The 56,168-nt window shown below is 72.4% G+C and carries 55 protein-coding genes (1 of these 55 running past the window's edge); 38 read left to right on the top strand and 17 right to left on the bottom strand.

Annotation, left to right across the window (positions count from 1 at the left end):
• Positions 1-272, top strand: the 3' end of a protein-coding gene (locus ACIQMJ_RS37120; protein ID WP_499765700.1) for a hypothetical protein. Its footprint begins 382 nt before the window's first position; only the last 272 of its 654 coding nucleotides appear in the window; its start codon lies off the left edge, out of view; the stop codon is at positions 270-272.
• 42 nt (positions 273-314) lie between these two features.
• On the opposite strand, the gene eat is transcribed toward ACIQMJ_RS37120, so the two are convergent.
• Positions 315-1,730 carry an ethanolamine permease gene (gene eat / locus ACIQMJ_RS37115; RefSeq protein WP_499765699.1) on the bottom strand — a complete coding sequence of 472 codons (1,416 nt, stop codon included), beginning with the start codon at positions 1,728-1,730 and terminating at the stop codon, positions 315-317.
• 52 nt (positions 1,731-1,782) lie between these two features.
• Positions 1,783-3,012, bottom strand: a complete 1,230-nt coding sequence (locus tag ACIQMJ_RS37110; protein ID WP_499765698.1) for a hypothetical protein — start codon at positions 3,010-3,012, stop codon at positions 1,783-1,785.
• 175 nt (positions 3,013-3,187) lie between these two features.
• Here ACIQMJ_RS37110 and ACIQMJ_RS37105 point away from each other — a divergent pair, with 175 nt between their 5' ends.
• From ACIQMJ_RS37105 to ACIQMJ_RS37085, 5 genes are read left to right on the top strand one after another with little or no spacing between them, the layout of a single operon-like run.
• The gene (locus tag ACIQMJ_RS37105) at positions 3,188-4,528 is read left to right on the top strand and encodes a glutamine synthetase family protein (protein ID WP_499765697.1); all 1,341 of its coding nucleotides are present in this window, start codon (positions 3,188-3,190) and stop codon (positions 4,526-4,528) included.
• On the top strand, positions 4,509-5,219 hold the full coding sequence (locus ACIQMJ_RS37100) for a gamma-glutamyl-gamma-aminobutyrate hydrolase family protein (protein ID WP_499765696.1): 711 nt from the start codon (positions 4,509-4,511) through the stop codon (positions 5,217-5,219). Before ACIQMJ_RS37105 ends, ACIQMJ_RS37100 begins: the two co-directional genes overlap by 20 nt.
• Positions 5,216-6,574 (top strand): aldehyde dehydrogenase family protein, encoded by a 1,359-nt coding sequence (locus ACIQMJ_RS37095; RefSeq protein WP_499765695.1) that lies wholly within the window; start codon positions 5,216-5,218, stop codon positions 6,572-6,574. The genes ACIQMJ_RS37100 and ACIQMJ_RS37095 overlap by 4 nt, the downstream gene beginning before the upstream one ends.
• 11 nt (positions 6,575-6,585) lie before the next feature.
• Positions 6,586-7,353: a 3-oxoacyl-ACP reductase gene (locus ACIQMJ_RS37090; protein ID WP_499765694.1), complete on the top strand. Its 768-nt coding sequence runs from the start codon at positions 6,586-6,588 to the stop codon at positions 7,351-7,353.
• A complete protein-coding gene (locus tag ACIQMJ_RS37085; RefSeq protein WP_499765693.1) occupies positions 7,353-8,051 on the top strand; it encodes a FadR/GntR family transcriptional regulator in 699 nt (232 codons plus the stop codon). The genes ACIQMJ_RS37090 and ACIQMJ_RS37085 overlap by 1 nt, the downstream gene beginning before the upstream one ends.
• A gap of 2 nt (positions 8,052-8,053) precedes the next feature.
• On the opposite strand, the gene ACIQMJ_RS37080 is transcribed toward ACIQMJ_RS37085, so the two are convergent.
• Positions 8,054-8,656 carry a hypothetical protein gene (locus tag ACIQMJ_RS37080; RefSeq protein ID WP_499765692.1) on the bottom strand — a complete coding sequence of 201 codons (603 nt, stop codon included), beginning with the start codon at positions 8,654-8,656 and terminating at the stop codon, positions 8,054-8,056.
• Between the two features lie 148 nt (positions 8,657-8,804).
• Between ACIQMJ_RS37080 and ACIQMJ_RS37075 the strand changes: the two genes are divergently transcribed.
• From ACIQMJ_RS37075 to ACIQMJ_RS37005, 15 genes are all read left to right on the top strand, one after another.
• Positions 8,805-9,512 carry a Clp protease N-terminal domain-containing protein gene (locus ACIQMJ_RS37075; RefSeq protein WP_499765691.1) on the top strand — a complete coding sequence of 236 codons (708 nt, stop codon included), beginning with the start codon at positions 8,805-8,807 and terminating at the stop codon, positions 9,510-9,512.
• 122 nt (positions 9,513-9,634) lie between these two features.
• Positions 9,635-11,683, top strand: a complete 2,049-nt coding sequence (thrS, locus tag ACIQMJ_RS37070) for a threonine--tRNA ligase (RefSeq protein ID WP_499765690.1) — start codon at positions 9,635-9,637, stop codon at positions 11,681-11,683.
• Complete coding sequence (locus ACIQMJ_RS37065) at positions 11,680-12,228, top strand: HIT family protein (RefSeq protein ID WP_499765689.1); 549 nt, start codon at positions 11,680-11,682, stop codon at positions 12,226-12,228. The genes thrS and ACIQMJ_RS37065 overlap by 4 nt, the downstream gene beginning before the upstream one ends.
• 258 nt (positions 12,229-12,486) lie before the next feature.
• Positions 12,487-13,989, top strand: a complete 1,503-nt coding sequence (locus tag ACIQMJ_RS37060; RefSeq protein WP_499765688.1) for an amino acid adenylation domain-containing protein — start codon at positions 12,487-12,489, stop codon at positions 13,987-13,989.
• Positions 13,986-15,200, top strand: a complete 1,215-nt coding sequence (locus ACIQMJ_RS37055) for an FNR domain-containing protein (RefSeq protein ID WP_499765687.1) — start codon at positions 13,986-13,988, stop codon at positions 15,198-15,200. The genes ACIQMJ_RS37060 and ACIQMJ_RS37055 overlap by 4 nt, the downstream gene beginning before the upstream one ends.
• Positions 15,201-15,210: 10 nt before the next feature.
• Positions 15,211-16,014, top strand: coding sequence for an enoyl-CoA hydratase-related protein (locus ACIQMJ_RS37050; protein ID WP_499765686.1), 804 nt, complete (start codon positions 15,211-15,213; stop codon positions 16,012-16,014).
• A 30-nt stretch (positions 16,015-16,044) separates the two neighbouring features.
• On the top strand, positions 16,045-16,539 hold the full coding sequence (locus ACIQMJ_RS37045; RefSeq protein WP_499765685.1) for a sigma-70 family RNA polymerase sigma factor: 495 nt from the start codon (positions 16,045-16,047) through the stop codon (positions 16,537-16,539).
• On the top strand, positions 16,536-17,237 hold the full coding sequence (locus ACIQMJ_RS37040) for an anti-sigma factor family protein (protein ID WP_499765684.1): 702 nt from the start codon (positions 16,536-16,538) through the stop codon (positions 17,235-17,237). The genes ACIQMJ_RS37045 and ACIQMJ_RS37040 overlap by 4 nt, the downstream gene beginning before the upstream one ends.
• Positions 17,238-17,446: 209 nt before the next feature.
• Positions 17,447-18,286: a helix-turn-helix domain-containing protein gene (locus tag ACIQMJ_RS37035; RefSeq protein ID WP_499765683.1), complete on the top strand. Its 840-nt coding sequence runs from the start codon at positions 17,447-17,449 to the stop codon at positions 18,284-18,286.
• A 60-nt stretch (positions 18,287-18,346) separates the two neighbouring features.
• Entirely contained in the window at positions 18,347-18,955 is a 609-nt protein-coding gene (gene pgsA, locus ACIQMJ_RS37030; RefSeq protein WP_499765682.1) for a phosphatidylinositol phosphate synthase, read from the top strand.
• Positions 18,952-19,899: a phosphatidylinositol mannoside acyltransferase gene (locus ACIQMJ_RS37025; protein WP_499765681.1), complete on the top strand. Its 948-nt coding sequence runs from the start codon at positions 18,952-18,954 to the stop codon at positions 19,897-19,899. Before pgsA ends, ACIQMJ_RS37025 begins: the two co-directional genes overlap by 4 nt.
• A complete protein-coding gene (locus tag ACIQMJ_RS37020) occupies positions 19,896-21,017 on the top strand; it encodes a glycosyltransferase family 4 protein (RefSeq protein ID WP_499765680.1) in 1,122 nt (373 codons plus the stop codon). Before ACIQMJ_RS37025 ends, ACIQMJ_RS37020 begins: the two co-directional genes overlap by 4 nt.
• A complete protein-coding gene (locus ACIQMJ_RS37015; protein ID WP_499765679.1) occupies positions 21,014-21,991 on the top strand; it encodes an NUDIX hydrolase in 978 nt (325 codons plus the stop codon). The genes ACIQMJ_RS37020 and ACIQMJ_RS37015 overlap by 4 nt, the downstream gene beginning before the upstream one ends.
• Positions 21,988-22,332 (top strand): hypothetical protein, encoded by a 345-nt coding sequence (locus ACIQMJ_RS37010; RefSeq protein WP_499765678.1) that lies wholly within the window; start codon positions 21,988-21,990, stop codon positions 22,330-22,332. Before ACIQMJ_RS37015 ends, ACIQMJ_RS37010 begins: the two co-directional genes overlap by 4 nt.
• Before the next feature lie 101 nt (positions 22,333-22,433).
• Positions 22,434-24,713: an RCC1 domain-containing protein gene (locus tag ACIQMJ_RS37005; protein WP_499765677.1), complete on the top strand. Its 2,280-nt coding sequence runs from the start codon at positions 22,434-22,436 to the stop codon at positions 24,711-24,713.
• A 26-nt stretch (positions 24,714-24,739) separates the two neighbouring features.
• On the opposite strand, the gene ACIQMJ_RS37000 is transcribed toward ACIQMJ_RS37005, so the two are convergent.
• On the bottom strand, positions 24,740-25,114 hold the full coding sequence (locus tag ACIQMJ_RS37000) for a PH domain-containing protein (RefSeq protein ID WP_053714859.1): 375 nt from the start codon (positions 25,112-25,114) through the stop codon (positions 24,740-24,742).
• Positions 25,115-25,131: 17 nt separating this feature from the next.
• On the bottom strand, positions 25,132-25,650 hold the full coding sequence (locus tag ACIQMJ_RS36995) for a DUF4240 domain-containing protein (protein WP_499765676.1): 519 nt from the start codon (positions 25,648-25,650) through the stop codon (positions 25,132-25,134).
• Positions 25,651-25,811: 161 nt separating this feature from the next.
• Here ACIQMJ_RS36995 and ACIQMJ_RS36990 point away from each other — a divergent pair, with 161 nt between their 5' ends.
• Entirely contained in the window at positions 25,812-26,666 is an 855-nt protein-coding gene (locus ACIQMJ_RS36990; RefSeq protein ID WP_499765675.1) for a helix-turn-helix domain-containing protein, read from the top strand.
• 34 nt (positions 26,667-26,700) lie between these two features.
• The gene (locus ACIQMJ_RS36985; RefSeq protein WP_499765674.1) at positions 26,701-26,811 is read left to right on the top strand and encodes a DUF397 domain-containing protein; all 111 of its coding nucleotides are present in this window, start codon (positions 26,701-26,703) and stop codon (positions 26,809-26,811) included.
• A gap of 40 nt (positions 26,812-26,851) precedes the next feature.
• On the opposite strand, the gene ACIQMJ_RS36980 is transcribed toward ACIQMJ_RS36985, so the two are convergent.
• Genes ACIQMJ_RS36980 through ACIQMJ_RS36965 form a run of 4 tightly spaced genes read right to left on the bottom strand, consistent with a single transcriptional unit; the run spans position 26,852 to position 31,577 of the window.
• Positions 26,852-27,844, bottom strand: a complete 993-nt coding sequence (locus ACIQMJ_RS36980) for a TIGR03842 family LLM class F420-dependent oxidoreductase (RefSeq protein ID WP_499765673.1) — start codon at positions 27,842-27,844, stop codon at positions 26,852-26,854.
• Between the two features lie 9 nt (positions 27,845-27,853).
• Entirely contained in the window at positions 27,854-29,239 is a 1,386-nt protein-coding gene (hydA, locus tag ACIQMJ_RS36975) for a dihydropyrimidinase (protein WP_499765672.1), read from the bottom strand.
• Entirely contained in the window at positions 29,236-30,078 is an 843-nt protein-coding gene (locus tag ACIQMJ_RS36970) for a nitrilase-related carbon-nitrogen hydrolase (protein ID WP_499765671.1), read from the bottom strand. Before ACIQMJ_RS36970 ends, hydA begins: the two co-directional genes overlap by 4 nt.
• The gene (locus ACIQMJ_RS36965; protein WP_499765670.1) at positions 30,075-31,577 is read right to left on the bottom strand and encodes an NCS1 family nucleobase:cation symporter-1; all 1,503 of its coding nucleotides are present in this window, start codon (positions 31,575-31,577) and stop codon (positions 30,075-30,077) included. Before ACIQMJ_RS36965 ends, ACIQMJ_RS36970 begins: the two co-directional genes overlap by 4 nt.
• A 232-nt stretch (positions 31,578-31,809) precedes the next feature.
• On the opposite strand from ACIQMJ_RS36965, the gene ACIQMJ_RS36960 reads away from it, so the two are divergent.
• The 3 genes from ACIQMJ_RS36960 to ACIQMJ_RS36950 all read left to right on the top strand — a co-directional run bounded on the left by ACIQMJ_RS36960 (position 31,810) and on the right by ACIQMJ_RS36950 (position 35,126).
• On the top strand, positions 31,810-32,784 hold the full coding sequence (locus tag ACIQMJ_RS36960; protein ID WP_499765669.1) for a LysR family transcriptional regulator: 975 nt from the start codon (positions 31,810-31,812) through the stop codon (positions 32,782-32,784).
• 137 nt (positions 32,785-32,921) lie between these two features.
• Positions 32,922-34,355, top strand: coding sequence for a S1 family peptidase (locus ACIQMJ_RS36955; RefSeq protein WP_499765668.1), 1,434 nt, complete (start codon positions 32,922-32,924; stop codon positions 34,353-34,355).
• Between the two features lie 309 nt (positions 34,356-34,664).
• Complete coding sequence (locus ACIQMJ_RS36950) at positions 34,665-35,126, top strand: hypothetical protein (protein ID WP_499765667.1); 462 nt, start codon at positions 34,665-34,667, stop codon at positions 35,124-35,126.
• On the opposite strand, the gene ACIQMJ_RS36945 is transcribed toward ACIQMJ_RS36950, so the two are convergent.
• Positions 35,123-36,772 carry a PucR family transcriptional regulator gene (locus ACIQMJ_RS36945; RefSeq protein WP_499765666.1) on the bottom strand — a complete coding sequence of 550 codons (1,650 nt, stop codon included), beginning with the start codon at positions 36,770-36,772 and terminating at the stop codon, positions 35,123-35,125. The genes ACIQMJ_RS36950 and ACIQMJ_RS36945 overlap by 4 nt on opposite strands.
• A 107-nt stretch (positions 36,773-36,879) precedes the next feature.
• Between ACIQMJ_RS36945 and ACIQMJ_RS36940 the strand changes: the two genes are divergently transcribed.
• Both ACIQMJ_RS36940 and ACIQMJ_RS36935 read left to right on the top strand, forming a co-directional pair.
• Positions 36,880-38,154: an aspartate aminotransferase family protein gene (locus ACIQMJ_RS36940; RefSeq protein WP_499765665.1), complete on the top strand. Its 1,275-nt coding sequence runs from the start codon at positions 36,880-36,882 to the stop codon at positions 38,152-38,154.
• Positions 38,151-39,650, top strand: coding sequence for a CoA-acylating methylmalonate-semialdehyde dehydrogenase (locus ACIQMJ_RS36935; RefSeq protein WP_499765664.1), 1,500 nt, complete (start codon positions 38,151-38,153; stop codon positions 39,648-39,650). Before ACIQMJ_RS36940 ends, ACIQMJ_RS36935 begins: the two co-directional genes overlap by 4 nt.
• 227 nt (positions 39,651-39,877) lie before the next feature.
• On the opposite strand, the gene ACIQMJ_RS36930 is transcribed toward ACIQMJ_RS36935, so the two are convergent.
• Positions 39,878-41,935, bottom strand: a complete 2,058-nt coding sequence (locus tag ACIQMJ_RS36930) for an elongation factor G-like protein EF-G2 (RefSeq protein ID WP_499765663.1) — start codon at positions 41,933-41,935, stop codon at positions 39,878-39,880.
• Between the two features lie 259 nt (positions 41,936-42,194).
• Between ACIQMJ_RS36930 and pdxS the strand changes: the two genes are divergently transcribed.
• Complete coding sequence (gene pdxS, locus ACIQMJ_RS36925; protein ID WP_499765662.1) at positions 42,195-43,142, top strand: pyridoxal 5'-phosphate synthase lyase subunit PdxS; 948 nt, start codon at positions 42,195-42,197, stop codon at positions 43,140-43,142.
• Between the two features lie 50 nt (positions 43,143-43,192).
• On the opposite strand, the gene ACIQMJ_RS36920 is transcribed toward pdxS, so the two are convergent.
• Entirely contained in the window at positions 43,193-43,750 is a 558-nt protein-coding gene (locus ACIQMJ_RS36920) for a helix-turn-helix domain-containing protein (protein WP_499765661.1), read from the bottom strand.
• 56 nt (positions 43,751-43,806) lie between these two features.
• Here ACIQMJ_RS36920 and ACIQMJ_RS36915 point away from each other — a divergent pair, with 56 nt between their 5' ends.
• Both ACIQMJ_RS36915 and ACIQMJ_RS36910 read left to right on the top strand, forming a co-directional pair.
• Positions 43,807-44,484, top strand: coding sequence for an AzlC family ABC transporter permease (locus ACIQMJ_RS36915; RefSeq protein ID WP_499765660.1), 678 nt, complete (start codon positions 43,807-43,809; stop codon positions 44,482-44,484).
• Positions 44,481-44,789, top strand: coding sequence for an AzlD domain-containing protein (locus ACIQMJ_RS36910; protein ID WP_499765659.1), 309 nt, complete (start codon positions 44,481-44,483; stop codon positions 44,787-44,789). The genes ACIQMJ_RS36915 and ACIQMJ_RS36910 overlap by 4 nt, the downstream gene beginning before the upstream one ends.
• Before the next feature lie 4 nt (positions 44,790-44,793).
• Here the strand turns inward: ACIQMJ_RS36910 and ACIQMJ_RS36905 are convergent, their stop codons facing one another.
• The 3 genes from ACIQMJ_RS36905 to ACIQMJ_RS36895 are packed head-to-tail and all read right to left on the bottom strand — an operon-like array spanning position 44,794 to position 47,414.
• Entirely contained in the window at positions 44,794-45,171 is a 378-nt protein-coding gene (locus tag ACIQMJ_RS36905) for a DUF6292 family protein (RefSeq protein WP_499765658.1), read from the bottom strand.
• Positions 45,172-45,193: 22 nt separating this feature from the next.
• On the bottom strand, positions 45,194-47,053 hold the full coding sequence (locus ACIQMJ_RS36900; protein ID WP_499765657.1) for an acyl-CoA dehydrogenase family protein: 1,860 nt from the start codon (positions 47,051-47,053) through the stop codon (positions 45,194-45,196).
• 13 nt (positions 47,054-47,066) lie between these two features.
• Positions 47,067-47,414, bottom strand: a complete 348-nt coding sequence (locus tag ACIQMJ_RS36895; protein WP_499765656.1) for a winged helix-turn-helix transcriptional regulator — start codon at positions 47,412-47,414, stop codon at positions 47,067-47,069.
• Positions 47,415-47,467: 53 nt separating this feature from the next.
• On the opposite strand from ACIQMJ_RS36895, the gene ACIQMJ_RS36890 reads away from it, so the two are divergent.
• The gene (locus ACIQMJ_RS36890) at positions 47,468-48,202 is read left to right on the top strand and encodes a globin domain-containing protein (protein WP_499765655.1); all 735 of its coding nucleotides are present in this window, start codon (positions 47,468-47,470) and stop codon (positions 48,200-48,202) included.
• A gap of 34 nt (positions 48,203-48,236) precedes the next feature.
• Here ACIQMJ_RS36890 and ACIQMJ_RS36885 read toward each other — a convergent pair whose 3' ends face one another.
• Positions 48,237-48,710, bottom strand: a complete 474-nt coding sequence (locus ACIQMJ_RS36885; RefSeq protein WP_499765654.1) for an Lrp/AsnC family transcriptional regulator — start codon at positions 48,708-48,710, stop codon at positions 48,237-48,239.
• Between the two features lie 74 nt (positions 48,711-48,784).
• On the opposite strand from ACIQMJ_RS36885, the gene ACIQMJ_RS36880 reads away from it, so the two are divergent.
• The 5 genes from ACIQMJ_RS36880 (at position 48,785) to ACIQMJ_RS36860 (ending at position 53,531) form a co-directional block, all read left to right on the top strand.
• Positions 48,785-50,008, top strand: a complete 1,224-nt coding sequence (locus ACIQMJ_RS36880) for a trans-sulfuration enzyme family protein (protein WP_499765653.1) — start codon at positions 48,785-48,787, stop codon at positions 50,006-50,008.
• A gap of 12 nt (positions 50,009-50,020) precedes the next feature.
• Positions 50,021-51,439, top strand: coding sequence for an amino acid permease (locus ACIQMJ_RS36875; protein ID WP_499765652.1), 1,419 nt, complete (start codon positions 50,021-50,023; stop codon positions 51,437-51,439).
• Positions 51,440-51,539: 100 nt separating this feature from the next.
• A complete protein-coding gene (pdxT, locus tag ACIQMJ_RS36870) occupies positions 51,540-52,145 on the top strand; it encodes a pyridoxal 5'-phosphate synthase glutaminase subunit PdxT (RefSeq protein WP_499765651.1) in 606 nt (201 codons plus the stop codon).
• Positions 52,146-52,163: 18 nt separating this feature from the next.
• Positions 52,164-52,919, top strand: a complete 756-nt coding sequence (locus ACIQMJ_RS36865) for a YebC/PmpR family DNA-binding transcriptional regulator (protein ID WP_499765650.1) — start codon at positions 52,164-52,166, stop codon at positions 52,917-52,919.
• A gap of 105 nt (positions 52,920-53,024) precedes the next feature.
• Complete coding sequence (locus ACIQMJ_RS36860) at positions 53,025-53,531, top strand: DUF4262 domain-containing protein (RefSeq protein ID WP_499765649.1); 507 nt, start codon at positions 53,025-53,027, stop codon at positions 53,529-53,531.
• Between the two features lie 306 nt (positions 53,532-53,837).
• Here ACIQMJ_RS36860 and ACIQMJ_RS36855 read toward each other — a convergent pair whose 3' ends face one another.
• Positions 53,838-54,371: a TIGR03086 family metal-binding protein gene (locus tag ACIQMJ_RS36855; RefSeq protein WP_499765648.1), complete on the bottom strand. Its 534-nt coding sequence runs from the start codon at positions 54,369-54,371 to the stop codon at positions 53,838-53,840.
• Positions 54,372-54,550: 179 nt separating this feature from the next.
• On the opposite strand from ACIQMJ_RS36855, the gene ACIQMJ_RS36850 reads away from it, so the two are divergent.
• Positions 54,551-56,026 carry a peptide MFS transporter gene (locus ACIQMJ_RS36850; protein ID WP_499765647.1) on the top strand — a complete coding sequence of 492 codons (1,476 nt, stop codon included), beginning with the start codon at positions 54,551-54,553 and terminating at the stop codon, positions 56,024-56,026.
• Positions 56,027-56,168 lie beyond the last annotated feature (142 nt).

The raw sequence follows: 56,168 nt of genomic DNA, 5'->3' as shown, positions 1-56,168 counted from the left end.
CCGTGGTCCGCGCGATGAACGAGCTGGAACCGAGGAAGGCGCACGAGATGGCGAACGTGGTCTGCCCGCTGCCCGCGCGCCTCCAGTACCAGATCGTCCTCGGCCATCCCGACGGGAGTCGGCAGGTGGTCAGGTTCGACATGAACTGCGGCGCGGTGTCCCGCGACGAGGTCCGCCGGTACGGCGACGTCACGCGGCCGTTGGACGCGTTCGCCGCGATCGTCCGCGCCGACGGCGTCGAGGTGCCGTACCCGCGCGCCGGGGGCTGGTGAGCGGTCGGGTGGCGGTGCGAGGCCGCCACCCGACCCGCCGGGTCAGTCCTCGAGCTCCCGCTCGGCCTGGGCGATGGCGGCGAACTCCTCCTCCGGGGCGGCGGCCACCAGGTGGTGCCTGCTGTAGAACCAGAAGTAGGCCAGCGCCACCACGACGATGCCCGCGGTGATGCCGGCGGCCAGCTCGTCCACGAAGAACGTCGCCACGACCGCCGCCACCGCGAGCACCAGCGCCACCCCGGTGGTGACGACGCCGCCGGGCGTCCGGTACGGCCGCGCCAACCCCGGCTCCCGCACGCGCAGCACGATGTGCGACACCATCATCAGCACGTACGACAGCGCCGCGCCGAACACCGCGACGTTGATCAGCGTCGCGCCGCTCTTGAGGATCGCGGCGAGGACGAACCCGATCGTGCCGGGCACGATCAGCGCCAGGTACGGCGTCTTGCGCTTGCCGGTCCTGGACAGCCAGCGCGGCAGGTAACCCGCGCGCGACAGCGCGAACAGCTGCCGCGAGTACGCGAAGATGATCGAGAAGAACGACGCCACGAGCCCGGCCAGGCCCACGTAGTTCACCACCCGCGCGAGCGCGTTGTCGCCGCCGTAGGCCGCCCGCACCGCCTCGGGCAGCGGGTTGCCCGACGACATCAACGCCGCCGAGCCCGCGCCGCCGGGCGCGAACACCAGGATCGCCGCCGCGAACACCAGCAGCGCCAGCATCGCGCCGATGATCCCGCGCGGCATGTCCTTCTTCGGGTCGCGCGCCTCTTCCGCCGCCAGCGGCACGCCCTCGACCGCGAGGAAGAACCAGATCGCGTACACCAGCGCGCCCAGCGCGCCCGTCACCCCGAACGGCAGGAAGCTGCCGTCCCCGATGTCGAACAGCTTGGCCGAGTCGAACCGCGGCACCATCCCGACCACGAACGCGATCAGCGCCACCACCGCGACCCCGGTGATCACGAACATCAGCCGCAACGCCTCGCCGACGCCGAAGAGGTGCACGCCGACGAAGATCGCGTAGCAGACCAGGTACACCGGCCACGAGCTGGTGAGCCCGAACAGCCCCAACGCCTGCACGTAGTCGCCGATGAACACGACGATCGCGGCGGGCGCGATGGCGTACTCGACCAGGATCGCGATGCCCGTCGCGAAACCGCCCAGCGGGCCCAGCGCCCGGCGCGCGAAGCCGTACCCGGCGCCGGCGACCGGCAGCGCGGCGGCGAGCTCGGCCAAGCCGAACACCATGCACGTGTACATGGCGCCCATGAGGATCGTCGCGACCAGCAGACCGCCCCAGCCGCCCTGGGCGAGGCCGAAGTTCCACCCGGCGAAGTCGCCGGAGATGACGTAGGAGACCCCGAGCCCCGCCAACAGCACCCAGCCCGCCGCGCCCCGCTTGAGCTGCCGGTGCTCCAGGTAGTCGCTGCCCACCTTCTCGTACTCGACGTGCTTGGCCATCTGCGCTCCCTAATGGGTCAGACGCGCTCCTTTGCAGGGAGGGTGGCGTGGATCACCTGACGGTGTCAACAGGCACGAGGCGGAGCGGACCCCGCGGCGGGTAGCCCAGCCGGACGAACGCCGGGTGCGCGGCTCTGGTGACCGCGATGCGCAGGGAGTTGTGGATCGGGGAGTACCGGCGCACCGGCACGAAGTGCCCCTGCCAGCCCGGTGAGAAGTGGATCAGCGCGCGCACGGGCGAAGGGATGTCGCCGTCACCGGCGTGGGCGGGCAGCGCGGGTGGTGTCCACTCCTCCCCGTCGTCCCTCGGGTGCCGCGCCGCGTGGGCGCGCACCGTCCCGGCCGCTTCGACGCGGAACCGCTCGTACTCCTCGCGGCCCATCGTCACCACCAGGACGAGCCGTTCCGGCGGCAGCACGCGCATCGCCTCCGCCAGTTCCCACAGCGTGCCCGCGCCCCAGCCCAGGACCAGCACCACGTGCCGAGCCCCGCGCATGAACCGCCGGACCGGCGCCTGCCAGTCCTCGAGCGGGAGGTACACCCGCCACGCGCCGATGTGCGGCACCACCTCGCCGGGTTTGCCGACCGTCACCATGGTCGCGTCCATCCGGGACAAGGCGTCGATCAGCAACTCCTCCTCCGACATTTCCACGATGAAGAGGCTCCGCAGCGCACGCTTGATCGGCGAGAACCGTTGCACGCCGGAGAGCCGGTGGTCCTCGTCGAACGTCCTCAGGTAGAGGCTGTAGTCCACGTCGGCCAGGTCGCCCGGCCGCCGGACGGTCCTGGTCAGCAGCCGCTTCGACGCCGCGAACAGGGAGTTGCCCTGCCTGAGCAGGTGCAGCCCGCACAGCAGCACGCCGACCAGCACGGCGGTCCGCCAGGTGAACTCGCCTTCCAGCACACCGCCGGAGTGCGGCAGCGCGCGCAGGTCCCGCAGCAGGGCCAGGAAGACCAGGACGAACGCGATCGCGCCGGACGACACGCTGACCCAGCCCAGCCGCGGGCTGACGAGGAACAGGTTGTTGCCGTGGCTGACGACGTTCCACGTCATCCGCAGGCACACGACCTCCAGGATGACCATCCAGGTGCTCTGCCTGGTCAGGGACTCGACGCTGATCGGCGGCTCGGTGAGTCCGAGCAGGAACCACGAGCCGGTGAGCAGGAACACCGCGGCGATGAGGGTCGCCACCATCCCGCCCCACACGTACGAACGCCCCAGGGCCGCTGCCGGGTTCGGCGCCAGGTTCGCCTGCATCGACTGCCACGCCCGCGTGTCCACCCGATCCCCCTCCGGTGAGCCGCTGTGGTTGTGGACCGTAGTGAGTCGGAGCCGCGCGCGAGACCGCTAGTCGGGTTGGGTGCGGGTCACCGGATACGGGTGTGGCGGCCTTCACTCGAAGGTGTCAGGATGAGGCGTCCAATGGCTCGCTGTCATACCTTTGGAGGTACTGCGGATGCTCGCCGTGGAGGAGTTGCGCGTGCTCGTGGACGCCGGGGAGATCGACACGGTGCTGGTCGCCGTGGTCGACATGCAGGGCCGCCTCCAGGGCAAGCGCTGCGCGGCGCGCTACTTCGTGGACGAGGTTTTGCCGCACGCCGCCGAGGGCTGCAACTACCTGCTGGCCGTGGACGTGGAGATGAACACCGTCGGCGGCTACGCCATGTCGTCGTGGGACAGCGGCTACGGCGACTTCGTGATGAAGCCGGACCTGTCCACGCTGCGCCGCGTCCCGTGGCACGAGGGCACCGCGCTGGTCATGTGCGACCTGGTCTGGGAGGACGGCGGGCCGGTGGTGGCCTCGCCGCGCCAGATCCTCAAGCGCCAGCTCGACCGGCTCGCCGAACGGGGCCTGAGCGCGTTCGTCGGCACCGAGCTGGAGTTCATCGTCTTCGACGACACCTACGAGGACGCCTGGAACCGCGGGTACCGCGACCTCACGCCCGCCAACCAGTACAACGTCGACTACTCGCTGCTCGGCACGGCCCGGATCGAGCCGCTGCTGCGGGCCATCCGCAACCACATGGCGGGCGCGGGCATGGTGGTCGAGTCGGCCAAGGGCGAGTGCAACCCCGGCCAGCACGAGATCGCCTTCCGCTACACCGAGGCGCTGGCGACCTGCGACAACCACAGCATCTACAAGACCGGCGCCAAGGAGATCGCGGCGCAGCACGGCAAGTCGATCACGTTCATGGCGAAGTACAACGAGCGCGAGGGCAGCTCCTGCCACATCCACCTGAGCCTGCGCTCGGCGGACGGCGAGCCGGTGTTCGCCGAGGGGCGCGGCCGGTCGCGGCTCATGGACCACTTCATGGCCGGTCAGCTCGCGGCGCTGCGCGAGCTGACCTACTTCCTGGCCCCGAACATCAACTCCTACAAGCGGTTCGCGCAGGGCAGCTTCGCGCCGACCGCGGTGGCGTGGGGCAAGGACAACCGGACGTGCGCGGTGCGCGTGGTCGGGCACGGCCAGTCGCTGCGGTTCGAGAACCGGGTGCCCGGCGCGGACGTGAACCCCTACCTGGCGGTCGCCGCGCTGATCGCGGCCGGCCTGCACGGCGTGGACAACGAGCTGCCGCTGGAGGAGGAGTTCGTCGGCAACGCCTACGCCTCCGACAAGCCGACCGTGCCCACCACGCTGCGCGACGCCGCGTCCCTGCTGGCCCGCAGCGAGGTGGCGCGCGAGGCGTTCGGGCAGGACGTGGTCGAGCACTACCTCAACGCGGCCCGGGTGGAGCTGGCCGCGTTCGACTCGGCGGTGACGGACTGGGAGCGCATCCGTGGTTTCGAACGGCTCTAGGGCGCGGCCGCTGATCGGCGTCAGCACCTACCTGGAACGGGCGCGGTTCGGCGTCTGGGACGTGGAAGCGGCGGTGCTGCACCGCGACTACCTCGACTCGGTGGTGCGCGCGGGCGGCAACCCGGTGCTGCTGCCGCCGGTCGGCGAGTGGGACGCCGACAGCGTCGCGTTCCTCGACGGCCTGGTGCTGGCGGGCGGCGCGGACGTCGACCCCGCGCTGTACGGCCGGCCGCGCGACCCGCGCACGGGACCGGCGCGGCCCGAGCGCGACGCCGCCGAGCTGAGCCTGGCCCGCGCGGCGCTCAAGCTCGACCTGCCGCTGCTGGCCGTGTGCCGGGGCATGCAGGTGCTCAACGTGGCGCTGGGCGGCACGCTGGTCCAGCACGTCGAGGGCCACAACCCGGCCCCCGCCGTGTTCGAGCACACCGGGATCGCGGTCGCGCCCGGCTCGGTGCTCGCCTCGGTCGTCGGCCTCGCGACCACCGTGTTCTGCCACCACCACCAGGCGTTGGACGTCCTCGGCGACGGCCTGCGGGTGGTCGCGGGCGCGCCGGACGGCACGGTGGAGGCCGTGGAGCTGCCGGGCGCGCGATTCGTGCTCGGCGTGCAGTCGCACCCCGAGGCCGACACCGAGGACGACCGCTTGTTCGCGGCGCTTGTGGCCGCCACCCGCGACAGGAGTGTGAAGTGACCACGTTCGACGTCATCAACCCGGCCACCGAGGAGGTGGTCCGCTCGGTGCCGCTGGCGACGGTGGAGGAGACCGACGCGGCGATCGCCCGCGCGTCGGCGGCGCTGCCCGCGTGGCGCGCGGTCGCCCCCGGTGACCGGGCCAGGCTGCTGCGCCGGTTCGCCGAGGCGGTCGACGGCGCGGTGGAGGAGCTGGCCGCGCTGGAGGTGCTCAACGCCGGGCACACCATCGGCAACGCGCGGTGGGAGGCGGGCAACGTCCGCGACGTGCTGCACTACTACTCGGCCGCGCCGGAGCGGTTGTTCGGCAAGCAGATCCCCGTGCCGGGCGGGCTCGACGTGACCTTCCACGAGCCGGTGGGCGTGGTCGGCGTGATCGTGCCCTGGAACTTCCCCATGCCCATCGCGGCGTGGGGCTTCGCGCCCGCGCTGGCGGCGGGGAACGCGGTGGTGCTCAAGCCCGCCGAGCTGACGCCGTTGACGGCGCTGCGGTTGGCCGAGCTGGCGCTCGAGGCCGGCATCCCGCCGGACGTGTTCCAGGTGCTGCCCGGCGCCGGGCCGGTGGTGGGGCAGCGGTTCGTCACGCACCCCGACGTGCGCAAGGTCGTGTTCACCGGGTCCACCCGTGTCGGCAAGCAGATCATGGCCGGCTGCGCGGAGCAGGTGAAGCGGGTGACGCTGGAGCTGGGCGGCAAGTCGGCCAACATCGTCTTCGCCGACGCCGACCTGGAACGCGCGGCGGCCACCGCGCCGTACGGGGTGTTCGACAACGCGGGCCAGGACTGCTGCGCGCGCTCCCGCATCCTGGTGCAGGCGTCGGTCTACGACCGGTTCATGGAGCTGCTGGAACCCGCGGTCAAGGCCGTCGTGGTGGGCGCGCCGGGCGACGAGGCCACCGAGATGGGGCCGCTGATCTCGGCCGCGCACCGGGAGAGGGTCGCGTCCTACGTGCCGGCCGACGCGCCGGTGGCGTTCCGCGGGCCGGCCCCGTCGGGTGCGGGCTTCTGGTTCCCGCCCACGGTGCTCGCGCCCGTCGCGCCCGGCGACCGGGCGGCCGTGGAGGAGATCTTCGGGCCGGTGGTGGCCGTGCTGCCGTTCGCCGAGGAGGAGGACGCCGTGCGGCTGGCCAACGACAGCGCCTACGGCCTGTCCGGGTCGATCTGGACGCGGGACGTGGGGCGGGCGCTGCGCGTGTCGCGCGCCGTCGAGGCGGGGAACCTCTCGGTCAACTCGCACTCGTCGGTGCGGTACTGGACGCCGTTCGGCGGGTTCAAGCAGTCCGGGTTGGGCCGCGAGCTGGGGCCCGACGCCCTCGACTCGTTCACCGAGACCAAGAACGTCTTCATCGCTCACTGATTGGGAGAGACATGGTTGTGCGACTTGAGGGCCGGGTTGCCGTGGTGACCGGCGGCGGCAGCGGCATCGGGCTGGCGTCGGTGCGGCGGCTCGCGTCCGAGGGGGCGAAGGTCGTCGTCGCGGACGTCGACGCGGAGTCCGGCAAGGCCGCGGCCGACGAGGTGGGCGGGCTGTTCGTCCAGGTCGACGTGACCGACGAGGAGCAGGTGTCGGCGCTCTACCAGACCACTGTGGACACCTACGGGTCGGTGGACGTCGCCTTCAACAACGCCGGCATCTCGCCGCCCGACGACGACTCGATCCTGACCACGGGCATCGAGGCGTGGGACCGGGTGCAGAAGGTCAACCTGACCTCGGTGTACCTGTGCTGCAAGTACGCGATCCCGCACATGCTGGAGCGGGGCCGCGGCTCGGTGATCAACACCGCGTCGTTCGTGGCGACGATGGGCGCGGCGACGTCCCAGATCTCGTACACCGCGTCCAAGGGCGGGGTGCTGGCGATGAGCCGCGAGCTCGGCGTGCAGTTCGCCCGGCAGGGCGTCCGGGTCAACGCGCTGTCACCCGGACCGGTGAACACGCCGTTGCTGCGGGAGCTGTTCGCGAAGGACCCGGAGCGGGCCGCGCGGCGGCTGGTGCACGTGCCGCTGGGCCGGTTCGCCGAGCCGGAGGAGATCGCCGCGGCGGTGGCGTTCCTGGCCAGTGACGACTCGTCGTTCATCACCGCGTCGAACTTCCTGGTGGACGGCGGTATCGCCGGTGCCTACGTGACACCGCTGTGATGCCGTTGCAGGACGCGTTGTTCCGCCCCGTGCGGGCGGGCAACGCGTTCGAGGAAACGGTGGAGCGGCTCATGCAGGCGATCCGGCTCGGCGTGGTCGGGCCGGGGGAGCGGTTGCCCGCGGAACGCGACCTCGCGACCCGGTTGGGTGTCAGCCGGGTGACGCTGCGAGAGGCGATCCGGTCACTCCAGGACGCCGGGTACGTCGAGTCCCGGCGTGGCCGCTACGGCGGGACGTTCGTGAACTCGCCGCTGCCCGCGCCCGCCCCGGACCGCCGGGTCGACCCCGCCGAGCTGGCGGACGCGGTGACGTTGCGCGCGGCGGTGGAGACCGGTGCCGCGGAGTGCGCCGCCGGTCGTGCGCTGGGACCGGTGGAGCGGCGCAACCTGCTCACCCGGCTGACCGAGTGCCGCGACGCGTCGGTGGACTCCTACCGGCGCAAGGACTCGCGGCTGCACCTGGCCATCGCCGAGGCGACCGGCTCACCGTCGCTGACCGCGGCCGTCGCCGACGCCCGGACCAGGGTCAACGCCCTGCTCGACCGGATACCGCTGCTGCCGCCGAACCTGGCGCACTCGAACGAGCAGCACGAGCTGATCGTGACGCACATCGTGGCGGGCGACCCGGAGGCCGCGCGGCGGGCGATGGCCGAGCACCTGGACGGCACGGCCCTGCTGCTGCGCGGCTTCCTGTCCTGACCTCAGCGCTCGAAGTCGCGTCCCGGCCACCGGTCCGGGCCCCGCTCCCCGCGCTCCCCGCGCTCGCCCCGCTCGTCGAACCGCGAGTGCCCGGGCCGGTCCGCCCCGACGCCGTAGCGCGGGTGGTGGTCCCGATCGGCCAACGTCACGATCCCGCCGCCGAGGACGAGGCCGAGCAGCCCGACGGCGACCAGTTGGGTGGCCCGGTGCCGGACGACCCGACCGAGCGCCGCCCTGCTGTTCGGCGGTGGGTACGGGCCGGGGTTCGGTGCCGGTTGGGCGGCTGCGGCTGCGGCTGACGGCGAGGTGGCCTGGTGGCCAGGGTCGGCTGCGGACTGGTCGGCGGGGGCTGCCGAGTGTGCGGCGGCCGGGTGGCCGGATGCGGGCGGTGCGGTGGTTCGGTGGCCGGCGGGCGGCGGCTGGTCGCCGGGTGCGGCCGAGGGTGCGGCGGCCTGATCGCCGGGTGCGGTCGAGGTGGTGGCCTGGTGGCCGGGGGCGGCTGCCTGGTGGTCGGCGGCGGGCGTCGTGGCGTCGGCGGGTGGGGTGGAGGTCCGGTCCGCCGGTCGGTCGGGGTCGGCGGGTGGCGGTCGGTTCGGGTCTGGCATGGCGGAACTCCTGCTCTCCCGTGCTGGTGACCGCCATGGTGCGTGGTCGACCTGAGCGGATCCTGATCGCCGGCTGTCCGCCGGCTGTGAATCACGCGGCGTCACCAGACAGACCGTCCACCGCAAGTACGGCCGAGAGGACTGACCGGTGTTCCGAGGCGACCACCCCGACCTGAAACGCACCACGGGCCGCGTGCTCCGCCTGGCCCTGGACCTCGGCCACCCGCGCACGGGCAGCGAACACCTGCTGGCCGCGCTCGCCGACGACACCGCCGCGGGCCGCGCCGTCGCCGACGTCCTCGTCCGCCACGGTGCCACCCCCGCCGCCATCCGGCACGCCGCGCACCTCGCCGCGCCTCTCGGGGCCGGCGGCGCCGCCGACCGCACGCTGCTCGCCCCGTTGGGCGTCGACCTGGACCGCCTGCTCGGCCACGGCGGGCCGGCGCTGGACCGCCCGGCCGGCCGCGAGCCGCTGTTCCCGCTCGGCGCGGCGGAGGCACAGCGGCGCTGCGCCCGCCTCACCCCGCGCCTGGACGCCCAGGCGTCCTGCTCGGCCTCCCTGCGCCTCGCCCTGGCCCGCCGCGAGCGCGAGCACCGCCCCGAGCACCTGGCCCTCGCCCTCACCGCCATGGACCCCGGCGTCACGTGGGTGCTCAAGGCCGCGGGCGTCGACCGCGCCGCCCTGCTCGCCGACCTGGCCGCGACCTTCCCGCCCCCGCGCCGCAACCCGCTGCTGAACGCCGAACGCCGGCTCGGCCACCGGGCCCGCCACCGCGCCCTCGTCCGCCGCTACCAGCGCACCACCGGACGCGCCGTGACCTCGGCCGACGCGCTGCCCTCCCTCATCCGCGGCTGAGCGCCCACCCGACCGGGTGATCCGCGGGACACCGGAGCGGCCGACCCGGTGCGCCGGAAAACGACTCGGTGAGCACCGATAACATCAGGGTCGACGGACCTACCCCACACCGAGGAGTCACCGTGTCCCAGCCACGTCCCGCAGCCGCTCTCGCCCCACCGCGCGTGGTGGTGACGGCGGGGACCACCGCGGGGACGGCGGTGCGTGAAGCGGGGCTCCCGGGCAAGGGCCCGGACGCCGTCGTGGTCGTGCGCGACCCCGAAGGCCACCTGCGCGACCTGTCGTGGACCCCGCAGGTCGACGTCGAGGTGGAGGCGGTCGCCGCCGACACCGACGACGGCCGCAGCGTCATCCGGCACTCCGCCGCGCACGTGCTGGCGCAGGCCGTGCAGCAGCAGTTCCCCGAGGCCAAGCTGGGCATCGGCCCGCCGGTCAAGGACGGCTTCTACTACGACTTCCAGGTCGACAAGCCGTTCACGCTCGACGACCTCGCCGCGCTGGAGAAGCGCATGAAGTCGATCATCAAGGGCGCGCAGCGGTTCCACCGCCGCGTGGTCGAGTCGGTCGACGCCGCCAAGTCCGAGCTGGCCTCCGAGCCGTTCAAGCTGGAACTGGTGGACATCAAAAGCGACGTCGACACCGCCGAGGTGATGGAAGTCGGCGGCGGCGAGCTGACGATCTACGACAACCTCGACCCGCGCTCCGGCGACCGGGTGTGGGGCGACCTGTGCCGCGGCCCGCACGTGCCGACGACCAAGCACATCCCGGCGTTCAAGCTCACCCGCGTGGCCGCCGCGTACTGGCGCGGCAACGAGAAGAACCCGCAGCTCCAGCGGATCTACGGCACGGCGTGGGAGTCGCAGGAGGCGCTGGACGCCCACCTGGAGCTGCTGGCCGAGGCCGAGCGCCGCGACCACCGCAAGCTCGGCGTCGAGCTGGACCTGTTCAGCTTCCCGGACGAGATCGGCTCGGGCCTGGCGGTGTTCCACCCCAAGGGCGGCGTCATCCGCAAGGCCATGGAGGACTACTCGCGCGCCCGGCACACCGAAGAGGGCTACGAGTTCGTCTATTCGCCGCACATCACCAAGGGCAACCTGTTCGAGACCTCCGGGCACCTCGACTGGTACCGCGACGGCATGTACCCGGCGATGCACCTCGACGCCGAGCTCAACGAGGACGGCACGGTCCGCAAGCCCGGCCAGGACTACTACCTCAAGCCGATGAACTGCCCGTTCCACGACCTGATCTTCAAGTCGCGGGGCCGGTCCTACCGCGAGCTGCCGCTGCGCATGTTCGAGTTCGGCGGCGTGTACCGGTACGAGAAGTCCGGCGTGATCCACGGCCTGACCCGCGTGCGCGGCATGACGCAGGACGACGCGCACATCTTCTGCACCCCCGACCAGGTGCAGGACGAGCTGAAGTCGCTGCTGTCCTTCGTGCTCGGGCTGCTGCGCGACTACGGCCTGGACGACTTCTACCTGGAGCTGTCGACCCGCAACCCGGAGAAGTCCGTCGGCTCCGACGAGGTGTGGGAGAAGGCCACGGAGGCGTTGCGCGTCGCGGCCGAGGACTCCGGCCTGGAGCTGGTGCCCGACCCGGGCGGCGCGGCGTTCTACGGGCCGAAGATCTCCGTGCAGGCCAAGGACGCGCTGGGCCGCACCTGGCAGATGTCCACCATCCAGGTCGACTTCAACCTGCCCGAGCGGTTCGAGCTGGAGTACACCGGTCCGGATGGCAACCGGCAGCGCCCGGTCATGATCCACCGCGCGCTGTTCGGCTCGGTGGAGCGGTTCTTCGGCGTGCTGACCGAGCACTACGCGGGCGCGTTCCCGGCGTGGCTGGCGCCGGTGCAGGTGGTGGGCATCCCGATCGCGGACGAGCACGTCGACCACCTGCTCGCGGTGGCCGGGCAGCTCAAGGCGAAGGGCATCCGGGTCGAGGTGGACGCCTCCGACGACCGGATGCAGAAGAAGATCCGCAACCACACCACGCAGAAGGTGCCGTTCATGCTGCTCGCGGGCGGCAAGGACGTGGAGCAGGGCGCGGTGTCGTTCCGGTTCCGCGACGGCACGCAGATCAACGGCGTGCCGGTCGAGCGGGCCGTGGCGACGGTCGTGGACTGGGTGGCCCGGCGGGAGAACGCCTCGCCGACGGCGGAACTCGTCCAGTGACCGGGCCGTACGAGGAGCAGGACGGGGTCGGGGTCGACGACGCGTTGCAGCGCCTGTGGACCCCGCACCGCCTCTCGTACGTGCGCGGTGAGGGCAAGGCCGTCGGCGACGAGCCGGAGGGCTGCCCGTTCTGCCGGGTGATCGGGCTGGACGACGCCGAGGGGCTGATCCTGGCGCGGGGCGAGCTGGTGTTCGCGGTGCTCAACCTGTACCCGTACAACCCCGGTCACCTGATGGTGCTGCCGTACCGGCACGTGCCCGACTACACGGACCTGACCGGGGCGGAGACGGCGGAGTTCGCCGCGTTCACGCAGAAGGCGATGCGGGTGATCCGCTCCGCCGCCGGTCCGCACGGGTTCAACATCGGGATGAACCAGGGCGTGGTGGCGGGCGCGGGCATCGCGGCGCACCTGCACCAGCACGTGGTGCCGCGGTGGGGCGGTGACGCCAACTTCATGCCGGTGATCGGCCACACCAAGGTCCTGCCCCAGCTGCTGGGCGAGACCAGGCAACTGCTCGCCGACGCCTGGTCCGCCACCAACTGATACGCGAGAGTCCTACGTTCAGGTCGCGAGAGTCCTACGTTCGCGACCCCTGAATTCAACACTCGGACATGCGGCGCACGTGCCTGAGCGTTGAATTCAGGGGTCCTGAACGTAGGACTCTCGGCGTCTGGAGGTAGGACTCTCGCGGTGGGGGAAGGTTCAACTTTTTTCGCGTCTCGTTGAACGGACGGTGGGGCTGTCTCGTTCAGACCGGGTGATGACGCCCGGCTGACGAGAGGTGCACACCCTGTGACGGCCATGACCGAGCCCACCGCGGTGCGCGGCTTGCCCCCGCGTGACCGCCCGCTGTTCCTGCGCTTCGGCCGGGGTCCGAGCGCCACCCCGCCGTTCCACCGCATCCACCACGCCTTCGAGGCCCACGCCGCACGGTCGCCGCACGCGCGGGCCGTCGAGCACGAGGGCCGCTGCCTGACCTACGGCGAACTCGACCACCGCGCGAACGTCGTCGCCGCCGCGCTGCTCGACGCGGGCGTGCGCCCCGGTGATCACGTCGGCGTCTTCTTATCCCGCTCGATCCACATGGTCGTCGCCATCCTGGGCGTGCTGAAGGTGGGCGCGGCCTACGTGCCGCAGGACGTCCGCATCACCCCGGAACCCCACCTGGCCCACGTGATCCGCACCGCGGACATCACCGTCGTCCTCACCACCACCGAGCACGCCCCGGGGCTGGCCGCGCCGACCGTCCTCGCCGTCGACGCGCTCCCGGACCGCCGCGCCGACCCGCCCGACGCGGCCGAGGGCGACACCGCCGTCGTCATCTTCACCTCCGGCACGACCGGCGTGCCCAACGGCGTCCGGGTCACCCACGCCAACCTGTGCAACGTTCTGCTCACCGCGCCCGGGAACCTGGGCGTCCAACCGGGCGACCGGGTCGCGCACCTGCTCAACATCGCCTTCGACATGGCGGTGTGGGAGCTGTTCGGCGCGCTCGCCCACGGCGCCACGGCCGTCCTGCGCGGCCGGGACATCGCCGCCGCGGCCAGGACCGCCACCGTCCTCATCGCCACACCCGGCGTGCTGTCCACTGTGGACCCCCTCGGGTGCCCCGACGTCCGCGTGGTCGCCGTCGCCGGGGAACGCTGCCCGAAACCCCTGGCCGACGCGTGGTCCGCGCGCGCCGCGTTCCACAACGCCTGCGGCCCCACGGAAGTCACCATCGTCAACACCGTGCAGCGCTACGACCCGGCGACGGGCCGGCTGACCATCGGCCGCCCGGTCCCGAACACCACCGTCTACGTGCTCGACGAAAACCTGCGGCCGTGCCGGATCGGCGAGGTCGGCGAGCTGTGGGCGGGCGGCGCCTGCGTCACGGCGGGCTACCTCGGCAACGACGTGCTGACCGCGCAGCGCTACCGCCCCGACCCGTTCCTCGGCGGCGACCACCTCATGTTCCGCACCCGCGACCTGGGCCGCTGGACGCCGGAGGGCGAGCTGGAGCACCACGGCCGCACCGACGACCAGGTGAAGGTGCGCGGCTTCCGGGTCGAGCTGGACGCCGTCACCTCCGCCCTGGAGACGACCGACGGCTGCACCCGCGCCACGACCGCCCTGCACGACGGCAGGCTGGTCGGCTTCGTCAGCCCCGCCACCGTCGACGTCCGTGAGGCCGCGGACGCCGTCGCACGCGCCCTGCCCTACTACTGCGTGCCGTCACTGGTCGTCGCGGTGGACGAGCTGCCGTTGACCGAACGCGGCAAGGTGGACCGGGCCGCGCTGTCGTCGCTGGTGCCGGTCGCATGACCACCACGCGCACCGACACCCCGTCGGCGTTGCGGCTCAGGTTGCGCAGGCGCCCGTTCACCCACCACAACCGGCTCGCCGCGGTGGTCGTCGGGGCCAACGCGGTCGCGGCGTTCGGCGTGGACGACGCGCAAGCGCTCGCGGACCTGGTCGTGGTCAACGTGGCCCTGGCCGTGCTGGTCCGCCAGCAGCACGTGATCAACCTGCTGTTCCGGCTCGCGACGAGCGCGCCCACGTCGTGGCCGCTGCGGGTGCGCTGGACGTTGGGCAAGGTCTACCACTTCGGCGGGCTGCACGTCGGCGCCGCCCTGTGCGCCACCGCCTGGTTCGCGGCGCTGGCCGCGGTCCGCGACGACCCGCTGACGTGGACGGTCCTCGCCCTGATGGCCGCGATGGTCGTCACCGCCCTGCCGAACCTGCGCGCACGGCGGCACGACGTGTTCGAGCGCGTGCACCGCTTCGCGGGCTGGACCGTGCTCGCCCTGTTCGCCGCGGACTCGGCGCGGCAGCCCGGTTTCGTCGGCTCGACCGGGTTCTGGTCGCTCCTGCTGGTGGTGGCGAGCGTGGTGCTGCCGTGGACGCGGCTGCGTCGCGTGCCGGTGCGGATCACCCGCCCGTCGCGGCACGTCGCCCTGGTGTCGTTCGACTACGGCGTGACGCCGTTCGCCGGGTCGTCGACCGCGGTGAGCCGCCACCCGCTGCTGGAGTGGCACTCGTTCGCGAACGTGCCGACGCCCGGACGCGCCGGGTTCCGGCTCACGATCTCCCGCGCGGGCGACTGGACCGGCTCGCTGATCGACGACCGGCCGACCCACCTGTGGGTCAAGGGCGTGCCCACGGCCGGGGTCGGCAACATCGACCGGTTGTTCACCCGGGTGGTGTGGGTGGCGACCGGCAGCGGCATCGGGCCGTGCCTGCCCCACCTGCTGTCGGGGGAGACGCCGGCGCGCCTGGTGTGGTCGACCCGCACGCCCCGCGAGACCTACGGCGACGAGCTGGTGGACGAGATCGAGGCCGTGCAGCCGGACGCCCTGGTCTGGGACACCGTCCGCGACGGCAAGCCCGACCTGGTCGAGCTGGCGCTGCGCGCGCACCGCGAGTTCGACGCCGAAGCGGTGATCTGCATCTCGAACAAGAAGACGACCTGGCACGTCGTGGAGGAGCTGGAAGCGCGGGGCGTGCCCGCGTTCGGCGCCATCTGGGACTCGTGAGGAGACCGGCGTGGACTACTCGACCCTGCTCATCGACGAACAAGACGGCGTCACGGCGGTCACCGTGTCCCGGCCGGCCGCGCGCAACGCGCTGTCCGGCCGCGTGCTGGCCGAGCTCGACCACTTCCTGTCCGGTGTCGTCGCCGGTCCGGCGCCGCGCGGGATCGTCCTCACCGGAGCGCCCGGCCCGGCGTTCGTGGCGGGCGCGGACATCCGCGAGATGGCCGCGATGACGCCGGAGGAGGGCGCGCGGTTCGGGACGCTCGGGCAGCGCGTCACCCGGCTGCTGGAGGAGGTGCCGTGCCCGGTCGTGGCGTGCGTGGACGGCTACGCGCTCGGCGGTGGCTGCGAACTGGTGCTGGCGTGCGACTTCGCCTACGCGACCCGCCGTTCGGTGTTCGGCCAGCCGGAGGTGGTGCTCGGCCTGATCCCGGGGTTCGGCGGGTGCGTCCGGCTCCAGCGGCTGGTCGGCCCGGCGGTCGCGCGGGAGCTGATCTACACCGGTCGGCACGTCGACGCGCCGGAGGCGTTGCGGCTCGGTCTCGTCACGGCGGTGTTCGACGACCGCGATGGGATGCTGGCCGCCGCACGCGCGGTGCTCGGCCGGGTCGCGGGCAACTCGGCCACGGCGGTGGCGCTGGCCAAGGTCGCGGTGAACGCCGCCCGGGGCACGACCGTCGCCGCCGGGCTGGCGTTCGAGCTGGACGCGTTCCGCGAGGCGTTCACCACCGAGGACATGCGCGAGGGCACGGCGGCGTTCCTCGCCAAGCGGCGGCCCGCGTTCCCCGCGAGGGAACCGCTGCTCCACGACTAGCCGAGGAGGTGCGCGATCAACGACAGTCACATGGCCCTGCTGCGCTCCCTCCACGACGAGCACGCGCCCGCGCTGTGGCGGTACGTGCGCCGGCTGACCGGGGACGACGAGCTGTCCCGCGACGTGGTGCAGGAAGCGCTGCTGCGGGCGTGGCGCAACCCCAAGGTGCTCGACCAGGGCGCCGCGGCGGCGCGCGCGTGGCTCTACACGGTGGCGCGCAACGTGGTGATCGACGAGCGGCGCAGCGCCCGCGCCCGCTGGGAGGTCGGGTCGGAGCGGCTGCCCGAGCGGGCGCGGTCCGACCACAGCGACGCGGCGCTGGACGCCTGGTTGGTGGCCGACGTGCTCACCCAGTTGACGCCGGAGCACCGCACGGTGATCGTGCGTGCGTACTACATGGGCCAGTCGGTAGCCGAGCTGGCCGTCGCGCTGGACCTGCCGGAGGGGACCGTGAAGTCCCGGCTGCACTACGGTCTGCGGGCGCTGCGGCTGGCGCTGGAGGAGAAAGGGGTCACCGGACGGTGAGCTCGCCCGTCGATCCGTACCGGGACTGGGGTGCCGCGTACGTCCTGGGTTCGCTGTCGCCCGGCGAACGGCGGGAGTTCGAGCAGCACCTGGCCGGGTGCCCGGAGTGCTCGGGGGACGTGGCGTCCTTCGCCGGCGTGCCCGGCATCCTCTCGGTGGTGCCCCGCGACCGCGCGCTGGACCTGCTGGAGCCGGGGGCGGAGGCCGACGAGCCGCCGCCCGCGCTGCTCACCGGGCTGGTCGCGGCGGAGCGGTCGCGCCGGTGGCGTGCCCGGGTCCTGGTGGCCGCGGCGCTGGTCGTGGCGGCGTTCCTGGGGGCGGCGGTCGCGCTGACCGTGCGGCCGGCCGCCCCCGCCGCCACGTCCGCCGCGCCGCCGCCCGCGCCGGACGTGGCGCTGCACCAGACCCTGCCCAGCCCGGTGACGGCCAGCGTGCGGCTGGTGGACGAGCCGTGGGGCACCCGGATCGAGGTGCTGTGCTCCTACGCGGTGCCGGACGGCCCGCCGCCGCCCGTCTTCGCCTACGCCCTGCACGTGGTGGCGGCCGACGGCACGGCGGCGCGGATCGCGACCTGGACCGCCGGTCCCGGCTCCACCACCCGACCGACCGCCACGACCGAGCTGCCGCGGGCCGACATCACGGGCATCGAGATCAGATTGGTGCAGAACGACCTGGTCCTGCTCCGGGTCACCCTCTGACCGCCCGCCGGGTGCCGCCCGGCCGTCGTGACGCGCGCAACCGCAGGCCCGGGACCTGCTGCAAGAGCACCTGCACGTCCTGCTGCACGTGCGCCCGCCCGAGAGGGCCGGATACGTGTTCCAGATCACCTGTGCGGACGCCGGACACGGACGCAGACACCTTCCTGGCCGATCGTCAAGAGGGGTGAGGCGTCGATACGGTGCGTTGCATGACCGCACCTGAGCGTTCGCGGCTGGCCCGAGAACGGCTCTCGCGCGAGTTACGAAGGCTGCGCACCGAGGCCAAGATGACCGGCACGGCCACGGCGCGCGCTACCGGGATGAGCCAGTCCAAGCTGTCGAAGATAGAGAACGGCATGCTCCTCCCGTCCGTGACCGACGTGGAGCGCCTGGTCGCCGAGCTGTCCGCGACCAGGGAGACCAGGGTCGAGCTGGTGGAGTTGGCCCGTCAGTTGCACGCCGAGGCGGAGACCCGCCGCGTGGTGCTGCACCGGGGGGCGCATCGGCACCAGCAGACCGTGGCCCGCATCGAGGCCCGTGCCACCACCAGCCGCTTCTTCCAGAACGCGGGTGTGCCCGCGCTGTTGCAGAGCGAGAACTACCTGCGGGTCGTGCTGAACACGACACCGCCTCACGAGCAGGACACCGCGATCGCCACCCTGCGTGCCCGCCGCGCCCGCATGGACGACCTGGGCAAGCGGTTCGTCTTCCTCCTCGCGGAGAGCGCGCTGCGCTGGCGCATGGGCTCGGCGGACCTGATGTGCGAGCAGATCGACCACCTCGTGCAGATCGTCCGAAGACCAAACGTGCAGCTCGGCGTGGTGCCGTGGACCGCGGACGCGAACCTGGTCGCCCTGCACGGGTTCCAGGTCTACGACGAACGGGTGGTGACGTTGAGCGTGCTGACCGGCAACGCGACCATCACCGACCCGCACGACGTGCGCGAGTACCTGGGCCTGTTCGGCCGGCTCGAACGGCTGGCGGTGCGCGGCGACGCGCTGGAAGACCTGCTGGAGCAGATCTCCAGGGACCACCGCAAGCTCGGCTGAGCTGGGCGGTTAGGCTGCCGGGGACCACGTCGTCCCCATCGGTAGGTGCCCCGCCACCCCATGCTGAACATCTTCGCCCGCGCGTCGGTTTCGCGCGTCACCGATCCGATCGGGGCGTGGCTGCTGCGCCGCGGCCTCACCCCGAACGCCGTCACGGTGCTGGGCACCGTCGGTTCCGTCGCCGCCTCGCTGTGGTTCATCCCGCGCGGGCAGCTGTTCACCGGCGCCGCGCTGGTCACCGCGTTCGTGCTGTTCGACCTGATCGACGGCGCAATGGCCCGCGCGCAGGGCGGCGGCACGAAGTTCGGCGCCGTGCTGGACGCGAGCTGCGACCGGATCGCCGACGGCGCGCTGTTCGCCGCCATCGCCTGGTGGGCGTTCGGCGCGGACGAGCACGGCCTGGCCGCGGCGACCCTGGTGTCGCTGGTCGGCGCGCAGGTCACCTCGTACGTGAAGGCCCGCGCCGAGGCGTCCGGGCTCTCCGCCGACGGCGGGCTGGCCGAGCGCGCCGAGCGGTTCATCGTGGCGCTGGTCGGCGTGGGCCTGCACGGGCTGGGCGTGCCCTACATCCTGCCGGTGGCGCTGTACCTGCTGGCCGCGCTGGTGACGATCACCGTGCTCCAGCGCATCCTGGCCGTGAGCCGCGCCGCGAAGGAGCTCGGGAAGTGAAGTCTCGGGACCTCAAGGGCGGTCTGGCCGACTTCGGCTACGCGGCCGGGTGGCGCCTGGTGCGGCTGCTGCCGGAGAAGGTGGCGCGGGCGCTGTTCGACGCGGTCGCCGACCGGGCCGCGAAGCGCGGCGGCGGCGGGGTGCGGCAGCTGCGGTCGAACCTGCGGCGGGTCGTGCCGCAGGCGGGCGAGGCCGAGCTGGACGAGCTGGTGCGGCTGGCCGTGCGCTCGTACGCGCGGTACTGGCGCGAGGCGTTCCGGATGCCGTCGCTGGACCAGAAGGAGCTCTACGCCGAGCTGGACCGCACGATGACCGGCGTCGAGAACCTGGACGCGGCGCTGAACGAGGGCCGGGGCGCGGTCATCGCGCTGCCGCACTGCGGCAACTGGGACATGGCGGGCGTCTGGCTGGTCGGGCACTGCGGCACGTTCACCACCGTCGCCGAGCGGCTCAAGCCCGAGTCGCTGTACCGGCGGTTCATCGCGTTCCGGGAGAGCCTCGGCTTCGAGGTGGTGCCGCTGACCGGCGGCGACCGCAACCCGGCGCTCGTGCTCGCCGAGCGGTTGCGCGCGAACCAGGTCGTCTGCCTGCTCGCCGACCGCGACCTCACCGCGGGCGGCGTGCCCGTGACGTTCTTCGGCGAGCGCACCCTGATGCCCGCCGGTCCCGCGCACCTGGCCGCGACCACCGGTGCCGCGCTGATCCCGGCCGGCCTGTGGTTCACCGAGGACGGCTGGGTGATCCGCCTGCACCCGCCGATCCGCGTCCCCGGCACGGCGAGCGTGCCCACGGCGACCCAGCAGATCGCCGACGTGTTCGCCGCCGACATCGCCGCGCACCCCACCGACTGGCACATGATGCAGCAGCTGTGGCTGGCCGACCTGCCGGAGAGCAGGCAGAAGGCGCTGCGCCGGGTGCTGGCCCGCCGGGGGGAATCCGCGTGAAGGTCGGCATCGTCTGCCCGTACTCCTTCGAGGTGCCGGGGGGAGTGCAGGCGCACGTGGTCGACCTGGCCCGCGCCCTGCGCGGCCTCGGGCACGAGGTGGACGTGCTGGCGCCCGCCGACGACGACACGCCGGTGCCGGAGTTCGTCACCTCGGCCGGCCGCGCGGTCGGCATCCCCTACAACGGCTCGGTGGCCCGGCTGTCGTTCGGCCCGGTGTCGTTCGCCCGGGTCCGCCGGTGGATCGCCGAGCACGACTTCGACGTGCTGCACCTGCACGAGCCGACCGCGCCGTCGCTGTCGATGCTGGCGCTGATGGTGGCCGACGGGCCGATCGTGGCGACCTTCCACACCTCCACGCCGCGGTCGAAGATGCTGTCGGCGTTCCAGGCGGTGCTCCAGCCGTTCCTGGAGAAGATCACCGCCCGCATCGCGGTGTCCGCGCTGGCCCGCCGGGTGCAGGTGGAGCACCTGGGCGGCGACGCGGTGGAGATCCCCAACGGGGTGGACGTCGGGTTCTTCGCCGACGCCGCGCCGCTGGACGGCTACCCGCGCCCCGGCGGCACGGTCGGGTTCGTCGGCCGGTTCACCGAGCCGCGCAAGGGCATGCCGGTGCTGCTCGACGCGTTCCGCGAGCTCGACCTGCCGGACGTGCGGCTGCTGGTCGTCGGGCGCGGCGACGCCGACGAGCTGCGCAAGCAGGCGGGGCCGGAGCTGGCCTCTCGGATGGTGTTCCTCGGCATGGTGGACGACGAGACGAAAGCGCGCGCGTTGCGCAGCGTGGACGTCTACTGCGCGCCCAACACCGGCGGCGAGAGCTTCGGGATCATCCTGACCGAGGCGATGTCGGCGGGCGCGGCCGTGCTGGCCAGCGACCTCGACGCGTTCCGGCGGGTGCTCGACGACGGCAAGGCGGGCGTGCTGACCCCGGTCGGCGACCAGTCCGCGCTGGCCGGGGCGTTGCGCGAGCTGCTGACCGACCCCGCGCGGCGGGCCGACTACGTGGACGCGGCGCGGCAGCGGGTGATGATGTTCGACTGGTCGGTGGTCGCGAACCAGGTGCTGCGGGTGTACGAGAGCGCCATGGCGGCGAACCCCCGGCGGGTGGGTGAGGCGTGACCAGTTCCGGCGTCGCGACGACGTTCCTGGTGCTGCTGGCGGTGGCCGTGCTCGTCGGGCCGTGGACGCTCGGCACGGCCAACCGGCTGGACCGGCTGCACGTGCGCACGGACGCGGCCTGGGCGGCGCTCGACGCGGCCCTGGCGCGGCGCGCCGTGGTGACGCGGGCGGTGGCCGCGGTGTGCGGCAAGCCCGACCTGCGGGCGGCCGCGGACCGGGCCGAGCGGTCGGCGCGGTCGGACCGGGAGGCGGCGGAGAACCGGCTCTCGGCGCTGCTGGAGGGGCTGGACCGGTCGGTGCTGGAGCCCGAGCTGGCGGCCGAGCTGTCCGACGCCGAGCAGCGGGTGGTGCTGGCCCGGCGCGTGCACAACGACGCCGTGCGCGACACGCTGGCGCTGCGCCGGCGGCGGTCCGTGCGGTGGCTGCGGCTCGCGGGCACCGCGCCCACGCCGTCCTACTTCGAGATCGCCGAACCCGGCGGCGACGTCGAGGCGTCCGCGTTGACCCAGCGCGTGTCGGCGCGGGTCGTGCTGCTGGACGCCGAGGACCGGGTGCTGTTGTTCGAGGGCTTCGACCCGACCCGACCGGACGAGCTGTTCTGGTTCACCGTCGGCGGCGGGGTGGAGCCGGGGGAGGACGTCCGGGCCGCGGCGGTGCGGGAGCTGCACGAGGAGACCGGTCTGGAGGTCTCCGGCGACGAGCTGGTGGGTCCGGTGTGGAAGAGGCACGCCGTGTTCGCCTTCGACGGGTTGAACTACGCGGCGGTCGAGTGGTTCTTCATCGGGAGGGTGGAGGCGGTCGAAGTGGACACGTCGCGGTTCAACGAGATCGAGCAGCGCACGATCCGCGGGCACAGGTGGTGGTCGGTGGAGGAGCTCGCGTCGACCGACGCGACCGTGTACCCGGTCCAACTGGCCGAACTGCTGCCCGGCGCGTCCGCCGGGTGGGACGGCACGACCCGTTCGGTCCGATGATCGGGATCTCGAGCGGGATGGACGACGTCGTGTCGTTCTACCGCGCCCTGGAGGAGTCGGACCGGCCGCGCGCGTACTTCGAGTTCGTCGACGTCGAGGGCTGGGTCGACGAGGGCGCGCGGGCGCTGTACGAGACCGTGGAGCACGAGGGCGAGCTGATCGCGATCCGGCAGGTCGAGCTTCCCTCGGCGGGCGGCGCGCACCGCAACTCGTGGCGGCGGCTGGAGGACGCGTTCGGCGGCCTCACCGACGAACCGATCGACCCCGACGAGGACCCGGTCAAGCCGATCCCGCGCGAGGTGTTCCTCCAGGCGTGGAACTCCCCGCCGCACGAGGCGTGACCGGCCGGTCACGCGATCGGCAGAGGTCTCGCTTCCGGGATCCCCGCGATCTATGGTCATCCGGATCAACGGGAACGTGGGGGCAGATCGTGCGTCGGCTTGTGGCGGTTCTGGTGTGCGCGCTGGTCGCTTCCGGGGTGCACCCCGGTGTGGCACCGGCCGAGCCGCGTGGCTCCTCGGTGGCCGCCGACGAGGGCGCGACGTTCGTCCCGATGACGCCGCGGCGGGTGCTGGACAGCCGTGACGGCACCGGGGGCGGCGTGGGCCCCGTCCAGGACGAGGTGATCCTCGACCTGGCGGCGCACGTGCCGGCGTCGGCCACCGCGGTGGTGTTCACCCTGACCGGCACGGAACCGTCGGCGGCCACCCACGTCAAGGTCTCCGCGGAGCGGTACCACCACCCCGCCCACTCCAGCCTGAACCTCGGCGTCGGCGAGACCAGGGCCAACCTGGTCACCACCGCGCTGCCTCGCGCTCAGCGGACGCTCTACCTGTACAACAACGCGGGCGCGGTGCACCTGGTGGTGGACCTGGCGGGCTACTACACCACCGACGTCGCGTCGCGGTTCACCACGACGCCGCCGACCCGGGTCCTGGACACCCGCACGTCCACGGCGGTCGGTCCGGGCTCGACGCGCGAGGTGGACCTGGCGGCGCACGTGCCGGCGTCGGCCACGGCCGTGACGTTCACCCTGACCGGCACGGAGCCCACCGCGTCGACGCACGTGATCGCGTACCCGTCCGGCGGGTCCCGGCCGGTGGTGTCGAACCTGAACCTGGAGCCCGGGCAGACGAGCCCGAACCTGGTGACGATCGCCCTGGGTGCGAACCGGCGGATCGCGCTCTACAACCACGCGGGGGACACGCACCTGATCGTGGACGTGGCCGGCTACTACGCGGAAGACCACGGTCACCGGTTCTTCCCCGTGCCGCCGATCCGCGTCACGGACACCCGCGCCTCCGGCGGGCCGCTGGGCGCGGGCGGAACGAGGGACGTCGAGCTCTCCGACCGGATCCCGACCTCCGCCGCGGCCGCGGTGGTGAACCTGACCGGCACCAACGTCACCGCGACCACGCACGTCTCGGCGTACCGCGCCGGCTCCGACCGGCCGACCGCGTCGAACCTGAACCTGACGCCCGGCCGGGACACGGCCAACGGCGCGGTGGTCCCGCTCGGCGACGACGCGCGGATCACGCTGTACAACAACGCGGGCTCGGCCGACCTGGTCGTGGACCTGGTGGGTTTCTTCGCGACGCCGCCGCCGTGCACGGCCGACTGCCTGTACGCCTGGGGCGGTGACCTGCGGTACGGCGCGACACCGTCCCGCCGTCCCTGGCTGTCCGGGGTCACCGCCGTGGCCACCGGCATCGGCACCGCCTACGCGCTCAAGTCCGACGGCACGGTGTGGGCCTGGGGCGCGAACGGCGTCGGGGCGCTCGGGACCGGCGCCGTCGGCGGCGAGTCGACCGTGCCGCTGCGGGTCTCCGGGCTGACCGGCGTGACCGCGATCGCCGCCGGGTACGCGCTGAAGTCCGACGGCACCGTGTGGGCGTGGGGTTCGGCGGCGAACGGCCGGCTCGGGCACGACGGCTTCACCGACTCGGCCGTCCCGGTGCGGGTGGGCGGACTCACGGGCGTGACGGCGATCGCCGCGCTGAACCAGGCGACCTACGCGCTCAAGTCCGACGGCACGGTGTGGGCCTGGGGCGATGACCTCTGGGGCGGCCTGGGCGGCGGGACCTGCCCGGACAGCGGCTTCTGCTGGGCGGGCACGCCGCGCCGGGTGCCGCTGCCGCAGCCGTCGGGCACCACGTTCACCACGATCGCCGCGGCCTCCGGCGGGCGGATGGCCTACGCGCTGCGCTCGGACGGCACGGTGTGGTCCTGGGGGTGGAACCACCGGGGCGAGGCCGGCACGGGCGCACCGCTGGGGGACAACGTCCTCCCCGCGCGGGTGACCGGGCCGGCCGACGTCGTGTCGATCGCGGCCGGCGTCGAGGTCGGGTACGCCGTCACCGCCGATGGCCGGGTGTGGGCTTGGGGCGACAACTACTGGGGTGAGCTGGGCACCGACGCGCCGTGCGCCGAGCCGGTCCACCTGTGCGCCGTCGGCGTGCCGGTGCAGGTCACCGGGGTGACCGGGGTCGTCGGGATCAGCAGTGGGGCCGGCACGACGCTGGCGCGCACGGCGGACGGCTCGGTGTGGGCGTGGGGCCGCAACGCTCGCAGCGGGGAACTGGGCAACGGCACGACGGGCGGGTGCGACGAGCTGCCGTACCAGCAGGACTGCCGGGCGAGCGTGCCGGTGCGGACCCTCGTCAGCGGCGTGTCCGGCCTGGCCTCCGGCCTGCCCGGGAAGTTCGCGGTCGTGCCGGGCTGAGGTCCGCCGGCACGACCGGGCGGCCGTCAGAGGATGAACGTCGCGATCATCTGCCCGAGCAGCCGCACGTCGGCGTGACCCTTGAACTCCAGCCGGACCTGACCCAGGCCGCTGAACCACAGGTCGAGCTCGGCGTCCATGTCGAACGTGCCGGCCGTCTCGATCGAGAACGCCTGCACCCGGCTGTAGGGCAGCGACGTGAAGTCCTTCTTGCGGCCGGTCATGCCCTGGACGTTCACCGCGATCACCCGCTTGTTGGTGAACACCACGAAGTCCCGCACCGTCTTGAAGCTCGACACGATCTGCTCGCCCTGGATCAGGATCGGCGACACCTGCGACGCGATGTCCTCGGGCCGGCACGGCGCCAGCTTGAAGACGGACTGCTTCTCGAAGTCGATCACGCCACCGACGGTACGCCCTACCGCGGCCAGCCCGCCGGGTTCGACACCGATTCCCGGGAGATCCCCGACCCCGTCTCCGGGTAACCCCCGAACCGCGCCTCGTGCACCCGGGCGAAGAAGTAGCAGAACTCCTCGCACTCGGCGTCGACCACGGCCACCCGGGGATCGCGGGCCACGGCCTCGTAGAACTCTCGGCCGAGTGCCAGGACGAAGCCGCGCGCGTACAGGAAGCCGTCGTCGGAGCCGTCGGTGACGGCCTGGACGTCCGCCCGGTCGATGTCGTACAGCTTGCGCTCGGCGACCCGGTCCAGCGCGGTCAGCTCCTCGGCGGAGAGGTCCGCCGACGCCGCCGCGAGCGCCCGCAGCACGGACGGCAGGTGCTCCTCCAGCTCGGCGGCCTCCTCGAAGGCGTCCTCGGTCACGTCGCGCTTGGCCAACGCCCGGCGCACCTCGTTCGGCCCGGGGCCGAGCGAGGCCCACGCGTCTTCCAGCATCGCCCAGAAACGGGACTCTTCGGTATCGGTCGGCAGGATCATGCGGCGAACGTAGCAACGAGGTCCGACAAGTCCGGGCGCTCCCCCGCCGGCGAAGTCCCTCGATCGGTTGCACCGTTGCCCGGCGGTACCGCCCTGACCTCTTGGGCTGAAACCCCGCGTCGTGGCTGGAACCTGCTGGTCAGACGCCCTAGCGTGCCCACATGGAGTCACGCGCGTCGAACGCGCTCAGCCGCGAGCTGGGCGATGCCCTCCGCCAGGCCCGCCGCCGGTCGACGGTGAGGTTCGGGGACCTGGCCGAGGAGCTGGGGTGGTCGCAGGCCCGGATCTCGAAGGTGGAACGCGGCCTGCGCGGCACGAGCCCGCTGGACATCGCCCGCTACGTCGGCCACCTGCGGTCCGACCAGGCCACCTACGACCACATCATGGAGTTGGCCGAGGAGCGGAACACGGGCCACCTCGTCCGGCCGCACCGGATCGCGATGCCCGACAGCCTGCGCGCGCTCCTCCTGCACGAGCAGACGGCCGAGGTCATCTGGTCGTATCAGATCACCGCTATCCCAGGACTGCTCCAGACCGCGGACTACGCCGCCGCACTGATCGGTTGCCCCGACTTCGAGCACGGCGTCGCCGAGCGGATGGCCCGCCAACGGATCTTCGAGCGGCCTCGGCCGCCCGCGGGGCACTTCTTCGTCCTCGAATCCGTGCTGCACCACGTGGTGGGCGGTCCGCAGGTGATGTACGAGCAGTTGTTGCAACTGCTGTTCCGTGGTGGCGTGCGGCTGGTGACCTTCGCGGACCAACTGCCCCGATCGCTGACTGCCGCGTTCACCTTCATGAGTTTCGCCGATCACCCGCCAGTGTCGTACGTCGAACTCGGGCCGCTGTCCGTGGTCTCGGACGAGCCCGAGACCACTGCCCAGTTCGAGCGAGCATGCAATGACCTCGACCGGGTGGCGTTGAGTGAGGAACAATCGCGGTCGGTGTTCGCCGAGTGGGCGGATCGCTACGACCGACTGCGGGAGGAACAGCGTGCTGGAAGCGAGGCAGTGGCGTAAGAGCAGCTACAGCCAGGGAGGCAATACCGAGTGCGTGGAGGTGGCGTTCGCCCAGGAGGTCGTCGGCGTGCGGGACTCCAAGAACATCGAGCCACGGCTGGCTTTCACTCCGGCCGCCTGGCGCGCCTTCATCAGCAGGCGGTGATCGGCGCCGGTTCCCGGCGTGGCGGGAACCGGCGTCGGAGTCACACCCGGCCGATCACCTCGTTGCCGTAGGACGCGAGCGTCTTGTCCTTGTCGTCGTGCATCAGGTACAGCGCGAAGTTGTCCACGCCGACCTCCCGCAGCTCCTGCAACCGGTCCACGTGCGCGCTCGCCGGTCCGACCAGGCAGAACCGGTCCACGATCGAGTCCGGCACGAAGTCCGTCGACCGGTTGCCCGCCTTGCCGTGGTGCGCGTAGTCGTAGCCCTCGCGGTCCTTGATGTAGTCGGTCAGCGCGGCGGGCACCACGCCCGAGTCGCCGTACCGGGCGACCAGGTCGGCCACGTGGTTGCCGACCATCCCGCCGAACCAGCGCAGCTGGTCGCGCTGGTGCGGCAGGTCCGTGCCCACGTACGCGGGCGCGGCCACGCACATCGTGATCGCCGACGGGTCGCGGCCCGCGGCGACGGCCGCCTCGCGCACGCTCCCGATGGTCCACCGCGCGATGTCCACGTCCGCGGTCTGGAGGATGAACCCGTCCGCCTGCTCGCCGACCAGCTTCAGGGCCTTGGGCCCGTAGGCGGCCATCCACACCTCCAACCGACCGTCACGCACCCAGGGGATGCGCACCGGCGTGCCGTGGTGCTCGACCTCCCGCCCCTCGGCCAGCTCCTTGATCACCGTCATGGCCCGGCTCAGGGTGGCCAGCGAGGCGGGTTGCTGCCCGATCACCCGCCGCGCCGAGTCGCCGCGCCCGATGCCGCACACCGTGCGGTTGCCGAACATGTCGTTCAGCGTGGCGAACAACGACGCGGTCACCGACCAGTCCCGCGTGCTCGGGTTGGTCACCATCGGGCCGACGACCAGGTCCTTCGTCGCCGCCAGCACCTGCGAGTAGATGACGAACGGCTCCTGCCACAGCACGACCGAGTCGAACGTCCAGCCGTAGCGGAACCCGTTGTCCTCGGCGGCCTTCATGCCGGCCACCACGTCCCGCGCGGGCGGGTCGGTCTGGAGCACTACCCCGAAGTCCACGTCCGCCCCCTACACCAGGTACTGGTTCAGCTCGCGGGCCAGGAACTTCCCGTGCCCGGCCGCGCCGTGGAACCCGCCCGCGTCCACCACCACCCGGCCGCGCGAGAGCACCGTGTCGACCTTGCCGGTGATCTCCATGCCCTCGTACGCCGAGTAGTCGACGTTCATGTGGTGCGTGGCCGCGGAGATGACCTGGCGCGCCTCCGGGTCGTACACCACGACATCGGCGTCCGCGCCGGGCGCGATGACGCCCTTGCGGGGGTGCAGGCCGAACATGCGCGCGGGCGTGGTGGAGCAGATCTCCACCCAGCGCTCCAGCGTGATCTCGCCCTTGACCACGCCCTGGTGCAGCAGGTCCATCCGGTGCTCGACGCCCGGCATCCCGTTGGGGATCTTGGAGAAGTCGCCGCGGCCCAGCTCCTTCTGGTCCTTGAAGCAGAACGGGCAGTGGTCGGTCGACACCACCGACAGGTCGTTGGTGCGCAGGCCGCGCCACAGCTCGGACTGGTGCTCCTTGGGGCGCAGCGGGGGAGAGGCGACGTACTTCGAGCCCTCGAAGTCCGGCTTCGCCAGGTCCTCCAGCGACAGGTACAGGTACTGCGGGCACGTCTCGGCGAACACGTTCTGCCCCGTGTCGCGCGCCTTCGTCACCGCGTCCAGCGCCTGCGCGGCGGACAGGTGCACGATGTAGAGCGGCGACCCGGTGACCTTGGCCAGCGTGATGGCGCGCGAGGTGGCCTCGCCCTCCAGCTCGGCGGGCCGGGTCAGGCCGTGCTCGACGGGGTCCGTGCGGCCCTGCGCGAGCGCTTGCGCGACCAGCTGGTCGATCGCGATGCCGTTCTCCGCGTGCATCATGATCGTCGCGCCGGTCTCGCGGGCCTTCTGCATCGCGCGCAGGATCTCCCCGTCGGTGGCGTAGAAGACGCCGGGGTAGGCCATGAACATCTTGAACGTGTTCACGCCCGCGTCGATGCAGGACTCCATCTCCTTCAGCGACGTGTCCGTGACGTCGGAGACGATCATGTGGAACCCGTAGTCCACCGCGCACCGGCCGTCCGCCTTGGCGTGCCACTTGTCCAGGGTGGACAGCAGCGAGGAACCCTTGGGCTGCACGGCGAAGTCGATGATCGTGGTCGTGCCGCCCCACGCGGCGGCGATCGTGCCGGTCTCGAACGTGTCGGCGGAGAACGTGCCGCCGAACGGCATCTCCATGTGGGTGTGCGCGTCGATGCCGCCGGGGATCACGTACTTGCCGGTGGCGTCGATCGCCGCGTCCGCCTGCACCGGGAAGCCCGGCGCGAGCAGCGCGACGATCTTCTCGCCGTCCACCAGCACGTCGGCCGCGACGGCGCCGGTGGCGTTGACCACCGTGCCGCCCTTGATCAGCGTGCTCACGGCTTCACCAGGCCCTCGTAGGTGTCGGGGCGGCGGTCGCGGTAGAACGCCCACAGGTCGCGCACCTCGGCCAGCAGGTCCATGTCGAGGTCGCGGACCACGATCTCCTCCTCCGTGTCGGAGGCCGCCTCACCCACGAGCTGCCCGCGCGGGTCGGCGAAGTAGGACTGGCCGTAGAACTCGTTGTCGCCCAACGGCTCCACGCCGACCCGGTTGATCGTGCCGACGTAGTACTCGTTGGCCACGGCCGCCGCGGTCTGCTCCAGCCGCCACAGGTACTCCGACAGGCCCCGGCTGGTCGCCGAGGGGTTGAACACGATCTGCGCGCCGTTCAGCCCGAGCGCCCGCCAGCCCTCCGGGAAGTGCCGCTCGTAGCAGATGTAGACGCCGACCTTGCCCACCGCGGTGTCGAACACCGGGTAGCCGAGGTTGCCGGGCTTGAAGTAGAACTTCTCCCAGAATCCCTTGACCTGCGGGATGTGGTTCTTGCGGTGCTTGCCGAGGTACGTGCCGTCGGCGTCGATCACCGCGGCGGTGTTGTAGTAGACGCCCGGCTGCTCCTCCTCGTACATCGGCACGACGAGGACCACGCCGAGCTGCCCGGCCAGCTCGCACATGAGCTCGGTGGTCGGCCCGTCGGGGATGCCCTCGGTGTAGGAGTAGTAGTCCGCGTCCTGCACCTGGCAGAAGTACGGCCCGTAGAACAACTCCTGAAGGCACACCACCTGCGCGCCCTGCGACGCGGCGGAGCGGACCGCCTCGACCGCGTTCGCGATCATCGACTCCTTGTCGCCGGTCCACTTCTGCTGCACCAGACCGGCTCGGATGACGTTGCTCACGCGTTCTCCCTCCGTGGCGCCAGCGCCAGGTAGACGAGCATGCCGCCGACCAGGCCGACGACCCAGTTGTAGTCGTAGAGCGGTTTGAGGAGCGGGATCAGGCCGTCGGCCGGGAACGGCCCGTTGTACGCGCCGCCGACCGCGAGCACCGAGCCCACCAGCGTGGCGACGACCGCCCGCCAGTTCCAGCCCGCCGTGAACCAGTACGCGCCCCGCCCGGCCAGGTACAGGTCGGGCAGTTCCAGGCGGGTCTTGGCCAGCACCCAGTAGCCGGCGACGAACACGCCCGCCACGGACGCCAGCAGCCCGCCGTAGAAGCCCAGCCAGGCGAAGATGTAGATGCCGGGGTCGGAGATCAGCCGCCACGGCTGGATCACGATGCCGATCACGCCGGTGATCAGGCCGCCCACCGCGAACGTGATCCGCTTCGGGAAGGCGTTGGAGAAGTCGTAGGACGGGCTCACCACGTTCGCCGCGAGGTTCGCCGACACCGTCGCCAGCACCAGCGCCACCAGCGCCACCAGGACCACCGCGGTGCTGTCGAACCGGCTCGCCAGCTCCGCCGGGTCCCAGATGTCCTCGCCGTACAGCGCCCTCGCGCCGGACGTGGTCAGGATGGCCACGATCGCGATGAACGACATCGTGGTGGGCAGGCCCAGGAGCTGGCCGACGACCTGCTTGCGCTGGCTGCCGCCGAACCGGGTGAAGTCCGGCATGTTCAGCGACAGCGTCGACCAGAACGCGATCATGCCCATCAGCGACGGGAAGAACACCTTCCAGAAGTCCGCGCCCCAGCCGAGCTTCGACGGCTCCGACAGGATCGGGCCGAACCCGCCCGCCTTCACCGCCACGTACCCGAGCAGGACCAGGAAGCCGACGCTGACCAGCGGCGCGGTCCAGTTCTCGAACCGGCGGATCGCCTCCATGCCGCGCCAGATGATCAGCATCTGCACCACCCAGAACGCCAGGAAGCACAGCCACAGCGTCCACACCTGGCCCAGCACGACCGGCGCGTGCACCCACCCGTCGCCCGCCAGCCGGCCCACGATCACGTGCAGCGCCTTGCCGCCGACCCAGGTCTGGATGCCGAACCACGCGCACGCGATGAACGCCCGCAGCAGCGCCACCAGGTTCGCGCCCCGCACGCCGTAGAACGCGCGGGCGAACACCGGGAACGGGATGCCGTACTTCGTGCCCGCGTGGCTGTTGAGCAGCATCGGGACCAGCACGATCAGGTTGCCCAGGGTGATGGTCAGGAACGCCTGCACCCAGTCCATCCCGAGCGCCACCAGCGACGCCGCCAACGTGTAGCTCGGGATGTTGTGCGCCATGCCCATCCACAGCGCGAAGAAGTTGTACGTGGACCAGGTGCGCCGCTCCAGCGGCACCGGAGCCAGGTCGGGGTTGTAGTGCGGGCTGCCCGCGATCGCCGAATGATCACGCAGCTCGACGCGGCCGTCGGGATCGGCTGTGACCTGGGTTGCGGAGTCAAGGGCCATCGGTCACTTCCCTGTTACGCTCGTGGAACACCCTTCGTGCGGGCGGTTCGGCGCGAATTCCATCCCGGCATCCTCCGGTCGGCCCGCGCGCCTGGGCAGTGGCAAAGTGTCCACGCTTGCCATGATCAGGGCACACTCTGTCCATTGCCACTCCAGCCGCTGGTCCGGGCCGGTGCGCCCGGCTCCGGTCGGCCCTCGACTGGCGGGTGAGCGGTGACCTAACGTCCGGTGGATGAAGCTCGAACTGCGGCACCTGCGGGTCGTCTGCGCGATCGCGGACGCGGGCAGCCTGTCGAAGGCGTCCTCCCTCTTGGGTCTGGCGCAACCCGCCCTCACGGCCCAGCTGCACCGGATCGAGGCGCTGCTCGGCGGCAGGTTGTTCGAGCGCGACCACCGGGGCGCCCGGCCGACGCCGCTCGGCGAGCTGGTGCTGGAGCGGGCGCGCGTGCTGCTGCCCGCGTTCTCCCGGCTCCAGGAGGACGCGCTGCGGCTGGTGGACGACACCGTGCCCGGCGACCGGTACCGGGTCGGCGCGGTGAACGGGCCGATGCTCGGCGGGCTGGTGCACCGGTTGACCGAGGCGCACCCCGGCGCGCACGTCTCCACGCAGGTGTCGTGGTCCGGCGAGGAGCTGTCGGCGATGGTGGCCGCGGGCCGGCTGGACTACGTGCTGGTCGGCGTGTGCGGCGACGCGCCGCCGCCGTCGGAGCACGGGCTGACCTGGCACGTGATCGCGGTCGAGCCGGTGTTCGTGCTGATGCCCGAGGACCACCCGTTCACCGTGCTGGAGGAGGTGGAGCTGGGCGCGTTGCGGGACATGCAGTGGGCGGTCGTGCCCGGCGACGGGTGCTTCGGCGACTGCTTCGTGGCCGCGTGCAGCCGGGCGGGCTTCACCCCGCGCACCATGTACGAGGTCGACATCACCAGCTGCATCGACCTGGCGTCGACCGGTGACGCGGTCGCCCTGTGCCAGCCGACGTTCCGCCGCACGCCCGGCCTGGTCTCGATGCCGCTGGCGGGGGCGCCGCTGCGGTGGCGGCACCTGATGGGCTGGGACCCGGAAGGCCCGGCCGCCGCGTTCGGGCCGCAGGTGCTGCGGTACGCCGCCGAAGCCTACCGGGAGACCGCCGAGCGCAGCACCCGCTACGCGGGCTGGCTGCCGAGGCACCCGGAGTACGGCGCGGTGCCGCACCAAGCCCTGGTCTGACCCCGCGGGCACTGCCGGTCCGGTCGCGCCGGCACCGGGCCATCACCGCGTCTTATGACCAAACCGGTATTACCGCGAACGGGCGGACCGACCTAGTTTCACGGGGAATCCCTGCCCTCCTTCGAGGAGAATTCCCCATGTCAGCACTGTTGAGACCCCTGGCGCTCGCCGCGGCGCTCGTCGCGGCGGGCCTCCTGCACCCGACCGCGGCCCAGGCCGCGCCGGCCGGCCAGGACGCGGAGGTCCTCGCCGCGATCCAGCGCGACCTCGGCCTGGACGCCGACCGGGCGCGGGCCCGGCTGGCCGCCGACGAGCGCTCCGCCGACACCGCGCGCTCCCTGCGCAAGCGGCTGGACGGCGCGTTCGGCGGCGCGTGGATCGACTCGTCCGGCACGCTGACCGTCGGCGTGACCCGCCCGGCCGACGCGGACCAGGGCGGCGTGCGCACCACGCTCGTCCAGCGCAGCGAGAGCGACCTGGACGCGGTGAAGTCGGCGCTGGACGCGAACGTGGCCGAGGCGCCGAAGTCCGTGCCCGGCTGGTACGTCGACCTGCCCACCAACACCGTCGTGGTCAAGTCGCAGCCCGGTCGGCTCGCCGCGGCACGCGCCTTCGTCGCGTCCTCCGGCGTCTCCGCCTCGGCCGTCCGCTACGTCACCACCACCGAGGCTCCCCGCCCGCTGGTCGACGTGATCGGCGGCAACGCCTACATGATCGGCAGCGGCACGCGCTGCTCGGTCGGCTTCTCCGTCAACGGCGGGTTCATCACCGCCGGGCACTGCGGCTCCACCGGCGCGACGACGTCGAACCCCAGCGGCACGTTCCGCGGGTCGAGCTTCCCCGGCAACGACTACGCGTGGGTGCAGGTCGCGGCCGGCAACACCCCGCGCGGCCTGGTCAACAACTACTCCGGCGGCACGGTGTCGGTCGCCGGGTCGCAGGACGCGCCGGTCGGCGCCGCGGTGTGCCGCTCCGGGTCCACCACGGGCTGGCACTGCGGCACCATCCAGGCGCGCAACTCGTCGGTCAGCTACCCGCAGGGCACGGTGACCGGCCTGATCCAGACCACGGTGTGCGCCGAGCCCGGCGACTCGGGCGGCTCGCTGCTGGCGGGCACGCAGGCGCAGGGCGTGACCTCCGGCGGTTCGGGCAACTGCAGCTCCGGCGGCACCACCTACTTCCAGCCGGTCAACGAGATCCTCCAGACCTACGGCCTGACCCTGGTCACCGGCGGTGGCGGCAACCCCGACCCGCCGACCGGCTGCCAGGGCTCGGAGACCACCTACAACGGCTCCCTGGCCGCGGGCGGTCAGGCGTACCAGCCGAACAACAGCTACTACCAGTCCACGGTGTCCGGCGCGCACGTCGGCTGCCTGGTGGGCCCGGGCGGCGCCGACTTCGACCTGTACCTGGAGAAGTGGAACGGCAGCGCCTGGTCGGTCGTGGCCAAGGGCGACAGCCCGGCCGCGAACGAGACCGTGAACTACAACGGCACCGCCGGCTACTACCGCTACCGCGTGCACGCGTACAGCGGTTCCGGCAGCTACACGCTGGGGGTCACGAACCCCTAGCCCTTCCGGGGGGAAGAAGCCGCCGCGGGCCCGTGTCGCCCTAACGTCTCCCCGACACGGGCCCGCGCGGCCCACGATCCGCCAAGGGGGCGGACGGCCCCGCGGTTCCGGCACCCGAACGCCGGACCCGCGGGGCTCTCACGTGCGCGTCGCCGTGGCAGGACACCCGGCCACGCGGCCGGCGTGACTCGATCGGGTGGGGTGGGGACACGGAGCGTCAGTCACCTGATCGAGCGGTCAAGGGGTGGGGGTGCGGTGGTCGATGGGGAGTAGGTCAACTTGCAGGTCCCCAACCAGGTTAGGAAAACCGTGTCCGGATACCGCACGCGCGGACTTCTGCGTGCCGCCGCCCTGCTCGCCGTGGGTACTTCTCCGCTGCTCGCGTCCGCCGCGTCCGCCGCCGAAGGCCCGACCGAGATCGTGGACGGCACCGTCGGCAACGTCGGCACCGCACCCGAGGTCGGCCTCGACGCCACCAAGCCCGTCACCGACCTGCTCAGCGGCCAGGCCGTGAAGCTGCCCGCGCCGCTGCCCGGTGGCGCGTCGGACGTCAGGGCGCCGCAGGTGGCCGCGCCCGCCGCGCTCAAGGCGCCCGCCGCGCCGCAGCTGCCGGTGGCGGGCGACGCGCTCGCGCCGCAGGGCCGCGCCCTGCCCGAGGTCCCCGGCGTCCCGCAGGTCCCGGGCGTGCCGGAGCTCCCGATCGCGCCCGCGGTCTCGGTGGGCCAGGCGCCCGACCTGGGCAGCGAGCTGGGCAAGCTGCCGGTCGCCTAAGTCGCGGAGGTGGGCGGGCGGGGCAGCTGAGGGTCCCGCTCGCCCACCTCGTGCACGAGCAGCGCCACGTACAGCGAGAGCACCGACTCCGGGTCCTCCAGCGACACCCCGAGCACCTGCTCGATCCGGCTCAACTGCTGGTAGTACGCGGTCCGCGAGAGGTGGGCGGCGGCAGCCGCGGCGGACTTGTTGCCGCCGTGCTCGCAGAAGCACCGCAACAGCTCGACCAGCCGGGTGCCCTGGTTCGCGTCCCGCGCCAGCAGCGGCCCCAGCTCCCGGTCCGCGAACGCGACCACCCGCTCGTCCTCGCGCAGCAGGTGCAGCAGGCCGCGCAGCCGCACGTCGTCCAGCCGGTGGTACAGCCGGGTGCCCGGTGACCGCAGCGCCGCGCCCGCCACGTGCGCCGCCTCGCCCAACGACCGCCGCACGTCCGGCAACGCCGTGACGGTCGTGCCGACGGCCACCACCACGGGCAGCGCGTGCTGCGTCGCCGCCGCCCGCCGGTGCACCTCGCGCGCCAACCGCCGCAGCACGCCGTCCAGCCCGGCCTGCGGCGGCAACGACAGCAACGCCCGCACGCTCGTGTCGTCCACCACGCCGACCAGCGCGGGCACGGTCACCCGTCGGGCCGCCAACGCCGTCGCCTCGGCCAGGTCCCGCAGCACCTCCTGCGTCGCCAACGCCTGCGCGGGCGCGCTCGCCGTGCCCGGCCGGATCGCCACCCCGACGAGCTGCCGCCGGTCCAGGGGCACGCCGAGCGCCGCGGCGCGCGTCGGCAGGTCGTGCGGCGGCTGCCCGAGCAGCTGGGTGAGCAGCGTGCGGTGCGTCTGCCGCTCCAGCGACTCCCGGTCCCGCGCCACCAACCGGTGCACGGCCAACGCCGACGCGGCCCGTTCGGCCACCACCACGTGGCGGTGCGGCGGGTGCTCGGGCGAGAGCAGCACCAGCCGACCCCAGTCCGCGCCCCGCGCGCCGACCACGGTCACCAGCCACCCGGCCTGCTCGTGGTAGGCGGTCCGCTCCGGCAGGGCCACCGCCCGCGACCGCTGACCCCAGTCGGCCAGCACGGAGGTCGGGTCCTGCCCGGCCGCGTCGTAGGCCAGCACCTCGTGGCCCAGCGTCTCCAGCACCACCGGCAGCCCGGCGGTCCGGGCCACCTCGCGCAGCACCTCGGCGGGCTCGGCGCCCGCCACGGTCAACGCGGTGAACGTCTCGTGCACCTGCTCGGCCGCCCGCAGCTCGGCGAGCTGCGCGTCCACGATCAGCGACACCACGGCCTCGGTCACCGACACGAACCGGGTCTCCCGCGCCAGCGTGACCAGCGGCAGCTCGTGCTGCTCGGCGGCGGCCACCAGCGCGCCGGGCACCTCGTCGCTCCACCGCCGCACCAGCTCCACGACCAACCCGGACGCGCCCACCGACGCGAGGTCGGCGACGTAGCGGCGCAGCCCGTCCGGGTCGTCGGGCAGCGCGATGCCGGTGGTCAGCACCAGCTCGCCGCCGCGCAGCAGGTGGGCGATGTCGGCGACCTCGGCGACGTGCACCCACCGCACCCGGCGGCCCATCCCGCCCGCGCCCGCGACCACGGCGGGCTCGCCGCGCCGGACCACGGGCAGGGCGAGCGCTTCGGCGACCGTGGGGTACATGGACACAACGTAATGCGCCCGCCCGGAAAGGGGTACAGGTTGTCCATGGCGGGCCTCCGCGCCGCCGACCACACTCCTCCTTCAGGGACCTACGACCGGAGGACGCGATGGGACACGAGGAGTTGCTGGCCCGGCACCGCGCGGTGATGCCCGACTGGATGGCCCTCTACTACGAGCGGCCGATCGAGCTCGCGAGCGCGAGCGGACGCCGCGTCACCGACCGCGAGGGCCGCACCTACCTGGACTTCTTCGCCGGCATCCTGACCAACGCGGTCGGCTACGACGTCGCCGAGATCTCCGACGCGATCCGGTCCCAGCTGTCCACCGGCGTGCTGCACAGCTCCACGCTCTACCTGATCCGCTCGCAGGTCGAGCTGGCCGAGAAGATCGCCGAGCTGTCCGGCATCCCGGACGCGAAGGTCTTCTTCACCAACTCCGGCACCGAGGCCAACGAGACGGCGCTCATGCTGGCCACCCAGTACCGCCGCAGCGACCAGGTCCTCGCGCTGCGCAACTCCTACCACGGTCGCGCGTTCGCCACGGTCGCGATCACCGGCAACCGCGGCTGGTCGGCGTCCTCGCTGAGCCCGGTGAAGGTCAGCTGGGTGCACGGCGGCTACCGGTTCCGCAGCCCGTTCAAGGACCTGTCCGACGCCGACTACGTCAAGGCGTGCGTGGCGGACCTGCGCGAGGTGATCGAGACGACGACCGCGGGCGACGTGGCGTGCATGATCGTCGAGCCGATCCAGGGCGTGGGCGGGTTCTCCTCGCCGCCCGACGGGCTGTTCGGCGCGTTCAAGGAAGTGCTGGACGAGTACGGCATCCTGCTCGTCTCCGACGAGGTGCAGACCGGGTGGGGCCGCACCGGGGAGCACTTCTGGGGCATCCAGGCGCACGGCGTGACGCCCGACGCGATGACGTTCGCCAAGGGGCTGGGCAACGGCCTCGCGATCGGTGGCGTGGTGGCGCGCGGCGAGGTGATGGACTGCCTCACCGCCAACTCGCTGTCCACGTTCGGCGGCAACCCGATCGCCACGACCGGCGCGCTGGCCACGCTGGACTACCTGCTGGACAACGACCTCCAGGCCAACGCCGCCAAGCTCGGCGAACGGCTGCTGGACGGGTTGCGCGACATCGCGGCGGACCGGCCCGCGGTCGGCGACGTGCGCGGCAAGGGCTTGATGATCGGCATCGAGATGGTGGGCCCGGACGGCGCGCCGGACCCGGCGGGTGCGGTCGCGGTGCTGGAGGGCACGCGGGAGCGGGGCTTGCTGGTCGGCAAGGGCGGCCTGTACGGCAACGTCATCCGCCTCGCGCCGCCGATGACGTTGACCGAGGACGAGGTCGAGGAAGCGCTCGGCATCCTGGAGGACGTGCTGTGAACACGAGCAGGATCTCGCACTGGATCGGCGGCAAGCCGTGGAACGGCGAGAGCGCGCGCTCCGGTGACGTGTACGACCCCGCCACCGGGCAGGTGGCGAGCCGCGTCGACCTCGCCGACGAATCCGTGGTGGACGAGGCGGTGGCGACGGCTTCCGAGGCGTTCGCGTCGTGGCGCAACGCGTCCCTGGCGCAGCGGTCGAACGTGATGTTCGCCTTCCGGGAGCTGCTGAACGCGCGCAAGGGCGATCTGGCCGCGATCGTCACCGCCGAGCACGGCAAGGTGCTGTCGGACGCGGCAGGGGAGGTGCAGCGCGCGCTGGAGGCCGTGGAGTTCGCGTGCGGCATCCCGCACCTGCTCAAGGGCGGGTTCAGCGAGAACGCGTCCACCCGGGTCGACGTGTACTCGATCCAGCAGCCGCTGGGTGTCGTGGGCGTGATCTCGCCGTTCAACTTCCCCGCCATGGTGCCGCTGTGGTTCGTGCCCAACGCGATCGCCTGCGGGAACGCGGTGGTGCTCAAGCCGTCGGAGAAGGACCCGTCGGCGGCCAACTTCATCGCGGAGCTGTTCGCGGAGGCCGGGCTGCCAGACGGCGTGCTGAACGTCGTGCACGGCGACAAGGTCGCCGTCGACCGGCTCCTGGAGCACCCGGACGTCAAGGCGGTGTCGTTCGTGGGGTCGACACCGATCGCGCGGTACGTGTACGAGACCGGGACGCGGCACGGCAAGCGGGTGCAGGCGTTGGGCGGGGCGAAGAACCACATGGTCGTGCTGCCGGACGCGGACCTGGACCTGGCGGCGGACGCGGCGGTGTCGGCCGGGTTCGGTTCGGCGGGCGAGCGGTGCATGGCGATCTCGGTGGTGGTCGCGGTGGACCCGGTCGGGGACGAGCTGGTGGCGAAGATCGTGGATCGGGTGCGGGTGCTGCACGTCGGGGACGGTCGCCGGCCGGGGTGCGAGATGGGGCCGTTGGTGACGGGGGCGCACCGGGACCGCGTGGTGTCCTACCTGGACGCCGGGCAGGCGGAGGGCGCGTCGTTGGTGGTGGACGGTCGCGGGCACGCGATCGACGGTGCGGCGGAGGGGTTCTGGCTCGGGCCGACGCTGTTCGACCACGTCGGCACGGACATGTCGGTCTACCGGGACGAGATCTTCGGGCCGGTGCTGTCGGTGATGCGGGTGGGGACGTACGACGACGCGGTGGAGGTCGTCAACGCGAACCCGTACGGGAACGGCACGGCGATCTTCACCAACGACGGTGGGGCGGCGCGGCGGTTCCAGAACGAGGTCGAGGTCGGGATGGTGGGGGTGAACGTGCCGATCCCGGTGCCGGTGGCGTACTACTCGTTCGGGGGGTGGAAGGACTCGTTGTTCGGGGATTCGCACGCGTACGGGCCGGAGGGGGTGCACTTCTTCACGCGGACGAAGGTGGTGACGGGGCGGTGGTTGGACCCCTCGCACGGTGGCGTGAACCTGGGCTTCCCCCAAAACACCTGACCACCGCGCGTGTCGAACGCTCAGGTCCCGCGTGTCGAACGCTCAGGTCGCGTGAGTCGAACGTTCAGGTCCGGTGAGTTCTACGTTCAGGGCAGGCGGCGTGGTGGTCAAGCCCGGCTCGATGTGACACGGGTTCGGGTGCTTCGGGTTGGTCGAAGCCATGTCACATCGAGCCCTGTGGGCCGGCTGCGGGTCCGCTGTGGATCAGTGGGTTCTGGTGGTGGGGGTTATTTGGCTTGGGCGGCGAGGGTTTGGGGGAGGGGGTCGTAGCGGCTGAAGCGGCGGGTGTAGGTGCCCGTGCCCGAGGTCAGGGAGCGGAGTTCCACGGCGTAGCGGAGCAGTTCGGTGGCGGGGACTTCGGCGCGGATCAGTGTGTAGCCGGGGCTTTCGGCTTCCGTTCCCAGGACGCGGCCGCGGCGGCTGGAGAGGTCGCCCAGGACGGTGCCCAGGTGGTCGTCCGGCAGCCGCACGGTCACCTCGTCGAGGGGTTCGAGGAGGCACGTCCGGCCGTTGGCGGCGGCGTCCTTCAGGGCGAGGGAGCCGGCGGTTTGGAAGGCGGCGTCGGAGGAGTCGACCGAGTGGGCCTTGCCGTCCACGAGGGTGACGCGGACGTCCACGACCGGGTGACCGCCTTGCAGTCCGCGTTCGAGTTGGGCGCGGACGCCCTTCTCCACGCTCGGGATGAACTGGTTCGGGATGGCGCCGCCGACGATCTTGTCCACGAACTCGAAGCCGGAGCCGCGGGGCAGGGGGTCGACGACGATGTCGCAGACGGCGTACTGGCCGTGGCCGCCGGACTGCTTCACGTGCCGGCCGTGGCCCTTGGCCTGGCCGGCGAACGTTTCCCGCAGCGCCACGCGCACCGGTTCCGTGTCGACCTCCGCGCCACCCGCGCGCAAGCGGGCCAGGACGACGTCCGCGTGGGCCTCGCCCATGCACCACAGGACGAGCTGGTGGGTCTCGGCGTTGCGCTCCAGCCGCAGGGTCGGGTCGCCCGCCACGAGCTTGCCGAGGTTGCGGGCCAGGTTGTCCTCGTCGCTGCGGCTGCGGGGGACGACGGCGACCGGCAGCAGGGGTTCCGGCATCTCCCACGGCGCCACCAGCAGCGGCTTGTCGGGGGCGGACACCGTGTCGCCGGTTTCGGCGGAGCCGAGCTTGGTCAGCGCGCACAGGTCGCCCGCCACGCAGTACGGCACCTCGCGCAGGGTCGCGCCCAGCGGCGAGTAGACGTGCGCGACCCGCTCGTCGACGTCGTGGTCCTCGTGACCGCGGTCGGCCATGCCGTGGCCCGAGACGTGGACCGGGCGTTCGGGGCGCAGCGTCCCGGAGAACACGCGCACCAGCGACACGCGGCCCACGTAGGAGTCCACCGCCGTGCGCACGACCTCGGCCACGAGCGGGCCGTTGGGGTCGGCTGCCATGCGGGGCTGGGGGATGCCGTCCACGCCGGTCACGTCGGGCAGCGGGTGCTCCAGCGGGGACGGGAAGGCGCGGGCGATGCCGTCGAGCAGTTCCGGCAGGCCGAGGCCGGTCAGCGCGCACACCGGCATCACCGGGTGGAACGAGCCGCGCGCGACCGCCGTCTCCAGGTCGGCGACGAGCGTGGCCTGGTCGATCTCCTCGCCGCCGAGGTAGCGGTCCATCAGGGTCTCGTCCTCGCTCTCCGCGATGATCCCCTCGATGAGCGCGTTGCGCTGCTCCTCGAAGCGGGGGTCGTCGGTGGTGAGCAGGTTGACCAGGCCGTCGCCGTCGGGCAGGTACAGCGGCACGACGCCCGCGCCGAACGCGTCCTGGCACGAGGCGATCCCGGTGGGCACGTCCGCCCGCTGGTGGTCGGTGCGGGCGACCACGACGGCGCGCGGCATGCCCACCATCGCGCACTCCTCCCACAGCGAGACGGTGGCCGGGTCGACGCCTTCCGCCGCGCTGACCACGAACAGCGCCGCGTCCGCCGCGCGCAGGCCCGCGCGCAGTTCGCCGACGAAGTCCGCGTAGCCGGGCGTGTCGATGAGGTTGATCTTGATGTCGCCGTGCCGGACGGGGGCGACCGCGAGGCCCACCGACCGCTGCTGGCGCACCGCCGCGGGGTCGTGGTCGCACACCGTGGTGCCCTCGGTGACCGAGCCCGGTCGGGTCAGCACGCCGGTGCTGGCGAGCAGGGCCTCGGCGAGCGTCGTCTTGCCGGAGCCGGACGGGCCGACCAGCACGACGTTGCGGACCTTGGCCGGGTCGTCCACAGCGACCGCGCCTGCCGAGTGGCCGTTGTCGGAGTGTTTGCTGCCCATTGGGACCGCCCTCCACAAGTATTTAGTGTCCGATCTCACACCCGCCGGGCGCGGGGGACAACCCCAAACGGCCACACCCAACCCGGCAGGAGGAATCCGGACGGACGTCGTCACGCGGTGCGCCGCAGGTCGCCGCGCGGCTGGTGGTCGTCGCGCTTTTCCCGGGGGTGGCGTACGCCACTACCTGCGAAGGGACGGAAAGTGGCCTGCCGAGAACGTGCCTGATTGGCATGCTTCGGCGGTCCACGTCGGTCGTACCATGGTGGTGTTCGCCCCCCAACTTCGAGAAAGGCTGGTCGTGACCACTTCACCCGACGCCGGCACCCAGGTCACCGGCACTTCCCGCGTCAAGCGGGGCATGGCGGAGATGCTCAAGGGCGGCGTGATCATGGACGTGGTCAACGCCGAGCAGGCCAAGATCGCCGAGGACGCGGGCGCGGTGGCCGTCATGGCGCTGGAGCGGGTGCCCGCCGACATCCGCGCGCAGGGCGGCGTGTCCCGGATGAGCGACCCGGACATGATCGACGGCATCATCGACGCGGTGTCGATCCCGGTGATGGCCAAGGCGCGCATCGGCCACTTCGTCGAGGCGCAGGTGCTCCAGTCCCTCGGCGTGGACTACATCGACGAGTCCGAGGTGCTGACCCCGGCCGACTACGCCAACCACATCGACAAGTGGCAGTTCACCGTGCCGTTCGTGTGCGGTGCGACGAACCTGGGCGAGGCGCTGCGCCGCATCACCGAGGGCGCGGCGATGATCCGCTCCAAGGGTGAGGCCGGCACCGGCGACGTCTCCAACGCCACCACGCACATGCGCAAGATCCGCGCGGAGATCCTGCGCCTGCAGAACCTGCCCGCCGACGAGCTCTACGTCGCGGCCAAGGAGCTCCAGGCCCCGTACGAGCTGGTCCGCGAGGTGGCGGAGGCGGGCAAGCTGCCGGTCGTGCTGTTCACCGCGGGCGGCATCGCGACGCCGGCGGACGCGGCGATGATGATGCAGCTCGGCGCGGAGGGCGTGTTCGTCGGCTCGGGCATCTTCAAGTCGGGCAACCCGGCGCAGCGCGCGGAGGCGATCGTGAAGGCGACGACCTTCCACGACGACCCGGACGTGATCGCGAAGGTGTCGCGCGGCCTCGGCGAGGCCATGGTGGGCATCAACGTGGACGAGATCCCGGAGCCGCACCGCCTGGCCGAGCGCGGCTGGTAGCACCGGGTTCCGGGTGGCCCGTCGGACGTGTCCGGCGGGCCACCCGTCGTTCAGACGTGCTCCGAGACGAGCAGGGCGGTCGTGCCCTGTTCGAGTGCCTGGGCCGTGTGCGGGATGTCGCCCGGGTAGAGCAGGTAGTCACCGGGGCCCAGCTCGACCGGTTCGGTCTGCGGGCCGGCCAGCATGCGGCCGGTGCTGACGATCACGTGCTCGACGGTGCCCGGCATGTGCGGTTCGGAGTCGCGGGCCGGGCCCGGTTCCAGGCGCAGCGTGTAGATGTCGCGGCGGGCGCCCGGTGGGCACGACGCCAGCAGAGTGGCCGTGTAGTGGGCGCGTTCGGAGTAGATCGCGGGGCCCTCCCCGGCGCGGATGACCCGCACGTGCGGCGTGGGCGGGTCGACCAGGCGGGAGAACGGGACGCCCAGCGCCACGCCGAGCGCCCAGAGGGTCTCCACGCTGGGGTTGCCGCTGCCCGACTCCAGTTGGGACAGCGTGGACTTCGCGATGCCCGCCCGCTTGGCCAGCTCGCTCAACGACAGCCCGGCGCGGTCGCGTTCGCGGCGCAGTGAGGCCGCGATGACGTCGAGCGGCGCCCCTGTGTTCGACATGACAGTCCAATCGTTCGGCTTGACGAACGCCTTGTCTCTGTTCATCGTAGAAGACGATGCGTTCGACATGGCGAACCCTTGATGCCGAGCTGCTGCGTGACGTCGCCGCGGTGGCCGCCGGCGCCGCGGTCAGCGGCGCGTCCTTCGGCGCGATCTCCACCGGCGCGGGACTGCCCTGGTGGCTGCCCGTGGTGATGTCGCTGCTGGTCTTCGCGGGCGGCTCGCAGTTCATGGCGGTCGGGGTGGTCACCGCGGGCGGCAGCCCGGCCGCGGCGGTGCTGGCGGGCCTGCTGCTCAACGTCCGCCACCTGCCGTTCGGCCTGGCGGTCGGCGACGTGCTCGGCAAGGGCCTGCTGCCCCGCCTGGTCGGCAGCCACCTGCTGATCGACGAGACGACCGCGTTCGCGCTGGCCCAGGGCGACCCGCGCCGCGCCAAGGCCGCCTACTGGTCGTGCGGCGTCGCGCTGTTCGTCGCGTGGAACGTCGCCGTGGTCGCGGGTGCGTTGATCGGCGAGAACATCGGCGACCCGGCCGCGTTCGGGCTCGACGCGGCGTTCCCCGCGGCGCTGCTCGCGCTGCTGCTGCCCGCGCTCAAGGACAGGGCCACCCGGCACGCGGCGCTGCTGGGCGCGGCCCTCGCGCTGGCCGCCACGCCGGTGCTCCCCGCGGGCGTGCCCGTGCTGGTCGCGCTGGGCGGCCTGCTGATCACCGCACGACAGGGGGAGAAGGCGTGACGCTGGCCGCCGTCCTGGTGCTCGCCGCGGGCACCTACGCGTTCCGCCTGGCCGGGCCGCTGCTGCGCGACCGGCTCACGCTGTCCGACCGGGTCCGGCTGCTGATGTCGACGTCGGCGACCGTGCTGCTGTTCGCCCTGGTGGCGACGTCCTCGCTGACCAAGGGACAGGGCTTCGCGGGTCTCGCGCTGCCGATCGGCGTCCTGGTGGGCGGCGTCGCGGCGTGGCGCAAGGCCCCGTTCGTGGTGGTGGTCGTGCTGGCCGCCGTGACGACCGCCGGCCTGCGGTTCGTCGGCGTGTCCTAGCCCGCTACAGGTACTCCCGCAACCGGCCGGCGAGCGCGCCGCGGTCCTGCGTCACGCCCGGGTCCGGCTCGGGGCCGCCGGGCTTGCCCGCCAGCACGTCGTCCACGAACCGCGCCACCTCCTCCGGCGGCGGCACGAGCGGCAGGCCGAGGTGCGCCACGACCACCGGCTTCTCGGTCGGATCGGTCTCCACCGCGATCGACCAGCCGCGCTGCTCGTTCCACAGCAGCATCAGGTCCCGTCCCGGGCCCTCCAGGCCCAGGTAGGCGGTGGCGGTGTCGCTGACCTCGAACTCGGTGCCCTCCGGCGGCACGCCCACCCGCTCGGCCACCGCCTGCACGTACCGGGCCAGTCCGAGGCTGATCAGCGCGCTGTTGTCCACGTACCCATCCTCTCCCGCGGCCTCATCCGGTGATCGGCGCCGTGAGCCACGTCTCAGGGATGCCGAACGCGTCCACCAGCGTGCGCGCGTGCGGGCGCAGCCGGCCGCACAGCTCGTTCACCGCCTGCGACACCGCCTTCGCCCGCTGCGGCGTCAACCGGCCGTGCTCCAGGAACCACGCCCGGTCCGCCTCGATCGTGCTCAACGCGTAGAGGTCGCACACCTGGTCCAGCAGCGCCGACGCCTCCGGGTCCGCGCACCGGTCGACCGCCGCCACGAACGCCTCCAGCACCACCCGGTCCACGTGGACGCGGGCGGCGTGCAGCACGTGGTCCTGCGCGGCGTTGAACACGTCGAACGCGTCGTCCCGCGACGCCCGCCGCAACCGCCGCGCCAACCCCTCCAGCACGTGCCGCTCGCGGTCCTCGAACTGGCGCACCTGCCAACCCCGGTCCAGCAGGGCGTCCGAACTGCCCGACACCAACCGGTCGATGATCGCCCGCGCCGCCGTCCGCTCGATCACCACGCCCACCGCCTGGTCGGCGACGAACCGGGCCATGCCCCACGGGTCGAGGTCGCCGACGTGGTCGCGGTAGCTGGTCAGCAGCCCCTTCGCCACCAGTTGCAGCAGCACGGTGTTGTCGCCCTCGAACGTGGTGAACACGTCCGTGTCCGCCTTCAACCCCGCGATCAGGTTCTCCGACAGGTACCCCGCGCCACCGCACGCCTCACGGCACGCCTGGATGGTGTGCGTGGCGTGCCACGTGGCCACCGCCTTGAGCCCCGCCGCCCGCGACTCCAGCTCACGCTGCTGCCGGTCGTCGGACACGTCGTGCAGCGCCGACACCATCTCCTCCTGCGCGAAGTGCAGCGCGTACGTCGTCGCCAACGCGGGCAGCAGCCGCCGCTGGTGCGCCAGGTAGTCGAGCACCACGACTTCCTCACCCGTGTCGGGCCGGGTGAACTGCCGACGCCGGTCGCCGTACCGGACGGCCAGCGCCAGCGCCTTCTTCGTCGCGCTGCCCGCGCCGCCCGCCACGCTGATCCGCCCGCGCACCAGCGTGCCGAGCATGGTGAAGAACCGCCGGCCCTCGCCCTCGATCGGGCTGGAGTACGTGCCGTCCGCCGCCACGTCGCCGTACCGGTTGAGGAGGTTCGCCCGCGGCACCCGCACGTGGTCGAACCACAACCGCCCGTTGTCGACGCCGTTGAGGCCCGCCTTCGGCCCGCAGTCCTCGATCCGCACACCGGGCGTCGGCGCGCCGGACGCGTCCCGGACCGGCACCAGCACCGCGTGCACCCCGTGCGTCACGCCACCGGTCACGAGCTGCGCGAACACCACCGCCATCCGCCCGTCCCGCGCGGCGTTGCCGATGTAGTCCTTGCGCGCCGAGGGGTCCGGCGTGTCGACCACGAACTCCTCGGTGTCCGGGTCGTAGGTCGCCGTCGTCCGCAGGTGCTGCACGTCCGACCCGTGCCCGGTCTCGGTCATGGCGAAGCACCCGGGCAGCTCCAGGTTCATGATCGCGGGCAGGTACCGCTCGTGGTGCTCCGCCGTGCCCAACGCCTGCACCGCGCCGCCGAACAGGCCCCACTGCACGCCCGCCTTGACCATCAGCGACAGGTCGCCGAACCCCAGCACCTCGAACGCCACCACCGAGCCGCCGACGTCGTCCTGCCCGCCGTGCGCGGCCGGGAACCCGATCAACGGGTGGCCGCCGTCCGCCAGCGCCCGCAGCTGCTCCAGCACCCAGGCCCGGTACTCCTCGCGCTCGAGCTCACCGGGCGGCTTCAGCTCGCCGAGCAGGTCCACGGCACGACGGCGCACCGCCGCCCACCGGCCGTCGAGCAGGTCGCGCAACGCTTCGGTCCCCATGGTCATTGTTAACACAGGTTCACGTCACCGGCTCGACAGCGATCCCGTGCCGCTCGGCCCGCCGCGAGCCCCAGTCGTAGAGGACCTGGAGCGCGGGCGCGAGTTCGCCCGCCTCGGCGGTGAGCCGGTAGGTCACCGCGGGCGGCGTGCCGCCGTCGGAGGTGCGCTCGACCAGCCCGGCGTCCTCCAGCTCGCGCAGGCGGGTGGTGAGCACCTTCTCGCTGACGCCCGGCATCCGGCGGCGCAACGCTCCGTAGCGGTGCGGGCCCTCCTTGAGGTGGGCCAGCACCACGACGGCCCACTTCGTGCCGATGACGTCCACGGCCAGTTCGACCGGGCAGTAGTACCGCCTCCTGCGCACGTTCACGCACCACAAAGTACGTACTTGTCGCCCCCGGCCGCGGGTGTTCGACTGACCGCGTGATCATCGAGTACATCGGGTACCGGGTGCCGGCCGACCGCGTCGGGGCGTTCGAGTCCGCCTTCCGCCGTGCCGCGGTCCACCTCGCCGCCGCGCCCGAGTGCCACGACTTCGAGCTGACCCGTGCCGACGGCGAGCACGTCGTCCGCCTCACCTGGGCGGACGACCCGGAACGCTTCCGCGCCGGCCCGCACCACGCCCCCTTCGCCGCCGAACTGGCCGACTTCGCCGCTTGCGGCTCGCCCCCGCGGCGCCACGGACCGGTCGACGTCGGCCGGGCCACGCCGACGCTGTACGAGTGGGCGGGTGGCGCGGAGGCGTTCGAGGCGCTGTTCCACGCCTTCTACCGGCGAGTGCCCGAGGACGAGCTGCTGGCGCCGCTGTTCGCGGACGTGGACCCGGGCCACGCGCACCACGTCGCGGCCTGGCTCGGCGAGGTCTTCGGCGGGCCGCGGGCCTACTCGACCACGCGCGGCGGGCACCGGGGGATGGTCGGCAGGCACGTGGGCAAGGGCATCACCGAGCAGCAGCGGAAGCGGTGGGTCTCGCTCCTGCTCGACACCGCGGAGGACGTCGGCCTCCCGGACGACCCGGAGTTCCGCTCGGCGTTCGTCGGCTACCTCGAATGGGGGACGAGGATGGCGGTGGTCTTCTCCGCTCCCGACGCGCGAACGAACCCGGCCGAGCCCATGCCGACGTGGGACTGGGGCAACGTGCGGCCGTGGCGGGGCTGACGACGGGAACGCGCGGGGATCGGGGACGACCCCCTCACGACCACCGGTCGCCGTCGGCGGGCGGCACGGTGTGCTTGCGCACGTGCTGGAACAGCAGGTTCGTCTGCACCTCGCTGACCTCGCGGCGCGTCGTGAACCGGTCGAGCACCAGCCGTTGCAGGTGCGCCGTGTCCGCCACCGCGACGTGCACCAGGAAGTCCTCCGGCCCCGCCACGTGCGACAGCGCCAGCACCTCGGGCAGCGTCAGCACGTAGTCCATGAACGGCTCCACGATCGCCCGCGTGTGCGGCCGGACCCGGACCGCGATGATCGCCTGCACCGGCCGGCCCACCGCGGCCAGGTCCACCTCCGCGTGGTACCCGGTGATCACGCCCCGCTCGCGCAGCGACCGGTGCCGGACCACGCACGTCGACGCCGCCACGTTGACCCGGTCGGCCAGCTCCTTGTTGGGCAGCCGAGCGTCCTTCTGCAACTCCTGCACGATCGCCGCGTCCACCGAATCCAGCACGTCGAAACCCTCCCGCCGCCGAACACCCTGCGGAACTGTGCCCCATCCGCCGACGATAAGTCCAAGATTCGGGCATGACCCGGTTGCGTACGACGGCGGTGCACGGTGGGCGCGACGACCTCGCCGACCTGGGCGTGCACGCCCTGCCGATCGACCTGTCCACCACCTACCCGATCCCCGACCAGGGCGAGGGTGGCCACGCGCTCCAACACCTCGCCGAGGGCGCGGCGCACGCCGCCTCGCCGGTCTACTCCCGGCTGCACAACCCGACCGTGGCCCGGTTCGAGCAGGCCCTGGCCGCCCTGGAAGGCACGTCGGCCGCCGTCGCCTTCGGCAGCGGCATGGCCGCGGTGACCGCCGTGGTCCAGGCCGCGTGCGTGCTCACCGGCAAGCCGCACGTCGTCGCGGTGCGCCCGATCTACGGCGGCACCGACCACCTGCTGTCGTCCGGCCTGCTCGGCGTGCGCACCACGTACGCCCCGGCCGACCGGGTCGCCGACGCGATCACACCGGACACCGGCCTGGTCGTCATCGAGACGCCGGCCAACCCGAACCTCGACCTGCTCGACATCGCCGCCGTGGCCGCCCAGGCGGGCGGCGTGCCGGTCGTGGTGGACAACACGTTCGCGACCCCCGTGCTCCAGAACCCGGCCGCGCTCGGCGCCACCTACGTGCTGCACTCGGGCACCAAGTACCTCGGCGGGCACGGTGACGTGCTCGGCGGCGTCGTCGCCTGCGCCGAGGAGCACGCCGGCCCGTTGCGCCAGGTCCGGATCATCACCGGCGCGGTCCTGCACCCCTTGGGCGGCTACCTCATGCACCGGGGCCTGGCCACGCTGCCCCTGCGCGTCGAAGCGGCCCAGCGCACCGCGACCGACCTGGCCGCGCGCCTCGACGCCCACCCCGGCACCGGCCTCGTCCGGCACCCGAGCCTGCCCGGCGCGGACCCGGCCGGCCTCGTCGGCACCCAGATGCGCGGTCCCGGCGCGATGCTCGCGTTCACCACCCGCGAGGACCCCGCCGCCGTCGTGCGCAGGCTCCGGCTCGTCACCCCCGCGGTCAGCCTCGGCTCGGTCGACACGCTGATCGAGCACCCGGCCGCGCTGACCCACCGGCTGGTGCCCGACACCGCGCGCGAGGAGTCCGGCGTGCCCGCCAACCTGCTGCGCCTGAGCGTCGGCCTGGAGGACGTCGAGGACCTCTGGGACGACCTCGACCAGGCGCTCTCCGGCGGTTGTGAAGAGGATTACATCAAGTCTTCCTCAAGCGATTTCCGGGAGCCCGCCGCTAGCCACTAACGTTCGGCCACCATGAATGAGCAGACGGTCGCGGAACCCGACGCCGACGGCTACACCAAAGCGCTGTCCAAGCGCCAGGTGCAGATGATCGCCATCGGTGGCGCCATCGGCGTCGGCCTGTTCCTCGGCGCCGGCGGCAAACTCGCCCAGGCCGGCCCGTCACTGGTCTTCTCGTACGCCCTGTGCGGCCTGGCCGCGTTCTTCGTGATGCGCGCGCTCGGCGAATTGGTGCTGCACCGGCCCACCGCGGGCAGTTTCGTGGAATACGCCCGCGAGTTCATCGGACCGTGGGCCGGGTTCACCTCCGGCTGGATGTACTGGGTGAACTGGGCGATGACCGGCATCGCCGAGATCACCGCGGTGGCCATCTACGTGCACCGGTGGCTGCCGGACCTGCCGCAGTGGGTCACCGCGCTGGTCGCGCTCGGGTTCCTGGTGCTGGTCAACCTGCTGTCGGTGAAGCTGTTCGGCGAGCTGGAGTTCTGGTTCAGCGTCATCAAGGTGACCGCGATCGTGGTGTTCCTGTTCACCGGTGTCGCGCTCGTCATCGGCGGCGCGGACGTCGGCGGCAGTGAAGCGGGCGTGCACAACCTGTTCGCGCACGGCGGCATGTTCCCGGCGGGCGTCGGCATCGCGCTGATGACCCTGCAAGCGGTCATCTTCGCCTATTCGGCGATCGAACTCGTCGGCATCGCGGCGGGGGAGACCGCCAATCCGCGCCAGGTGCTGCCGAAGGCCATCAACGGCGTCGTCTACCGGATCGGCGTCTTCTACGTCGGTTCCGTGCTGCTGCTCGCGATGCTGTTGCCGTGGAACCTCTACAGCGGCGCGGAAAGCCCGTTCGTCACCGTGTTCTCCGCACTCGGCATCGCCGGGGTGGGCGACGTGATGAACGCGGTCGTGCTCACCGCCGCGCTGTCGTCGTGCAATTCGGGCCTCTACTCCACCGGTCGCATCCTGCGCTCGCTCGCGCAGCAGGGCGAGGCGCCCGCGTTCACCGGGAAGATGAACCGCAGGCACGTCCCCTACGGCGGCATCCTGTTCACCTCGGTCGCCTACCTGTTCGGCGTGGTCCTCAACTACCTGGTGCCGAAAGAGGCGTTCGACATCGCCATCGCGGTGGCCTCCCTGGGCGTCGTCGCGACCTGGGCCACGCTCATCCTCTGCCAGTTGCGGCTGTGCCGGGCCGCGCTGCGCGGCGAGGTCGAGCGGCCCTCCTACCGGATGCCCGGCGCGCCCTACACCGGGTGGGCGACGCTGGTGTTCCTCGCGCTCGTCATCGTGCTGATGGCGTTCGCCGGACCCGCCGAGCGCATCGCGTTCTGGTCCATCCCCGTGCTCGCCGTGCTGCTGTTCGTCGGCTGGCGAGCCGTCCAAGCCCGTCGTTCGACCGCCCACCAGGCGGCCGAGCGGGTCGCGGAGCGCGACTAGCGCGTCCGCGGGAAGACCGAACGGCCGGGCGGGTGCCACGAGCACCCGTCCGGCCCGGTCACCTAGGCTGGTGGCAGTTCACCTAGGAGGAAATCCAGCCGTGTCCGTCGTCGGTGTCCTCGCCCTCCAGGGCGACGTCCGTGAGCACCTCGTCGCGCTGGCCGAGGCCGACGTGCTCGCCCGCCCCATCCGCCGGCCCGAGGAGTTGGCCGAGGTCGACGGCGTGGTGCTGCCCGGCGGCGAGTCCACGGCCATCAGCCGGCTGCTGGCCACGTTCGACCTGCTGGAGCCGCTGCGCGCGCGGATCAAGGAGGGCATGCCCGCCTACGGGTCCTGCGCCGGGATGATCCTGCTCGCCGACCGCGTCCTGGACGGGCGGCCCGACCAGCACCAGCTCGGCGGCCTCGACATCGTGGTCCGCCGCAACGCCTTCGGCCGGCAGGTCGATTCCTTCGAGGCCGAACTCGACTTCACCGAGGTGGGCCAGGTGCACGCCGTGTTCATCCGGGCCCCGTGGGTGGAATCGGCCGGATCGGACGTGGAAGTGCTCGCCCGGGTGCCCGAAACGGAAGACGCCGGCGAGGCCGCCGGTAGGATCGTCGCGGTTCGGCAGGGGCACGTGCTCGCCACCTCGTTCCACCCGGAACTGACCGGTGACGGGCGAGTGCACCGCCTTTTCGTGGACATGGTCCGTGCCGCGGGCTGAGTATTCGACGGAGGAGAAATGAGCGGCCACTCAAAGTGGGCGACCACCAAGCACAAGAAGGCCGCAATCGACGCCAAGCGCGGCAAGCTCTTCGCGCGGTTGATCAAGAACATCGAGGTGGCGGCCCGCACCGGCGGTAGCGACCCCGACGGCAACCCGACGCTGTACGACGCCATCCAGAAGGCCCGGAAGAACTCCGTGCCGCTGGACAACATCGAACGCGCCCGCAAGCGCGGCGGCGGCGAGGAGGCGGGTGGCGCGGACTGGCAGACCATCATGTACGAGGGCTACGGCCCCAACGGCGTGGCGGTGCTGGTCGAGTGCCTGACCGACAACCGCAACCGGGCCGCGTCCGAGGTCCGCACCGCGATGACGCGCAACGGGGGCTCGATGGCCGACCCCGGCTCGGTGGCCTACATGTTCACCCGCAAGGGCGTCGTGATCGTGCCGAAGGGCGACGGGCTGTCCGAGGACGACGTGCTCGTGGCGGTGCTCGACGCGGGCGCCGAGGAGGTCAACGACCTGGGCGAGAGCTACGAGGTGGTGTCCGAGGCGGGCGACCTCGTCGCGGTGCGCAAGGCGCTCCAGGAGGCGGGCTACGACTACGAGTCGGCGGAGGCGAACTTCCTGCCGTCGGTGACCGTGCAGCTGGAGGCCGAGGGCGCGCGCAAGATCTTCAAGCTGATCGACGCGCTGGAGGACTGCGACGACGTGCAGAACGTCTTCGCGAACTTCGACGTGTCGGACCAGGTGATGGCGGAAGTCGACGCCTAGCGGAACGCCACCCAGCCCCGCGCCGGTCGTCCCGGCGCGGGGCTGTCGTCCGTCCGGGGGCCGTGCACACGCGGGGTTGACGCCGGCAACGGGCACAATGGCCTGGTGTCGAACCCCTCCGTCCAGGACATCAACCTGCGCAACTGGCTGCTGACCCAGGCCGAGCAGCACGGCCACGCCGTGGTCACCGTGCCCGAGGACGAGGAGGGCGCGGGCTACTCGTTCTCGGTCGGGGCGTGGCGCCGGTTCGGCGTGGCCGAAGCCGTGGTGCTCGGCCTGCCGCCCGAGCACGCCCAGGTGCTCATCCGCGCCTACGTCGACCGGGCCCGGCGTGGCGAGCGGTTCGTGCCGGGCCGGCTCTACCACGACTTCTTCGAGGGCGTGCCGGTCACCTTCGAACGCGTCTTCAAGGGCTTCTACCCGGAGTTCTTCGGCAGCGCGTTCCTGCTCTACGGCAAGGGCGACTTCGCCGCCGTGCAGATCATCGTGCCGACCGCGGACGGTCGGTTCCCGTGGCACCACGACGCGCCGATGGGCTTCGGCGACTGGCAGCTGCTGCTGACCGAGAGCGGCCGGCCGGAGAGCTGGGAGCCGGGCGTCACCGGCCCCTGACCGCCCCACCCCGACCGATCGGGCCCCGTCGCACGCCGCGGCGGGGCCCGTCGCCGTTGTCCGGGGAATGTTGTCAAGAACCGGCTCTCCGACCGCTGACAACGCTCGCGGGCTATCACTGTGGTGTGGGTGGAGAGGTCGGGGACTCCGCACGCTGCGAGGGGGAGGTGCGTCCCGTCCCGCGTAGTCGGGGAGCTGCGCGGGACGGGACGCGCGCGACAGGGCTTGGTCACGGGGGCCCCGCCCGTGCCAAGGAACAGGCCGCGGGGAGGGCCTCCGATGGGCTCTCCCCGCGGTACGCGCCCGCTACGGCGTCCGGCCGAGCAGGGCGATCAGCCTGGTCTGCGGGTCGGCGTCGTCGGGCACCGGCACCGGCGGGTCGAACAGCCCGCTCGCCGCCCACGCCTCGGCGTGGGGCTCGACGTGGTCCAGCACCGCCTCGGCGAGGTCCGGGTCGATGCGCTCGTCCGCCCCGATGGCCCGCGCCAGGTCCCAGGCGTGCACCGCCAGGTCGGAGGTCATCTGCCAGCCGTACTCGACCGCGGTGGCCCTGCCGTAGCTCAGGTGCACCGGCTTGAGCAGCGCCTTCGGCGCGATCCACGCCTCCCGTGCCGCCGCCGCCGCGAGCACCCACGAGTGCAGCGGGTCGTCGCCGAGCTGGTCGCCGTCGAACCGGTCGCCGACCTGCTCGACCGTGCAGCCCGCCAGGAGCTCCGGCGCCCACAGCTGCTCGTGGACCAGGTGGTTCACCAGGTCCCGGACCGACCACTCCTTGCAGGGTGTGTCCCAGTCCCACTGCTCGGGGCGCACCCGGCGCACCCGCGAGTCGAACTCCGTCATCGCGCGTCCGTGAGCCTCGATCAGATCCACCCCACGAGTGCACCAAACGTTGCACCGGAGCGCACCCCGAGGCTGTGGAGTAGGCCACTCGGCCGTATCGGGATTTCTTCCAGTACACCCGTACGGCGTAACGTGACCCGGTACGCCGACGGTGACATCGTTGACACCAGGAGGACCACGTGAGCGCCACGAGCGCTGTCTCCACCCCGCAGCGGGGCTTCTTCGGTCACCCCCGAGGACTGTCGACGCTGTTCTTCACCGAGCTGTGGGAGCGCTTCTCCTACTACGGGATGAAGGCGATCCTCGCCTACTACCTGTACCGCTCCGCCGACGAGGGCGCGCTCGGGCTCGACAAGAGCTTCGCGCTGTCGCTGGTCGCGATCTACGGCGCGTCGGTCTACATGTCCGGCGTGGCGGGCGGCTGGCTGGCCGACCGCGTGCTCGGCGGTCAGCGCGCCGTGTTCTACGGCGGGGTGCTGATCATGCTCGGGCACGTCGCGCTCGCGCTGCCGATCGGCGTCACGGGCGTCTACACCGGCCTCGTGCTGATCGTGCTGGGCACGGGCCTGCTCAAGCCGAACATCTCCACCGTGGTCGGCGGCCTGTACGACCGGCAGGACCCGCGCCGCGACTCCGGCTTCACGATCTTCTACATGGGCATCAACCTCGGCGGCTTCCTGGCGCCGCTGGTGTGCGGGTTTCTCGGCGAGACCTACGACTGGCACCTCGGCTTCGGTGCGGCGGCGGTCGGCATGGCGCTGGGCCTGGTCGTGTACCGGCTCGGCCGGCGCGGCCTGGGCGACTCGGCCGCCGTGCCACCGTTCCCGCTGCCGGTGGAGGAGCGCGGCCGGGTGCTCGGCCGCATCGCCGCCGCGGCCGTCGGCTCGGTGGTCGTGGTGGCGCTGCTGGTGGTGCTCGGCGTCCTGGGCGCGGAGGGCGTGATCAACCTGATCAGCCTGCTGTCGGTGCTGCTGCCGATCGGCTACTTCACGGTCATGATCCGCAGCCCGCGCACCACGAAGGTGGAGCGGTCGCGGGTGATCGCCTACATCCCGCTGTTCGTCGCGGCGGCGATGTTCTGGCTGCTGTTCGAGCAGAGCGCGACGGTGATCGCCGCGTTCGCGGACACCCGGGTCGACAACACGTTCCTCGGCCTGTCGTTCCCGCCGTCGTTCATCCAGTCGATCAACCCGGTGATGATCATCGCGGTGGCGCCGCTGTTCGCGCTGCTGTGGGTGAGGCTGGGTCGCCGCCAGCCCGCGACGCCGCGCAAGTTCGGCTACGCGCTGCTGCTGGTGGGATTGTCGTTCCTGCTGATGATGGTCGCCAGCCAGGGTGACCCGTCGGTGCGGGTGAGCTTCCTGTGGCTGGTGCTGATGTACCTGGTGATGACGTGCGGCGAGCTGCTGCTGTCGCCGGTGGGCCTGTCGGTGACGACGAAGCTCGCGCCGCGCGCGTTCGCCTCGCAGACCATGGGCCTGTGGTTCCTGGCCACGGCGGCCGGCTCGGGCGTCGGCGCGATCGTGGTCCGGTTCTACAGCGACGAGAACGCGGTGGCCTACTTCGGCGTGCTGGGCGCGGTGGCGATCGGCCTGGGCGTCGCGCTGGTGGCGGCCACGAAGTCGATCCACCGGCTGATGCAGGGCGTCGACTGACGTGAGGCGGTGGGGGGGGGGGGGGGGGGGCCCCCCCCCCCCCCCCCCCCCCCCAAAACCCCCCCCCCCCCGCGCCCCCCCCCCCCCCCCCGGGCGCCCCCGGGGGGCCCGCCCCCCCCCCCCCGCCCGGGGGCCCCCCCCC

Origin of the sequence: Actinosynnema sp. NPDC091369, from assembly GCF_044757065.1 — a bacterium.
Lineage (GTDB): Bacteria > Actinomycetota > Actinomycetes > Mycobacteriales > Pseudonocardiaceae > Actinosynnema.
This window is presented reverse-complemented; position numbering and strand designations above follow the sequence as displayed.

Coding starts and splice junctions, on each gene's coding strand:
- pdxS (WP_499765662.1), top strand. CDS start 42,195: ATGGTGGTGTTCGCCCCCCAACTTCGAGAAAGGCTGGTCGTGACCACT.
- ACIQMJ_RS37080 (WP_499765692.1), bottom strand. CDS start 8,656: ATGCCAGACCCGAACCGACCGCCACCCGCCGACCCCGACCGACCGGCG.
- ACIQMJ_RS37085 (WP_499765693.1), top strand. CDS start 7,353: ATGCCGTTGCAGGACGCGTTGTTCCGCCCCGTGCGGGCGGGCAACGCG.
- ACIQMJ_RS37045 (WP_499765685.1), top strand. CDS start 16,045: ATGGCCCTGCTGCGCTCCCTCCACGACGAGCACGCGCCCGCGCTGTGG.
- ACIQMJ_RS36915 (WP_499765660.1), top strand. CDS start 43,807: ATGCGTTCGACATGGCGAACCCTTGATGCCGAGCTGCTGCGTGACGTC.
- ACIQMJ_RS36865 (WP_499765650.1), top strand. CDS start 52,164: ATGAGCGGCCACTCAAAGTGGGCGACCACCAAGCACAAGAAGGCCGCA.
- ACIQMJ_RS36995 (WP_499765676.1), bottom strand. CDS start 25,650: ATGATCCTGCCGACCGATACCGAAGAGTCCCGTTTCTGGGCGATGCTG.
- ACIQMJ_RS36965 (WP_499765670.1), bottom strand. CDS start 31,577: ATGGCCCTTGACTCCGCAACCCAGGTCACAGCCGATCCCGACGGCCGC.
- ACIQMJ_RS36955 (WP_499765668.1), top strand. CDS start 32,922: ATGTCAGCACTGTTGAGACCCCTGGCGCTCGCCGCGGCGCTCGTCGCG.
- ACIQMJ_RS37010 (WP_499765678.1), top strand. CDS start 21,988: ATGATCGGGATCTCGAGCGGGATGGACGACGTCGTGTCGTTCTACCGC.
- ACIQMJ_RS36945 (WP_499765666.1), bottom strand. CDS start 36,772: ATGTACCCCACGGTCGCCGAAGCGCTCGCCCTGCCCGTGGTCCGGCGC.
- ACIQMJ_RS36880 (WP_499765653.1), top strand. CDS start 48,785: ATGACCCGGTTGCGTACGACGGCGGTGCACGGTGGGCGCGACGACCTC.
- ACIQMJ_RS37090 (WP_499765694.1), top strand. CDS start 6,586: ATGGTTGTGCGACTTGAGGGCCGGGTTGCCGTGGTGACCGGCGGCGGC.
- ACIQMJ_RS36990 (WP_499765675.1), top strand. CDS start 25,812: ATGGAGTCACGCGCGTCGAACGCGCTCAGCCGCGAGCTGGGCGATGCC.
- ACIQMJ_RS36930 (WP_499765663.1), bottom strand. CDS start 41,935: ATGGGCAGCAAACACTCCGACAACGGCCACTCGGCAGGCGCGGTCGCT.
- ACIQMJ_RS36900 (WP_499765657.1), bottom strand. CDS start 47,053: ATGACCATGGGGACCGAAGCGTTGCGCGACCTGCTCGACGGCCGGTGG.
- ACIQMJ_RS37105 (WP_499765697.1), top strand. CDS start 3,188: ATGCTCGCCGTGGAGGAGTTGCGCGTGCTCGTGGACGCCGGGGAGATC.
- ACIQMJ_RS36920 (WP_499765661.1), bottom strand. CDS start 43,750: ATGTCGAACACAGGGGCGCCGCTCGACGTCATCGCGGCCTCACTGCGC.
- eat (WP_499765699.1), bottom strand. CDS start 1,730: ATGGCCAAGCACGTCGAGTACGAGAAGGTGGGCAGCGACTACCTGGAG.
- ACIQMJ_RS36940 (WP_499765665.1), top strand. CDS start 36,880: ATGGGACACGAGGAGTTGCTGGCCCGGCACCGCGCGGTGATGCCCGAC.
- ACIQMJ_RS37055 (WP_499765687.1), top strand. CDS start 13,986: ATGACCACCACGCGCACCGACACCCCGTCGGCGTTGCGGCTCAGGTTG.
- ACIQMJ_RS37035 (WP_499765683.1), top strand. CDS start 17,447: ATGACCGCACCTGAGCGTTCGCGGCTGGCCCGAGAACGGCTCTCGCGC.
- ACIQMJ_RS37060 (WP_499765688.1), top strand. CDS start 12,487: ATGACCGAGCCCACCGCGGTGCGCGGCTTGCCCCCGCGTGACCGCCCG.
- pgsA (WP_499765682.1), top strand. CDS start 18,347: ATGCTGAACATCTTCGCCCGCGCGTCGGTTTCGCGCGTCACCGATCCG.
- ACIQMJ_RS36855 (WP_499765648.1), bottom strand. CDS start 54,371: ATGACGGAGTTCGACTCGCGGGTGCGCCGGGTGCGCCCCGAGCAGTGG.
- ACIQMJ_RS36875 (WP_499765652.1), top strand. CDS start 50,021: ATGAATGAGCAGACGGTCGCGGAACCCGACGCCGACGGCTACACCAAA.
- ACIQMJ_RS36960 (WP_499765669.1), top strand. CDS start 31,810: ATGAAGCTCGAACTGCGGCACCTGCGGGTCGTCTGCGCGATCGCGGAC.